This window comes from Glycomyces amatae, assembly GCF_020991375.1.
In the GTDB taxonomy this organism is placed as follows: Bacteria; Actinomycetota; Actinomycetes; order Mycobacteriales; family Micromonosporaceae; genus Glycomyces; species Glycomyces amatae.
In genome coordinates, this window is record NZ_JAJLQZ010000017.1 from 57,672 (window position 1) to 111,252 (window position 53,581).

Here is a 53,581-nt window from a genome sequence, read left to right on the forward strand (position 1 = left end):
GGACAGGTCAAGCGGTTCCTTCAGCAGATGCAGCTCCAGATGGACACGTTGGCGGGGGAGCGGGCCGAGGCGCTCGCGCAGATCGACCGCCTGGTGGTCCAGATCCAGCAGTTGCAGGCGCAGATCCAGGAGCTGCGGCGCCGCAGCGCCGCGGGCGACAACGCGTCGTACCGCCACTTGGGCGTGCGGATCGAGCACATGCTGACCCTCGCCGAGGAGCAGGCCGAGGAGATCAAGGCCAACGCCCACAACCAGACGCAGCACCTGCACCAGCGCGCCGACCAGCGCCTGCGCGAGGCCGAGGCGCAGATCGAGCAGGCCCGCAAGGACTTCGAGACCACGTTGAAGGCGCGCCGGGCCGCCGCCGAGAAGGCCGAGGTCGACCGGCGCGCGATCATCGACGCCGAGATCAACAAGCGCGCCCGCGAGGCCCAGTCGATGGTGGACCAGGCCAAGGAGCGGGCCGCGGCGCTGGTGGCCGAGGCCGAGCAGGACGCCGAGAGCAAGCGGGCCGCCGCTGACGAGCAGACCCGGCAGCTGGTCGCTCACGTCGAGCGCTTGAGGACCGAGGCGCAGCAGCTCAAGGACGACGCGACCCTCGCCGCCGAGCAGGCGGTCGCCGAGGCCCGCGAGAAGGCCGACCGGATCGCGGCCGAGGCCGAGGCGGAGGCCGAGCGCAAGCGCGCCGAGCACGAGGCGGAGCTGCGGGACCTGCGCACCGAGGCCGTCGAGAACCTCGAGCGGTTCAAGCAGGAGACCGAGACGTTCGCGCAGACCGTGCGGACCGAGGCCGAGAACGAGTCGACCCGGCTGCGCGCCGAGGCCGCCGACAACGCGACCCTCACGCGCACCGAGGCCGTCGACGAGGCCAAGCGGGTCCGCCAGGAGGCCCAGCGCCGGCTGGAGGAGGCCGAGGCCGAGGCCGAGCGGCTGACCGCCGAGACCGCGGCGAAGACCGCGCAGTTGCAGGCGGAGGCCGACGAGGCCGCCCGGACGGCGCGCGAGAACGCCGAGGCCGCCGCGCTGCGCCTGGCCGAGGAGACCGAGCTGGAGACGCAGCGGCTGCGCGAGCAGGCCGCCGACGCGGGCCGCAAGGAGCGCGAGGCGGCCGAGGCCGAGGCCCGCCGGATCGGCGAGGAGGCCGCGGCCGAGACGCAGCGGCTGCGCCAGGAGGCCGCCGCCGAGGCCGAGCGCGTGACCGCCGAGGCCGCCGCCGACGCCGCCCGGCTGCGCGAGGACGCCGACAAGGCCAAGGCCGAGGCCCAGGCCCAGGTCGAGCGGGCCCGCGCCGAGCTGGCCGCGGTCGAGGCCGAGCGCGAGCGGCTCCTGGCCGACGCGAAGACCGAGGCCGCCCGGATCCTGGACCAGGCGAACCTGGAGGCCGAGCGGATCAGGACCGACCGCGACCAGTACGTCTCGGAGGCCGAGAAGAAGGCCGACAACGCCAAGCGCCGCGCCGAGGAGCTCTCCAAGTCCGCCAAGCAGACCGCGCGGCGCGACTCCGAGGCGATCCTGGCGACCGCGCGGGCCCAGGCCAGGAAACTGGTCGAGGAGGCGCGTGCGGGCCGCGAGGCGGACGCCGAGGCGCCCGCGCAGGACGGGTCGGGCAAGTCCTCGAACACCGCCCGCAAGCGGACCCAGAGCGGCGGGAAGCAGAGCAGCGAGGCCACCGAGAAGGTGTCGTCCTCGTAGGCGACAGGACGTCGAGGGCCCGGTGCGCAAGCACCGGGCCCTCGTTCGTGCCGGTCCCGTACGCGCGGGCGGGGCCCGCGGCGCCGAGGCGCCGCGGGCCCCGCCCGCGACCGGTGCGGCCGAGCCCCCGGGGGCCCGGCCGCCTGCGTCTACTGCTTGGCGCCGGCTTCGGCGGGCTCCTTGTCGGAGCCCCCTTCGGCCTTGCGCTTGGCCTCGCCCGAGCCGCCCGGCGTGGTGCCGACCAGCGGCAGGCCGCCGCCGTTGGAGCGCTTCTTGTTCCACACGTCGAACAGGACCGCCGCCAGGACGACCAGGCCGAGGATGACGCTCTGCATGTCCTGGCCGACCGACAGGATCGACATGCCCTGGTTCATGACGCCCATGACCAGACCGCCGATGACGGCGCCGATGATGGTGCCCACGCCGCCGGTGACCGACGCGCCGCCGATGAACGACGAGGCGATGGCGTGGAGCTCGAACATCTCGCCCGCGCCGGGGGCGGCCGACTGGAGGCGGGCGGTCACGATGACGCCCGCGAGGCCGGCCAGCGCGCCCATGTTCACGAACACCCAGAAGCTGGTGGCCTTGGTCTTCACGCCCGACAGGAGCGCGGCCTTCTCGTTGCCGCCGCCCGCGTAGACGTGGCGGCCGAACACGGTCCGGTTGGCGATGAACGAGTACAGCAGCACCAGCGCCAGCAGGATCCAGCCGATGACCGGCAGGCCCTTGTGGGAGTAGAAGACGAACGCGGCGGCCGCGATGACGGCGACGACGAGCACGACCTTGGAGATCCACGCGAGCTGCGAGGACCCGGCGATGCCGGCCTTGAGCTGGCGGGCGCGGCCGCGCACCTGGAACAGGACGTACAGGGCCGCGCCGATGATGCCGGCGACGAGCGTCAGCAGCTTCATGTCGTAGCCGAAGACCTCGTAGCCGGAGGCGAGCTTGTTGTACGTGCCGGAGGTGCCCAGGGTCTCGGCGTCCAGGACCATGATGGTCAGGCCGCGGAAGATGAGCATGCCCGCCAGGGTCACGATGAACGCCGGGATGCGCACGTAGGCGATCCAGAAGCCCTGCCAGACGCCGATGAGGGCGCCGACGGCGATGGCGATGAGGACCGCGAGATACCAGGGCAGGCCCCAGTCGGAGAGGGCGATGGCCGAGACCGCGCCGCAGAACGCGAGGACCGAGCCCACCGACAGGTCGATGTGGCCGTTGACGATCACCAGCATCATGCCGATCGCGAGGATCAGGATGTAGGAGTTCTGGAGGATCACGTTGGTCAGGTTCAGCGGCGTGATGAAGTTCTGGTTCTGCACCGAGACGCTGAGGACCTGGAACAGCAGCATGATGAGCGCCAGGGCGATGATCATGCCGTAGGCGCGCAGGTTGAAGTTGCGCAGGCCCGAGAGCAGGCTCGGGCGCGGCTTGGACTGGACGGTGCTCATTGGCGTAGTTCTTCTCCCCCGGATGCCGTCTCAAGGGTCATGAGGCGCATCAGTTCTTCCTGTGTGGCGTTCTCGCGGTCGACCTGGCCGGTGATGTGACCGGCGCTCATCGCGTAGATGCGGTCGCACATGCCGAGCAGCTCGGGCAGTTCGGAGGAGATCATGAGGACCCCCTTGCCCTGGTCGACCAGCTTGTGGATCAGCTCGTAGATCTCGTACTTGGCGCCGACGTCGATGCCCCGGGTCGGCTCGTCGAGGATGAGCAGCTCGGGTTCGGTGAAGACCCACTTGCCGAGCACGACCTTCTGCTGGTTGCCGCCGGAGAGGTTCCCGGCGAGCGAGTAGACCGACGGGGCCTTGACGCCGAACTCGGTGCGCAGGCGCTCCGAGACCGAGTTGATCCGGTGCTGGTCGACGACCCCGTACTTCGAGAGCTTGTACAGGCCCGGCAGGGTGAAGTTCTCCCGCAGGTCGTACTCGAGGTGCAGGCCGAAGTTCTTGCGGTCCTCGGTGGCGTACGCCAGGCCCGCGCCGATGGCGTCGGGCACGGTGCGCAGGCGCAGCGGCTTGCCGTCGAGCGTGACGGTGCCGGAGATGTCCGTGCCCCAGGAGCGGCCGAAGACGCTCATGGCGAACTCGGTGCGTCCCGCGCCCATGAGGCCCGCGAGGCCGACGATCTCGCCGCGGGCGACGTTGAGGGCGGCGTTGTTGACGATGACGCGCTCACGCTGGTCGGGATGGTGGACGGTCCAGTCCCTGACCTCGAAGAAGGTCGCGCCGATCTTGGGCTCGTGCGGCGGGTAGAGGTGCTCGAGGTCGCGCCCGACCATCGACTTGATGAGCCGGTCCTGGGTGACCTTGTCGCCCTCGGTGCTCAGCGTCTCGATGGTCTGGCCGTCGCGCAGCACCGTGATGTTGTCGGCGACCGACAGCACCTCGCCCAGCTTGTGGGAGATGATGATGCTGGTGACGCCCTCGTCGCGGAGCGCGCGCAGGAGGTCGAGCAGGTTCTCGGAGTCGGTGTCGTTGAGCGCGGCGGTGGGCTCGTCGAGGATCAGGAGCTTGACGTTCTTGGACAGCGCCTTGGCGATCTCGACGAGCTGCTGCTTGCCGACGCCGATCTTCTCGACGAGGGTCTGCGGGTTGTCGTGGAGGCCGACCTGCTTCATGAGCCGGGAGGCCGCGGCGTTGGTCTTGTCCCAGGAGATGAACCCGCCGGACTTGCGCTCGTTGCCCAGGAAGATGTTCTCGGCGATCGACAGTTCGCCGACGAGCGCGAGCTCCTGGTGGATGATGACGACGCCCGAGGCCTCGGAGTCGCGGATGCTGCGGAAGCGGGCGGGCTTGCCCTCGAGCTCGATCTCGCCTTCGAAGTCGCCGTGGGCGTAGACGCCCGACAGGACCTTCATGAGCGTCGACTTGCCGGCGCCGTTCTCGCCGACGAGTGCGTGGATCGTGGCCCGCTCGACCCGCATGTCGACCCCGGACAGCGCGAGCACGCCCGGGAATCGCTTGGTGATCCCCCTCATGCGGAGGATGTCTTCAGACATGACTGGTCCTAAGTGGAATGGACTGATGCTCTGGGGAGAGGTACGGGGGCGCCCCGGTGTCCCGGAGCGCCCCGCGAGGGAGGAGGCGTTGCGGCGGCGCGGACGCTACTGCAGGTCGGCGGCGTCGACGTAGCCGGAGTCGACCACGACCTCCTGGTAGTTGTCGACGTCCACGCTGACCGGGGTCAGCAGGAAGGCCGGGATGACGTGGTCGCCGTTGTCGTAGGTCTCCTCGTCGTTGACCTCGGGCTTCTTGCCGTCGAGCAGGGCCACGACCATCTCCACCGCGGTGGTGGCGAGGTCGCGGGTGTCCTTGAACACCGTCGAGGTCTGGCGACCGGCGATGATGTACTTCAGCGACTCGATCTCGGCGTCCTGGCCGGTCACGACCGGGAGGGTCGTGTAGTTGTTGGACTCCAGCGAGGAGACGATGCCGCGGCTGATGCCGTCGTACGGGGCCAGCACGGCGTGGACCTGCTCGCCCTTGTAGTGGGTCGAGAGCAGGTTGTCCATGCGGTCCTGCGCGATGGCGCCGTCCCAGTTCTCGGTCGCGATCTGCTCCAGCTCGACCTCGCCGGACTTGACGACCAGCTTGCCCTCGGCGATGTAGGGCTCGAGGACCGCCCAGGCGCCATTGAAGAAGTACGGCGTGTTGTTATCGGTCAACGCGCCCGCGAACAGCTCGATGTTGAACGGCCCGGCCTGGTTCTCCAGGTCGAGCGCGGTCACGATGTACTCGCCCTGCAACGTGCCGACCTGGATGTTGTCGAAGCTCGCGTAGTAGTCGACGTTGGGCGTGTCGAGGATCAGGCGGTCGTAGGCGATGACCGGGATGTCGGCCTCTTTGGCCTGGGCCAGCGGGCCGTTGAGCGACTTGTTGTCGATCGCGGCGACCACGAGGGCCGCGACGTTCTGGCTGACCATGGTCTCCAGCTGCGCGACCTGGTCGTCGGGGACGTCGTTCGCGTACTGGAGGGTGACCTTGTAGCCCTCGTCTTCGAACGCCTTCTTGAGGTTGTCGCCGTCGAAGATCCAACGCTCCGAAGTCTTCGTCGGCATCGCGACGCCGATGGTCTTCGCACTGTCGCCGCCGTCTTCGGACGCGCAGGCCGAGGCGGTGAGCGCCACGGCGGCCGCGCCGGCGGTTCCGGCAAGCAGGTGTCGTCGGTTGACGTTCATCTGGTTAGTACTCCTTCGTACCGGGCGATACCGGCGCATGACCGATGTCGCCCTGGGGTCAAGACGGATTCGATAGTTCAACGTTTTTCCACAACCGTCAACAGCGACGGCACCTCGTGTCCGAATCGTTGCTTTTCAAGTTCGTGGAATTCAGACACACTGATCTCTCAGGGCACATCGGATGATCGCCGCCACAACAGAAATGACTAAGAGTACCGGGGTGATCACCCTTTCGTGCCACATCTCTACGGCCGACTACCACTCGGTCGTTCAGATGGGATAGCCTCACATTTAGTGCCAAATCACGACACCGAACAGCTGACCCCCCGAGGAGGTGAGGATGTCGAGCACGACCACCGTCGGACCCGCAGCCGTCCACCGTTTACTGCACCGGGACACGGTGTGCAGCGTCTTCAGCGGCACCGTCACCACCGGCCCCACCGACCTGCTGTGCGTCACCGTCGCCCATGAGCGCGTCGACGGCTCCCGGCGGGAGGTCTTCCTCGAATGGGCCGCGAAGCTCACCGGCCTCGCCGCCCACCCCCACCTGTCCCCCTGCTCCGCCGTAGGCCTCACCGAGAACGGACGTCCCTACCTCGCCGTCGGCACCGCGCGCCGGACCCTGGCCGACCTCCTGGCCGAGCAGGGCCCCATGCCCCCCGGGCAGGTGCGCGCCCTCGGCGTGGCCCTGAGCGACGCCGTCGCCGTCTACCACCGCGCCGGGCTCATCCACGGCGCCATCCAGCCCTCCCACATCCTCGTCGGCTCCGGCCACCACCTCCAGCTCACCGCCTACGACGTCACCGCCCCCGTCCTGGCCGCCCCCCTCCCCCCCTCCCCCTACACCGCCCCCGAGCACCTCGACGCCGCCGTCGCGGGCGAGGTGGCCGCCAGCCCCGCCGGGGACGTCTACGCCCTCGCCACGGCCCTCTACGCGGCCCTGGGGGGCCGGCTCCCGTGGGTGCGGCACGCCCGCGAGGACGCCGCCGACCCGCTCCTGCGCGCCGCCCCCGTCCCCCACGTCCCCGGGGTCGACTCCGAGCTCACCGACACCATCGGCGCCGCCCTCAGCCCCGACCCGCGCCGCCGCCCCACCGCGGACGCCTTCCGGGAGCAGCTCACGCGCCTGCCGCTCGCCGGCCCGGTCGCCCCCGGCCTGCGCCCCGACACCGTCGCCGCCGGGCTCCTCCCCCGCCGCGGCCTGCGGCCCGTGACCGTGGCCGTCTCGACCGAGCTGGCGCCGTACCGGCCCCGCCGCGAGCGCGTGGGCCTGCGCCCGCGGCTGCGCTCCATCGCCACGGCGACCGCCGGCGTGGCGCTCACGGGAGCGCTCCTCGGCGGGGCCGCGCTGGCGACCTACGCGGCGACCAACCCGGAGAGCACCGGGACCGTGTGCACCGACCCGGCCGTGCTGGGCGGGCGGATCAACGAGCAGTTGGACGAGGGCACGATCGTCGAGAGCTGGTGCGCCGACGACGGCGACTACGTGGCGGCCACGGTGGACTACCCGGGCGGCTCCGGCGGCGGCGAGGGCGCGACCGAGCGCCGGGTGTGGCGCATCGAGGGCGAGAACCTCATCGCCGTCACCGACTGCGCCGACACGGCGCTGCCCGCCGCCATCGCCGAGTTCCTCGACTGCGTCTGACGCGATCGCGCCCGAGGCGACCGCGTCTGGTGCGATCGCGCCTGTTGTGATCCCGCTCGGTTCGACCGGGCCCGATGCCGCCCCGGACCCTTCCCCTTCGCCGCTGCCGCAGACATGACCGCCTCCTCATCCTCACCGCGTCCGATGTGCTCCGACGCGGTTCCCATGGTGCAGGGCCGAACCTGAAGCCACGCTGAAGCCGCCTGAAGGCGGCTTCAGGAAAGGCGGAGGCGGCGCCCGGGCCGTCCGCGGACGGGACAGGGCGCCGGGGGTCCGGGAGCCCCCTACTCGCGCTCGGGCTTGGGCAGGAAGCCGCCGAAGGCCGCGACGGTCTTGTTGGCGTAGGCGGAGGTGTCGCCGCGCTCCATCGGCCCGTCCCATGTGGTCGGCAGCGGGGCGTGCCCGGGGAGGATGCGGCCGGTGATGCGGTCCAGGGCCTCTTCGGCCTTGCCGACCCACAGGTGGCCGCCGCCCTCGATCTCCACGACCTCCGCCTGGGGGACGGCGGCGAACCGCCGCTTCGCCTCGGGGTACTGGAGGTAGTCGTCCTGCTCGGGGATGAGCGCGAGCAGGGGCCGGCCGTCCTCGGCCCACCGCGCCAGGTCCTCCTCTTTGGAGTAGCGCAGCGGCGGCGAGAGGAGCACCGCGCCCTCGACGCCCGGCTCGAGGCCGTACTTGAGCGTCAGGTCGGTGCCGAAGGACCAGCCGACCAGCCACACGCGCGGCAGCTCGGCGAACTCGGCGTACTCGACCGCGGCGGCGACGTCGAAGCGCTCGCCCACGCCGTGGTCGAAGGCGCCCTGGCTCCGCCCCTGCTGGGACTCGGTGCCGCGGGTGTTGAACCGCAGCACGGCCGTGTTCGCCAGCGCCGGGAGCCGCCAGGCGGCCTTGCGGAAGATGTGCGAGTCCATCATGCCGCCGTGGGTGGGCAGCGGGTGGACGCAGATGAGGGTCGCCTCGGGCGCGCGGTCGGCGGGCAGGGCGAGTTCGCCGACGAGTTCGAGCCCGTCGGCGGTCTGGAGCGTGAGCGCCTCGCGCCGGGCGGGGAGCATGCTCGCGGATCTGATGACAGCCACGCCGGAATTATCCCCGGAATCCGCGGCCGCCGACACCGCCTGTGGCGCAGCTTGCACCCGGCGGCGAAGGGGCGGGCCCCGCCCCTCGCCTCGTCTGGTGGCCGCTCACCGCCACCGGCCCGGGCGGCGCCGGTCCCTGGCGTTCCAGCACCCGGCGTGCCAGTGGCGGCGGTCGTCGCCGTCGCCGTCGTCGGCCCAGGCCACCACGTGCGGCGTGCCCGGTTGGATCTCCAGGTCGCACCCGGGGCAGCGGTAGGCCTTCGCGGCGTTGGCGCCGGGGATGCGGCGGACGCGGACGGGCCCGTCCGGGCCGTCGATGAGGCTCGGGTCCTGGGCGCCCGAGGTCTGCCGACGGGGTTCGCTCCGGCGGCGGTTCTTGCGCGGCACGGTCCGGCCTCTAGGCGCGGGCGGGGTCGTCCGGCTCGGCGGCCGCCTCGACGGCACCGGCCTCGACGGCACCGGCCTCGACAGTGGCGGCCTCGCGCGCGACGCGTTCGTTCAAGCGCCTGACGTGCTTGTTCATCCCCCGGATGAGGAGGATCGTCACGACGACGAGGAACACGGTCACGAACAGCCCGAGCGGCCCGGCCATCGCCTGGTCGCGGTCCGGCCCGAACTCTTGTGCCAGGATCTCGATACCCACGCGTCAACCGTATCCCGACCGGCGGGGCCCTGCCTGCGAGCCCCGGCGAGGGGGTGTCCGAGCCCATTCGTCCGCTCGCAGGGCGGAAGGCCTCCCCGATACCGGTGTCGTATCGGGGAGGCCGACGGCGCGGCGGCGGGCCGGACAGCGCCCGTCGGGGGCTCGCCGGCAGGCCCTCAGGACTCCTGGAGCGCCGGGAGGCGCCAGTCGACCGGCTCGCCGCCCTGCTCGGCCAGCAGCTCGTTGGCGCGGCTGAACGGCTTGGAGCCGAAGAAGCCGCGGCGGGCGCTCAGCGGCGAGGGGTGCGGGGACTCGATCGCGGGGATCGGGCCGAGCAGGTCCTTGAGCTTGCGCGCGTCGGCGCCCCACAGGATCGCGACGGCGGGGCCGCCGCGGTCGGCGAGGGCCCGGATGGCCTGCTCGGTGACCGCCTCCCAGCCCTTGCCCCGGTGCGAGGCGGGGGTGCCGGGGGCGACGCTGAGGGAGCGGTTGAGCAGCAGGACGCCCTGCTCGGCCCAGGGGGTGAGGTCGCCGTTGGCGGGGAGCGGGTAGCCGAGGTCGTCGCGGTACTCGTTGAAGATGTTGACCAGGCTCTTGGGGAGGGGGCGCACGTCGGGGGCGACGGCGAAGGACAGGCCGATGGCGTGCCCGGGGGTGGGGTAGGGGTCCTGGCCGACGATGATCACCTTGACGTCGTCGAAGGGCTGCTGGAAGGCGCGGAGGATGTGCTCGGCGGCCGGGAGGTACCGGCGCCCCGCGGCGACCTCGCCGCGGAGGAACTCGCCCATCTTGGCGACGTCGTCGGCCACGGGGGCGAGCGCTTTGGCCCAGCCGGGCTCCATCAGTTCTTCAAGCGATTTCTGCATGCCTCAGATGCTAGGACCTTCCACCGACACGAAATATCCCGCGTCGCGCAGTGCCGCAACGATTTCGGTCGCGTGTTCGGAACCGCGGGTCTCGATCGAGAGGTCGACGGCGACCTCGCCGACGGCCAGGCGGGGGTCGCTGCGCTGGTGGTTGACGTCGACGATGTTGCCGCCGTAGGCGCCCACGAGTTGGAGGACCGAGGCGAGGGCGCCGGGCCGGTCGGCGCAGCGCAGGTTGGCGCGCATGAACCGGCCGGAGGCGCCGAGGCCGTGTTCGATGAGGCGCATGAGCAGCAGCGGGTCGATGTTGCCGCCGGAGAGGACGGCGACGGCGGGCGCGTCGTAGCCGACCGAGTAGTTGAGGAGGGCGGCGTAGGCAGTGGCGCCGGCGGGCTCGACGACGAGCTTGTTGCGTTCGAGCAGGGACAGCAGGGCCCGGCTGATGTCCTCCTCGGTGACGGTGACGACCTCGTCCACGAGCGAGGCGACGTGCGCGAAGGGGACGTCGCCGGGGCGTCCGACGGCGATGCCGTCGGCGATGGTCTGCATCTTGTCGAGGCGCACGGGCCTGCCGGCGGCGAGGGAGCCGGGGTAGGCGGCGGCGCCCTCGGCCTGGACGCCGACGATCCTGATGTCGGGCTTGAGCTGCTTCGCGGCGGCGGCGATCCCGGCGATGAGCCCGCCGCCGCCGAGGGAGACGACGATGGCGGAGGCCTCGGGCAGCTGCTCGAGGACCTCCAGGGCGATGGTGCCCTGGCCGGCGACGATGTCGCGGTGGTCGAAGGGGTGGATGAGGGTCGCGCCGGTCTTCTCGGCGAAGCGGTGGGCCGATTCGAGGGCGTCGTCCACGGTGAGGCCGCCGAGGACGACCTCGGCGCCGTAGCCCTTGGTGGCGGCGACCTTGGGGAGGGGGGCGGACTCGGGCATGAAGACGGTGGAGCGGATGCCGAGGGTGGAGGCGGCGAGGGCGACCCCCTGGGCGTGGTTGCCGGCGGAGGCGGCGACGACGCCGTGCGCGCGTTCGGCCCCGCTCAGGCGCGAGACGCGCATGTAGGCGCCGCGGATCTTGAACGAGCCCGCGCGCTGGAGGTTCTCGCATTTGAGGTGGACCCCGTCGAGGAGGGGGTCGCGCGAGGGTTCGAGGGGGGTGCGGCGCACGATCCCGTCGAGTTCGGCGGCCGCGGCCCGGACGTCGGAAAGTGTCACCAGCTCCGTCACGCCTCGATCGTAGTGCCCGCCCCGGCCGGGCGCGCAATGTGACGGCGGCGACCGCGGCGGGCGGTCCGGGCCTTACGGCGGAATGGTCGGAAAACGATTGCAGGGACCGATATGCCGACCTTGGACCCCCCTGGGCGTCACGTCTGCGACGCCCGAAACCGCAGGTCGCACCAAGGGTGCACTGCCGTTCACTTCACGCGACGTCCGGTGACCCCCGTTACTGAGTGGGACCGGAAGGCTTAAGCTACGAACAGTCATTCCTTAACCATGGCGAAGCCTGCGAGCCATGAGTGAGCAATAGCCCGCTCCCCTCACGACCGAACCATCCATCCCCCGAACCCCTGGAGTCAACGGTGACTGCTGTCACGCTGAAGAACGTCTCGAAGGTGTTCCCCGGCGATACCCTGGCCGTGGACTCCTTGAGCATGGAGGTCAACCACGGCGAGTTCCTCGTCCTCCTGGGCCCCTCCGGCTGCGGGAAGTCCACCGTGCTGCGCATGGTCGCGGGGCTCGAGACGCCCTCGGACGGCGAGATCCTCCTGGACGGCGAGTACGCCAACGACCTGCCCCCGCGCGAGCGCAACGCGGCCATGATCTTCCAGACCTTCGCCCTCTACCCGCACATGTCCGTCGGCGACAACATCGGGTTCCCGCTCAAGCTCGGCAAGCACAACGGCGCCCAGTCCGTGCCCGAGGCCGTCGGCGACATGGCCGGCGCCCTGGGCATCTCCGACCTGGTCGACCGCAAGCCGAGCCAGCTCTCCGGCGGCCAGCAGCAGCGCGTCGCCATGGGCCGCGCCCTGGTGCGGCGCCCGAAGCTGTTCCTCATGGACGAGCCGCTGTCGAACCTCGACGTGGGCCTGCGCGCCGAGCTGCGCACCGAGATCTCCTCGCTGGTGCGCCGCCACGACGCGACGACGCTGTACGTCACGCACGACCAGACCGAGGCGCTGACGATGGCCGACCGGGTCGCGGTGATGCGCAAGGGCATCCTCCAGGACGTGGGCACCCCCGACGAGGTGTACGAGCGCCCCGCGACGATGTACGTGGCCGCCTTCCTGGGGACGCCGCGCATGAACCTGCTCGAGGCGCGCGTGAACGTGTTCCTCGACCGCTACGTGGCCCTGGACTTCGGGGAGCAGGAGCTGCGGCTGCCGTGGCACGACCTGCGCGGCCGGGCCGTGGCGCGCTACCACGGCGAGAACATCGTGGTGGGGATGCGGGCCGAGGCGCTCGCGCCGGTGGCCGACGGCCACCCGGGCCAGTCGATCCAGGGCCGGGTGCGCTTCTACGAGCACCACGGCCACGAGACGCTCGTGTTCCTCGACATCGGCGCGACCGCGGTGGTGCCCGACGGCATCGGCGACAAGCCGGACCTGGCCCGGGGCGGTTCGAAGCCGCGCCGCCGCCTGGGCGGGCTGTTCTCGGGCTTCGGGCAGGCCGCCGTGGAGCAGCGGGAGACCGACACCGGCCCGATCCGCAAGCCCGCGGACCTGGTGTTCCGGCTGCCTCCGCACATCCCGGTCTCGGCCGGGCAGCCGATCACCGTGGCCGTGCACATGGACGCGCTGCACTACTTCGACAAGTACGGCAAGCGCATCGACGTCGGCTGGACCTCCCGGGCGTAGGAGACGCGAAACGCCGCGGAACCCCGTGCGGGCCCCGCGGCGTCGTGGTGCGCGTCAGCCGAGGAACTTCTCGGTGTCGACGATCTTGACCGACAGCTCGGCGCCCTTGGGGGTCTTGTAGGAGACGGTGTCGCCGACCTTGGAGCCCAGGATGGCCTCGCCCAGCGCGGAGTCGGGGCTGTAGACGGTGAGGTCGGTGGTGGCGCCGATCTCGCGGGAGCCCAGCAGGAACTTCTCGGTGTCGTCGGGGTCGCCGTCGAAGGCGATGGTGACGACGGTGCCGATCTGGATCTGGTCGCTCTCCTTGGCCTCGCCCACCTTCGCGTTGCGCAGCAGGTCCTCGAGCTGGCGGATGCGGCCCTCCTGCTTGCCCTGCTCGTCGCGCGCGGCGTGGTAGCCGCCGTTCTCCTTGAGGTCGCCCTCCTCGCGGCGGGCGTTGATCTCGGCGGCCATCAGCGGACGGTTCGCGATGAGCTCGTCCAGCTCGCCCTTGAGGCGGTCGTAGGCCTCCTGGGTCAGCCAAGTGCCCTGGTTAGCGTCGGTAGCCATGTTTCTGATTCCTCCGAATAGTGCGATCCGTGCGGTGAGGTCCTGCCTCGGTGTTCAAGTCGGTGCGCCGTCGCGCGGCGGGTCCGGGATAGCGAAAGGCCCGCCGACCGGGATGCGGTGCGACGGGCCGAAAGTCGATGTTCAGTCCGTCTGCCAACACCTCAGGATCTCGCCGGTGTTGGCCTCCCCCTCCACGGCGAGGGTGTAGGTCATCTCCACATGGGTGGAGGCGTCCGCCGGGACGGCGACCTCGGCGTAGCCGATCTCGGCCCCGGCCAGGTCGCGCGACCGGACGGCGCACGTGGCGCCCTCGCCGGCCGGCTTGTAGACCTCGAAGGTGATGTCGACCTGCCCCGCGACGCTGTCGTCGTAGCCGAGCAGCCGCTCGGAGACCTCGTTCTGGCCGTACAGTTCGGAGAGTCGCCAGGCCGCGAAGAGCCCGGCGGCGACGACGCCGACGGTGAGCACCGCGGTGACCGCGGGGCGGCGGCGCCTCGGGGCGCGGCGGCGGCCGTAGCGGCCCTCGGGGAAGGTCACGCCGGCCACGTCCGGAGCGGGCGGCGTCAGCGCGCGCCCGTCCGTGGTCTGCGTCTCAGTCATTGCGTCGCTTTCCGTGTGCGATCAGCGGTTTCACCGCAGTGAGCCCTGGTTCGGCGAAGAACCGGGAAGTAATGATTATCGAGTATCGTTGCACAGAATGCCAGAGCCGACAACTCTCGCGGTGCGCGAGTCGGCTCCAGTGCCGCAGAGCCTTCCGTTTCACTCGCCAGTGAGGTCGACCCACGTGTCCAACCAGAGCAAGCTGCGCTTGATGTGCGTCCACGCCCACCCCGACGACGAGTCCAGCAAGGGCGCGGGGATGATGGCCCGCTACGTGCGCGAGGGCGTCGAGGTCCTCGTCGTCACCTGCACCGGGGGCGAGCGCGGCGACGTGCTCAACCCCAAGATGGACCGCCCCGAGGTGCAGGCGGACCTGCCGCGCATCCGCAGCGAGGAGATGGCCCGGGCGCGCGAGATCCTCGGCGTCGAGCAGCACTGGCTGGGCTTCGTCGACTCCGGGCTGCCCGACGGCTGGCTGCCCGACTCGGGGATCGCGCTGCCGGAGGACGCGTTCTACCTGGTGCCCCTCGAGGAGGCGGCCGCGCCGCTGGTGGAGGTCATCCGGTCGTTCAAGCCGCACGTGGTCACCACGTACGACGAGGAGGGCGGGTACCCGCACCCCGACCACGTCAAGACCCACGAGGTGTCGGTCGAGGCCTTCGCGGCCGCGGGCGACCCCGACCGGTACCCGGGCCTGGGCGAGCCGTGGCAGCCGCTGAAGCTGTACTACAACCACGGGTTCGGCAAGGCCCGCATCGAGGCCCTGCACTACGCGATGGTCGACGCCGGCCTCGACTCGCCGTACCGGGAGTGGATGGACGCGGGCGACTGGACGCGCGACAAGAGCGAGCGCGTGACGACCCGCATCGAGTGCGCCGAGTACTTCGACATCCGCGACGCGGCCCTCAAGGCCCACGCGACCCAGGTCGACCCCGACGGGTTCTGGTTCGCGGTGCCGCGCGAGATCCAGCAGAAGTCCTGGCCCACCGAGGACTACGAGCTGGTGGAGTCGCGGATCGAGACGCGCCTGCCGGAGGACGACCTCTTCGCCGGACTGCGTTAGCCGCTGCCGTTCACAAGCGGCGCAACCGACTCGAACACCACCTGGTCCACTTGCGACGATGGCGGCCTTGCCGTATCGTCGGCGTTCGCGCACCCTCAGTGAGGAAACAACTGTCGGGCTCCCGACACCACGCTGTAATTCTTCGGAAAGTGCGAGAACCTTGCTGCAAGCGCGCTCCCGCGGGTTACCGTGCCGGGAGGACCGGGCCGTACCCGGAACTCGAGCGGAGGCGGGCGCAGAACGGAGGCGGAGCCATGGTCAGTCGCGAAACGTCGCCGGCGCGAACCAAGTCGTTCGTCGGCAGTCTCCTCGTCGCCACGCCCGCGCTGCAGGACCCCAACTTCGACCGCACCGTCGTCATCGGCGTCGGGCACGAGTCCGACGGGGTGCTCGGCGTGGTCCTCAACCGCGCCACCGAGCGCCGCGTCGCCCACTACCTCGACCAGTGGGCCGAGCTGGCGGGCGACCCCGCCGTCCTGTTCGAGGGCGGCCCGGTGCAGCCGGACGCCGCGATAGGCCTCGGCTGGAGGAAGGCCGACGCGCCGTTCTCGGACGCGTTCCGGCCGGTGCTCGGGCGCCTGGGCACCCTCGACCTCGCCCGGGACCCCGACGACGTCGGCCCCCTGCTCGAGGGGATGCGGGTCTTCACCGGCTACGCCGGGTGGGCGCCGGGCCAGCTGGAGTCGGAGATCGAGGCGGGCGCCTGGATGGTCTTCGACGCCCTCCCCGCCGACCCGTTCTCGGCGAACCCCGAGGAGCTGTGGTCCATGGTGTGGCGGCGCCAGGGCGGGATGCTCTCGGCGGTCGCGCACTTCCCCGCCGACCCCGCCCTGAACTGATCCGATCCGCGGTCAGGCGCCCCAGGTCGTGAGCTTCTCGGGGTTGCGCATCACCCAGAGGCGCCGCACCCGCCCGCTGCCGACGTCCAGGGCGACGACGGCCGCCGCCCTGCCGGCGCGGTCGCGCGCGACCAGGCCGGGCAGCGCGTTGACCGTGGACCGCTCGAGCGCCATCCCCGGCAGCCGGCGGTGGACCTCGAGGAGGTGGCCGGCGACGCGCTCGGCCCCGCTGATCGGCGCGGTCGCGGCGCTGACCAGCCCGCCGCCGTCGACGACCACGGTCGCCTCCGGATCGAGCAGTGCGACCAGGGCGCCCAGGTCACCGGACTGCCACGCCGCCTTGAACGCCTCCACCACGGGGACGCGGCCCGGGGCGCGCACCGGCCTCGGCGCCTCGCGCACCCGCCGGCGCGCCGACGCGGCCAGTTGGCGGCAGGCGCCGGGCGAGCGCCCCAGGACCTCGCCGATCTCGCCGAACCGGTAGCCGAAGACGTCGTGGAGCACGAACGCGATCCGCTCGGCGGGCGTCATCGTCTCCAGCACGACCATCACCGCCGTCGACAACGACTCGTCGAGCGCCATCCGCTCGGCGGGGTCGGGCCCCCCGGGGACGCCCGCCAGGCTCGTCCACCACGCCGCGGCGGAGACCGGCTCGGGCAGCCACTCGCCGACGTACCGCACCCGGCGGCTCCTCGCCGACCCGAGCACGTCCAGGCAGACGCGGCTGACCGCCGTGACCATCCAGGCCACGGGCGAGGCGATCTCGGCCCGGTGCCCGTCCGGCAGCGCGTACCAGCGGGCGTACGCCTCCTGGACGGCGTCCTCCGCCTCGGCGACCGACCCCAGCAGCCGGTACGCCACGCCCATCAGCAGCGACCGGTCCTCGTCGCCTACGACCACGTGCTGCGCTCCCGTCCGCTCACCGCTCACAACAGTAGTGACGAATCGGCCCGCCCGAATGTGAGGCGGGCGGACCTGACGTTTCCGGGCCCCGTTTCGTCAAGACCCTTGACAGCGCGCACCGAGCGCGCTGCGACGCCGCGAAGGAGTCCCCATGACCGACACGTCCGTCGTGTTCATCAACGTTCTCGAAGTCGAGCCCGGACGGCAGCGGGAGCTCGTCGCCCTGCTCCTCGAAGGCGCCGAGACGGTCGTCCGGCACCGGCCCGGGTACGTGTCCGGCACGATCTACGCCAGCCTCGACGGCACGCGCGTCGTCAACTGCGCCTCATGGCGCGCCCCCGAGGACGCCGCGGCGACGCGGGCCGACCCCGCCGCCGCGGCCTACGCCCGGCGCGCGGCCGCCATGGCCACGGCGGGCCCGGCGGTGTACCGCGTCGCGGCCACGATCGAGTGAGGACCCGCGTCCGCGGGCGACCGCAGGGCGAAGACGCGAAAAGGCGCCGGGAACACATGGTGTTCCCGGCGCCTGGCCGTGGAGCTGCAGGGAATCGAACCCTGGTCCTCCGCTGCATCTGTGAGACTTCTCCGGGTGCAGTCCGCTGTGCCTTTTATCGAGCCCCACCGATCACGCGGACGAGACGGTGTGACGGGCTCTAATCGCCGGAGATCTCGGCCGGACGTCCCAGCGATCAAGACGTCGGCCCAGCATCCTTAATGATGCCGCGAATCCAGAGCGGATGCGCCCCTGGAGCGGCAACTTCACCGTCGCTTAGGCAGCGAGGGCGAAGTCAGTGCGTTTTGCGTTGGCACTTATTGGTTTCCAACATCGGTTTACGAGACGGCGTTGGCTTCCTCGACCCGCTTCCCTCACCTCAACATACGGAGTCGAAACCGATCAGCCCCGAGGTTCGGTGAGTGTTTCACCCTGTTCAGTTGTGCTGTGGAATTCTAACCCAGTCCAACGGCGCCCGGCCACGGGATATTCCCCGCGGCCTCCGGGAGGGGACCGTGGGGCCGCTCACCTGCCGCCGCGCTTGGCGGCGCGGCCCATGGCCCGCTCGATCTCGCGGTCGGACTCGCGCTTGGCGATGGCCTGGCGCTTGTCGTAGTTCTTGCGGCCCCGCGCGAGCCCGAGCTCCATTTTGGCGTAGCCGTTGATGAAGTACACCGACAGCGGGACCAGCGTCAGGCCGGCCTCGTCGAGCTTCACGCCGAGCTTGGCGATCTCCCCGCGGTGCAGCAGGAGCTTGCGGATGCGCCGGGGCGGGTGGTTGGTCCACGTCCCGTAGTCGTACTCGGGGATGTGGAAGTTGTGGACGCGCGCCTCGCCGTTGTGGATCTCGGCGTACGCGTCGACGATGTTCCCCCGGCCCTGGCGCAGGGCCTTGACCTCGGTCCCGGACAGGACCATGCCGGCCTCGTAGGTGTCCAGGATCTCGTAGTCGTGCCGGGCCTTGCGGTTGGTGGTGACCACCGAGCGCTCGGGACCCGAGTGCTTGACCTTCTCCTGCTGCTTCTTGGACACGCAGCAAGCTTAACGATCGAACGGTTGTGCGCCCAAGCCGATTTCCGCCTTCGCCTGCGCCCTCGGCGAACGCGCGCCGGTCCTCAGCGGCACAGGCACGAGGGCAGGTACCCCAGCGGGTCGACCCGCTCCCCGTTCACGCGGACCTCGAAGTGCAGGTGCGGGCCGGTCGAGTCGCCGGTGCTGCCGACCGCGCCGATGGCCTCGTCGCGCTCCACGTGCTCGCCGGAGGAGACCCAGATGCTCGACTGGTGCGCGTAGCACGTGGACAGGCCGCCGCCGTGGCCGATGCACGTGAGCTGGCCGTAGCCGGCGTTCCATCCGGCGTAGACGACCGTGCCGGAGTCGGCGGCGTGGATCGTGGCGCCCGTCCCCGCGGCGAAGTCGGTGCCGCCGTGGAGGCGGGAGGTGCCGTAGATCGGGTGGCGGCGCCAGCCGAAGTCGGAGGACTTCCAGCCGTCCACGGGGACGACGAACCCCGAACCGGAGGAGCCTCCCGAAGAGGAGTTCGAGGGGCCGGTGTCGGCCCGGCGCAGCGCGTCGGCGAGGCGCTCGGACTCGGCCTCGAGCTCGTCGTAGGCCTCCTGCGCCTCGTCGCGGGCGCCCTCGGCGACCGCGAGCGCGGCGGTGCGGTCGTCGATGAGCTGCTCGACGGCGAGCTGCGCGGCCTGGGCCTCGGCGTAGCGGGCCTGCGAGGCGGCGAGCGCCTCGGCGGCGGCGGCCTCGGCGGCCCGCGCCTCGGCCTCGGCGACGGTGGCGGCGTTCTCGGCGTTCGCGGCCTCGCGGCGGGCGAGCGTGACCTCCTCGACGGCGAGGTTCTTCCCCTCCATCATGAACTCGAGGTACGACAGCCCGTCCACGGCCTGCTCGGGCTCGCCCGAGGCGAGGATCGCGTCCACGGTGAGCAGCTCGACGCCGCGGGCGGTCGCGGCGAACATGGAGGCGCGGGCCTCGCGCGCGGCCTCGACCGCGGCGGCGGCGGACTCGTACTCGGCCTCGGCGGCGTCGAGGGCCTCCTGCGCGGCCTCGGCCTCGCGCTCGGCCTGGTCCGCCTCGGCCTCGGCGGCCGCGACGCGGCCCTGCGCGACGTCGACCTCGTGCTCGGCCTCGGGCAGCGCGGCCTCGGTCTCGGCGAGCACCTGGCCGGCGGCCCGGACCTCGTCCGAGGCGTTCTCCAGTTCGGCCGCCATCTCGGCCTTGTCGCGCTCGACGGCATCGAGCTCGGACTGGGAGACCCCGAACGCGGGACTGCCCGCGGTCCCTGCCAGGAGCAGGGCCGCGAGCAGCCATCCGATTCGCCTCATAGGCCCAGAACTTAGTCCATCTGCAACGGACGTTCAGGGCATTCGGGACAACTCCCCCGAATAGGGAGGGTCAGACCTTGATGTTGAACCGCAGGGTGATCCACGCGGTGATCGCGCTGATGACCGCGGAGACGCCGACCAGGATCGGCAGCAGCAGCAGGATCGACTGCATGCTGATCGGCGGCATCAGACTGAACAGGTTCTCGAACTGGCCGTCGATGACCAGGAACTTCGCGGCGACGAGCGTCGCGAACGCGAAGATCGCGCCGATGACGCCGGCGAAGACCGCCTCCAGCACGAACGGGGCCTGGACGAACCAGTTCGGGGCGCCGACCAGCTTCATGATCGCGACCTCGCGGCGCCGCGAGTAGGCGGCGACCTGGATCGTGTTGGCGACCAGCATGAGCGCGGCGACGCCCTGGACGAGGGCGACGATCAGCGTCAGCCGCTGCGCCCCGCCGAGGATGTCGAAGACCTGCTGGAGGATCTCGCGCTGGTTGGTGACCTGGTAGACGCCCTCGCGGTCGGTGAACTCGGCGATGAGCTTCTCGGCGTCGGCGATGTCCTTCATCTTGACGCGCCACGCGGACGGCAGGACCTCGGCGTCGACGGAGTTGACCAGGTCGGGCGTGTCCTCGAAGGTGTCCTTGAAGCGCTCGTACGCCTCTTCCTTCGACTCGTAGACGGCCTGCTCCACGTAGGGGCTGGCCTTGAGGTCGGCGCCGATCTGCTCGCTCACGTCGTCGGCGACGTCGCGCTGGAGGTAGACCACGACCTCGAGGTTGGTCTGGTAGTACTCCTCAATCACGTCGACCTGGTTGTACAGCAGGAGGCCCGCGCCGAGCATCGTCAGCGAGACGGCCATGGTGATGATCATGGCGACGGTCATGGAGATGTTGCGCCACAGTCCGAGGAAGACCTCGGACATCACGTACTTCGCGCGCATGTGCTCTGAATCTGCCTTCCGCTTAGCCGTAGACGCCGCGAGCCTGGTCGCGGACGATCTGGCCGTTCTCGATCTCGATGACGCGACGGCGCATCTGGTTCACGATGTTGGAGTCGTGGGTGACCATGAGGATGGTCGTACCCGTCCTGCTGATGCGGTCGAGGAGCCGCATGATCTCGATCGAGGTGTCGGGGTCGAGGTTACCGGTGGGCTCGTCGGCCAGCAGGAGGAGCGGGCGGTTGACGAAGGCGCGGGCCACGGCCACGCGCTGCTGCTCGCCGCCGGAGAGCTCGTGCGGGTAGCGGTGCTCCTTGCCGCCGAGGCCGACCAGCTCCAGGACCTCGGGGACGACCCGGCGGGCCACCGAGCGGGGCTTGCCGATGACCTCCAGGGCGAACGCGACGTTCTCGGCCGCCGTGCGGTTCGGCAGCAGCCGGAAGTCCTGGAAGACGCAGCCGATGCTGCGCCGGTAGGCGGGGACCTTCCAGCGCCGCAGCCGCGTCACGTCGGTGTCCCCGACTGAGATCTTGCCCTTGTCGGGGATCTCTTCGCGCAGCAGGAGCTTGATCATCGTGGACTTGCCCGCACCGGTCGGGCCGATGAAGAAGACGAACTCCCCCTTGTCGATGAAGACGTTGACGTCCTCCACCGACGGGCGGTTCGACCGGGGGTAGTGCTTGGTTACACCCTCAAGCTGAATCACGTGGCGGAGTCTATCGGCCGATTCCCGGGGGCGGTCGGGCGCCTCCAGTACAAGCGTGGCATATTCCGCTGTTTCGGACCCATATGTCACGCCCGTTCGATGGTAACGACGCGATTTCGCCCGTTCGGGGGAAGTCGGTATGGTCAGGCGGCCCATGCGGGGGCCGCGAAGGGTCACGCCGCGGCCACGCACGGGTCCGCATCGGACGGACCGGGGCGGCCGGCGAGGGGGCCGGCGCGGCCGGGCCGCACCCCTTCCCATGGGAGAATTCCTATAGGATCCGTGCCCCGGCGGGGCGCTACTCGGCCTTCTCGCCGCTCTTGCGCCAGCGGATGCCCGCCTCCAGGAAGGCGTCGATGTTGCCGTCGTAGACGCCCTTGACGTCGGCGGTCTCGAAGCCGGTGCGCAGGTCCTTGACCATCTGGTAGGGGTGCTCGACGTAGGAGCGCATCTGGTCGCCCCACGAGGCGGTGGCCGAGCCGCGCAGCTCGTCGACCTTCGCGCGCTCCTCGTCCCGCTTGCGCTGGAGCAGCTTGGCCTTGAGGACCCCCATCGCGGTGGCCTTGTTCTGGAGCTGCGAGCGCTCGTTCTGGCAGGAGACGACGATGCCGGTCGGGAGGTGGGTCAGGCGCACGGCCGAGTCGGTGGTGTTGACGCCCTGGCCGCCGGGGCCCGAGGAGCGGTAGACGTCCACGCGGATCTCGTCCTCGGGGATGTCCTCGATCTCGTCGGTCTGCTCCAGGGCCGGCACGACCTCCACGGCCGCGAAGCCGGTCTGGCGGCGCCCCTGGTTGTCGTACTTGCTGATGCGCACCACGCGGTGGGTGCCCTGCTCGACCGAGAGGTGGCCGTAGGCGTAGGGCCCGTTCACGGCGAAGGTGGCCGAGCGGATGCCGGCCTCCTCGGCGTAGGAGACGTCGTACACCTCGGTGCCGAACTGGTGGGCCTCCGACCAGCGCAGGTACATGCGCATGAGCTGCTCGGCGAAGTCGCAGGCGTCAGCCCCGCCCGCACCGGACCGCACCGTGACGACGCAGTCGCGCTCGTCGTACTCGCCCGACAGGAGGGTGCGGACCTCGAGCTCGTCGACGGCCTTGCGGATCGACTCGAGTTCGGCCGCCGCCTCGTCGGCCGCGGACGGGTCGTCCTCGGCGTCGGCGAGCTCGAACAGGACCTCGACGTCGTCCATGCGCCCGTGCAGCGCGGCGAGCTTCTTGAGCTCGGCCTGCACGTAGGAGAGGCGGGAGGTGATCTTCTGGGCGTGATCGGGGTCGTCCCACAGCCCGGGGTCGGCGGCCGCGGCCTCGAGCTCGGCCAGCTCGCGCCGGAGCGCGGGGAGGTCGAGGACGGCCTCGACGCTGGCGAGCGTCGCCTTCAGTTCACGGAGATCGGAGGAAACATCGACACTGGTCACAACTGATCAGGGTACGCCTGTATTCGGGCTCATACGAAACGGGACGCGGGCCCGAGGGCCGCGTCCCGCTCCGTGCTTGATGTCGTTACCTCGAACCGCGCCGAGGCCTTTCCGCTACCGCTTCTTCAGCCAGCTGAGGGCCGAGCGGTGGTAGCCGATGGCGAACTCCATCGCGACCGCCGCGTTCGGGTCCTCGTCCGCGTAGTCCTTCGCAGCCGCGCGGGCCTCTGCCAAGGCCTCCTGGTGCTGCTCGGTCGCGTCCGCGAACATCTCCTCGGCGGTGTCCTTGGAGAGGTAGTCGAGGAACGCCGTGCGCAGCGCGACGGGGTCGCGCAGCTGGCCGATCCGGGCCGGCTCGTTGAGCCAGCGGGTGAACGCCCGCTTGCCGTTGGCGCTGATCGTGTAGGGCACCGAGGCGCGCGGCCCCGGCTTCCCGACGCGGACGAGTCCGCCCTCGGCCAGCGCCGGGAGTTCACGGTAGACCTGCGAACGGGTCATGGTCCAGTACGGACCGAGGCGGCGGGTCGCCTCGGCCATGAGTTGTCCGCCGGTCATCGGTCCTTCGTGCAGCAAGCCCAGCAATGCTGCTGAGGTCGCGTTGAGTTCTTTTCCTGCCATAGCCGACAGGATGCCATGTGGATGCCGGTCTGACAAGTGGACAGCTCCAATGTGTCGATAGACCGGAACCGATGCCTGTACCGGTGCGACCGCGGAAACGACTGCAAGGCTTGTGAAACGGCCGGAGAGCCGGTCGGGATTGCAACGCCTGTTCAGAGAATGTCAATCATGTGATCCCGATCGCCCTCCCGAGTGGCGGGGACGCTGCGTTGTCCGCCGGTCACAGATCATTATCGACTGTCGCGATCGATTTCAGTTGTCGGGCATGGGCGATCCGATGAGATCGGATCCGGGCGAGTCCCCATCCGAAGTGCCCTCTGTGGAGTCATCGCCGTCGCCCTCTGATTCGGACATATCATCCGAATCAGGTGCAGGTGTGTCACTTTCGGCGTCGGGGCCCTCGGCGGTGGCGGGGTCGTCGTCGGGGGCGGTGCCCTCCTCCGTCGCCGGTTCCGTTGGCGGCGCGGTGGTCTCGTCCCCGGCGGGAGCGCTGCTCACGGCCTCTTCGGACGGATCGGCCACATCGTCCGTATTCGGGCCCTCGGGGCCCGTGAAGGCGGTGACGGCCCAGACCGCGACGGCGGCGACGGCGACCAGGCCCGCGGCGGCGAGCACGAGGAGGCCGCGGCGGGCCCGCCCCTCGGGCTCGGCGGGCGCGCCCTCGGCGAGGAGCGCGCCGAGGGCGCCCTGCTCGAGCTGCGGGGCGTGCGGGGTCACGGGGTCGTAGGAGAAGGCGGCCGTCGCGTCCCGTTCGCGCAGTTCGGGTTCGATCGGCGCGGTCGCCTGCCGGGAGAGCCGCGGCGCGAGGCGGCGCAGCTCGGCGGCGACGGCGTCGAGGTCGCCGCGCGCGGTCGGGTCGAGCGCGAGGAGCGTCTCGACCAGGCGCCACAGGTCGGCGTCGACGGCGGCGGGCTTGACCGGGATCCGCGTCAGGTGGCGCTCGACCACGTCGGTGATCGAGCCGCCGCGGTAGGCGCTGTGGCCGGTGAGGGCCTCGTAGAGGACCAGTCCGAGCGCGTAGCTGTCCACGCCGGTGCTGGCGGAGTCGCCGGAGGCGACCTCGGGGGCGATGTACTCGGGGGTGCCGTGGGAGGGCGCGGTCTTGGAGGCGGCGGCGCGGGCGATGCCGAAGTCGACGAACTTGACGCCCTCCTGGCCCCAGAGCATGAGGTTGCCGGGCTTGACGTCGCCGTGCCGGTACCCGGCGCGGTGGATCGCGGCGAGCGTCTCGGCGGCGGAGGCGCACCGCAGCGCGGCCTCGGCGGCGGGGAGCGGGCCGTGCAGGCGCAGGTGCTCGCGCAGGTCGAGGCCCTCGATGAACTCGAGGACGACCGCGCACACGGTGTCGGTGACGATGAAGTCCTTGACGCCGACGACGCCGGGCAGGTCGATGGTGCGCAGGATGCCGGCCTCGGCCCGGAAGCTCTCGAAGATCTCGGTCTCGCCGCGCAGCTCGGGGCGGAGGATCTTGACGGCCACCCGGTCGCCGGTGACCCGGTCGAGGGCGCGCCACACGACGCCGACCGCGCCGCGGGCGATCTCCTGCTCCAGGACGTACCGGTCGGCCAGTACCGTCTGCATGGCGGCTCCTCGGGGGTGGGAAGCGGGCTGGCTCCACTGTAAAGGGGGCGTCGTCGCAGCTCAGCGGCGGCATGGCAGGGTGGCACGAAGGGGGGATACAGCCCTGGTCCGGTGCCCGGGGCCGGGCGCGGATCGACGGTCGCCTGCCGTGAGTGGCCAGCAACTACACTTGCGCCCATGTCCCTCGAACGGCCAAGCTTTGAACAGACAGCCGAAACTCAGTGCCGAATCAGTGGTGATCGCCTGTGACCGAATTGCGCTGGCGCTACGGCGCCGCCACCGACGTGGGCAGAGTCCGCGACCTGAACGAGGACTCCCACCTCGCGTCGCGGCGCCTGCTCGCGGTCGCCGACGGCGTCGGCGGCGCGGCCGCGGGCGAGGTCGCCAGCGGGGTGACCATCGCCGAGGTGACGCGGCTGGCCCGCCGCTCCCCCGTGGAGGCCCCGGCCGAGCTGGGCGAGGTGGTCGAGGCCGCCCGCGACCGCATCCGGGCGGCGGTGGCCGAGAACCCCGAGTCCGAGGGGATGGCGACCACGCTGACGGGCCTGTGGCTCGGCGACGACGCGGTCGACATCGTCCATATCGGCGACTCGCGCGCGTACCAGGTGCGCGGCGAGGACTTCGTGCAGGTGACGGTGGACGACTCGTACGTCCAGCACCTGGTGGACGAGGGCGCGATCACCCCCGCCGAGGCGCAGGACCACCCGTACAAGTCGGTGGTCACGCGCGTGCTCCAGGCCAACCCCGCCCCCGCGCACTTCGAGACCCGGCCCGCGAAGCTCGGCGACCGGTACATGCTGTGCTCCGACGGCTTGAGCGACGTCGTGGACGACGCGGTCATCGAGGGCGTCCTGCGCGACTTCGCCGAGCCGCAGGCGGCCGCGGACGAGCTGGTGCGGCTCGCCCTGGAGGGCGGCGGCCCCGACAACGTGACCGTGGTCGTGGGCGACGTCTCCGAGCACCGGCCCCTCAAGCGCTGGCCCTGGGTGGTCGCGGCGGTCGCCGCGGTGCTCGTGGTGGCCGCGATCGCGCTCGGCCTGTATTTCCTCTGAGGCGCTGTGCTCCTCTGAGGTCCTGCACCCCTTGAGGCGCGGGCGGAGGGCGGTTCATCCGCCGTCCGGCACCGTCGGCCAGGTGAAGGGGAGGCCGAGGTTCGCGCCCTCCGAGCGGGCCGCGTAGTCGAAGAACGCGGCGTCGTCGGCGGTGACGTTCTTCAGGTGGCCGTGCAGCTCGTAGCCGATGACGCCGACGAGGCGGTTCCAGGCGAGGATCAGGCGCGCCGTGGCCTCGGGGGTGAACGCCTCGCCCTCCAGGAGCACGAGCATCGCCGGGTCGATGGCGGCCGGGTCGCACTCGGGACCGGTGAGCGGGCGCAGGACCGCCGCGCGCCCGGCGTCGGCGACGATGCGCGCGAGCGTGAGCGGCATGCGCCCGGCGACCTCGGCAGTGATGTGGGGCGCGGCGTAACCGGGGACGGGCGTGCCGTACATGAGCGCGTACTCGTGGCGGTTGGCCAGGGACCAGGCCCGGACGGCGCGCCAGACGGCGAGCCAGCGGGCCTCCGGTGCGGCCTCCGGCCGGTCGGCTTCGATCGCGGCCTCGCCGATCTCGCTGTACGCCTCGACGAGCAGCGAGGTGAGCAGCTCGTCCCGGCTGGCGAAATAGCGGTAGACGGCGGAGGAGGCCATGCCGAGTTCGCGGGCGACGGAGCGGAGTGAGAGCCCGGCGGCGCCGGCCTCGCCGAGCTGCCGCCGGGCGGCGGCCAGGATCTCCCTGGTCAGTTCGGCGCGGGCGCGTTCGCGGGCGGTTCTCGGTGCGTTCATCAGACCAGTGTACAGAAACGAGAGCACTGCTCTTGCATTGCCGGAGGCGATGTGCAATCATTGCTCTCAACAGAGAGCGCCGCTCGCTAAAGTGAGCAGTGAACCCACTAGGAGCCTCCATGTCCCTCCCCCGCACCGCCCCCGACCCCCGCGCCCGCATGGGCGCCGTCGCCTTCGGCCTCGCCGGGATCCTGTTCGCCGTCTACGAGGCCGCCGCGCCGCGCGAGGACCAGACCACCCTCGCCGGGGCCGCGTCCTGGACCAGCGCCGGATGGACGATCGCGCACGTCGCCGCGATCGTCGGCCTCATCCTCATCCCGCTCGGCTACGGCGCGATCCGCGGGCTCCTGGAAGGGAACCGGAACGAGCGGACCGCGTTCGCGGCCGCGACCGTCGGCTACATCGGATCGGCCCTGACGATCTCGTACTACGGCGCGGAGGTCTACGGCCTCAAGGCGATCGGCGCTCGCGCCGTCGCGGACGGGGACGCCTCGCTGACCGAGGTCGGCGACGCCTTCCGCTACGACCCGACCGCCATGTCCGTCTTCGCGATCGGGCTGGTCCTGATCGCCGTCGCCGCGGTACTCGCCGCCGTGGCCGTGTGGCGCTCGGGGACCCTGCACCGCTGGAGCGCCGTCCCGCTCGCCGTGCTCCTGGCGACGATGCTGCCGCAGTACTTCCTGCCCCACTCGGCCCGGATCGCCTGGGGCGCGCTGGTCATGGTGGCGGCCCTGTGGCTCGCGGCCGCGCTGTGGCGCGCCGCGGCGGCCCCGGCCCGCGAACTCCAGGACGCGTGAGCGGAACGCGAAGGGCCCCGCGATCATCGATCGCGGGGCCCTTCGCGTCGTCCAGGACTCGTCCGCAGGCGCCAGGCCCTGTTCGCGAACTCCCGGCGGGCCGGTATCCGAGTCCGTGAATCGGTTCGGTCGCAAGGCGGCAGCCGCTCCGGGCCGCCGGTGCCGCCTCCGGAGGACCGCTGACGCGGGCCCTCGGCCGCCCGCGCGCGGCGACCGGTTCGGATGGCGGCGGCACGACGACCCGCGGCGTTCGCCAACAGGGCCTAGGCCGACAGCGCGATGCCGTCGAGGATGTCGTGCTCGCTGATGAGCACCGCGTCGATCCCGCTTTGCTCCATGATGGTGCGCAGCACCAGGGCCCCGCCGACGATGACGTCGGCCCGGCCCGGGTGCATCACCGGGATCGCCAGGCGGGCGGCGTGGTCGGCGGCGGCCAGGTCGGCGGCGACCCGGGCGACCTCGGCGTAGGTCAGGCGGGTGCCGTCGATCGCCTCCGGATCGTACGCGTCGAGGCCCAGGCTGATCGCGGCGATCGTGGTCGCCGTCCCGGCCACGGCCACCAGCTCGGTCGCCTCGCGGTCGGCGTCGGCCACCGCGAGCGCCTTGTCGGCCACCGCGGTGATGTCGGCGACCGCGGCGTCGAGCTCGCCGGGCAGCGGCGGGTCCGAGCGCAGGTGGCGCTCGGTCATGCGGACGCAGCCGACGTCGACCGAGATGGCCGCGGCGACCTCGGCGCCCGTGCCGCGCACGAACTCCGTCGAGCCGCCGCCGATGTCGACCAGGAGCCGCTGGCCCTCGTGGGCCGGCAGCGTGGCGACCGCCCCGGTGAAGGAGAGGCGCGCCTCCTCGTCGCCGGTGATGACCTCGGGGGCCTGGCCGAGCACGGACTCGACCATGGCCGTGAAGTCGGCGGCGTTCCGGGCGTCGCGGCTGGCGGAGGTGGCGACCATGCGGATCGCCTCGGCGCCGTGCTCGCGGATCTGGGCGGTGTAGTCGGCGAGGGCGGCGCGGGTGCGCGCCAAGGCGGCCTCCGAGAGGCGCCCGGTCTGGTCGACGCCTTCGCCCAGGCGCACGACCTCCATGCGGCGCACCACGTCGTGGAGCCGGCCCTCGTCGTCGACGTCGGCGATGAGCAGGCGGATCGAGTTGGTGCCGCAGTCGATGCCGGCCACGCGGCGGGTCATTCGGCGGCCTCCTCTCCGTGCACGCAGCTGCCGTTCGCCCACCATTCGGGGAGCATGTCGATCGCCTCGTCGCCGAACGGGTCGACGCCGGGCCCGGCCGCGAGGGCGTGGCCGACGAGCGCGTGGAGGCATTTGACGCGGTCGGGCAGCCCGCCCGCGGAGACCCCCGCGATCTCGGGGACCTCGCCGAGCCGGGCGCGCCGGGCGAGGTAGTCCTCGTGGGCGCGGCGGTGGTGCTCGGCGAGCTCGGGGTCGGCGGCGAGCGCCGCGTTCATGTCCTTCATGACCCCGCCGCCTTCGAGCCTGCCGATGGCCGAGGCGGCCTTGGGGCAGGTCAGGTAGTAGGTGGTGGGGAACGGCGAGCCGTCGGGCAGCCGCGGCTCGGTCTCGACGACCGCGGGCTGCCCGCAGGGGCAGCGCCAGGCCACAGCGTGCGCGCCGCGGATCGGGCGGCCGAGCTGGGCGGTGACGGCGGCCGCGTCGGCCTCGGTCACCGGCTGGGGCCGCTGGGGCCACGCTTCGGGCTTCACAGGGCCCCCGCCCGGGGCGTCCGCTCGTTCACCTTCGTGTTCACTCCGCTGCTTCCTCGGTTTCCTCTGAGTCGAGCCGGTCGGCGTCTTCAAAGGTAGCGGCCAGCTCGTCGTACCAGGTCAGCTCGGCGGTCTCTTCGTTGTCCGCGCCACCGGTGCGCTCGGGGTCGTTCTCGTCGATGACGATGACCAGGTCCTCGCCGGGGGGCACGAGGAGGAGGCTGGAGCGGATCTGTGCCTCGACGTACTCGGGGTCCTCCCACTTGAGACGCTCGGCCTCGAGGTCCTCGATGTGCTCCTGCTGGGCCGACTGCTCGGTCTCGAGGCGGTTGATCTCGATGCGCTGCTCGATGTAGGTGCGCAGCGGGTAGGCGTAGGCGAGGGCCAGCGCGGAGAGGACGAGGGCGAGGACCGCGGCGCGGCGGGAGACCTTGCGGGCGGGGCGGTAGCGGACCCGCTTGACCTGGGCGCGGGACGTGCTGCCGGGGGCGGGCCTGCGGGCGGCGCGGGTGCGGCCGGGTCCGGTGGATCGCCCTCCGGGGCGGCTGGGTCGGCGGCTCGCGTTCACGGGCCCAGCCTAGTCGATCCGGGGAGGCGGAAGGCCCCCGCGCCGGAGCGCGGGGGCCTTCGGTCCGCGGTTCCCGGGGCCGGGCTTCAGGTTCCCTTCAGGTCGCTTCAGCCCTGCTTCAGGTTCGCGCGGCTACGGTGTCACTGGCGTGAACTTCGGCCTTGCTCACTTTCCCTGCGTGAACTTCGACCCTGCTCACTTTCCCTGCGTGAACTTCGGGAATGCCGAAGCGCCGGCGTAGCGGGCGGCGTCGCCGAGGTCCTCCTCGATGCGCAGCAGCTGGTTGTACTTGGCGACGCGGTCCGAGCGGGCCGGGGCGCCGGTCTTGATCTGGCCGCAGGTCATGGCCACGGCCAGGTCGGCGATGGTGGTGTCCTCGGTCTCGCCGGAGCGGTGGCTCATCATGCAGCCGAAGCCCGCGCGGTGGGCCATCTCGACGGCGTCGGTGGTCTCGGTCAGCGAGCCGATCTGGTTGACCTTGACCAGCAGGCCGTTGGCGGCCTTCTCGTCGATGCCGCGGCGGATGCGCTCGGGGTTGGTCACGAACAGGTCGTCGCCGACGATCTGGAGCCGGGAGCCGACGGCCGCGGTGAGCGCGGACCAGCCGGCCCAGTCGTCCTCGGAGAGGGGGTCCTCGATGGACACGAACGGGTAGGCGGCGATGAGCTCCTCGTAGTAGGCGCTCATCTCGTCGCCGGTCTTCTTCTGGCCCTCGAAGACGTAGGCGCCGTCGGTGTAGAACTCGGTGGCGGCGACGTCCATCGCGAAGGCGATGTCGGTGCCGAGCTGGTAGCCGGCCTTCTCGATCGCGACGGTGATGAGGTCGAGCGCGGCGCGGTTGGAGTCGAGGTTGGGGGCGAAGCCGCCCTCGTCGCCGAGGCCGGTGGACAGGCCGCGGTCCTTGAGCACCGACTTGAGCGCGTGGTAGGTCTCCGCGCCCCAGCGCAGGGCCTCCTTGAAGGTGGGGGCGCCGATCGGGGCGATCATGAACTCCTGGACGTCGACGTTGGAGTCCGCGTGGGAGCCGCCGTTGAGAATGTTCATCATCGGCACCGGCAGGAGGTGCGCGTTCGGGCCGCCCACGTAGCGGTACAGCGGCAGCTCGGCGGAGTCCGCGGCGGCCTTGGCGGCGGCCAGGGAGGCGCCGAGGATGGCGTTCGCGCCGAGGCTGGACTTGTCCGGGGTGCCGTCGGCGTCGAGGAGGGCCTGGTCGACCAGGCGCTGCTCGGAGGCCTCGATGCCGATCAGGGCGTCGCGGATGGGGCCGTTGACGTTGTCGACGGCCTTCTCGACGCCCTTGCCGAGGTAGCGGCCCTTGTCGCCGTCGCGCAGCTCGATGGCCTCGAAGGCGCCGGTGGAGGCACCGGACGGGACGGCCGCCCGCTGCAGTGTGTCGTCCTCGAGCAGGATCTCCACTTCGACCGTGGGGTTCCCGCGGGAGTCGAGGATCTCCCTTGCCCGGATGTCTTCAATTGCAGCCACTGTCACTCCTGAAATAGCCGAATCTGACGACCGGCCCCATTACCGGGCCGTGTCCGAAGGATTTCGGCCGACCCGACACTGCGCCGGCCACAGCTCCTTAGCGTACGCCCCGACCCTAGTGGCAATGCCCGCGAGCCGCGAAAACGCGATGGCGGCGACCGCCGCCCGTCGTGTTACATGAGTGCTGGCCAGGGCACTATATGGTGGAGTCCAACCTCAGATCAGACACCTGTGCTAGGCGTGCCCCCGGACGCCGCCACGCCCCGGCGCCCCCGCCCTGGCACTACGGAAGTGGAGCCCCATGATCGTGCAGAACCCCCTTCGACGCTGCGCTGCCCTCGGCGCGGCGGCGCTGCTGGCGCTCGCCGGCTGCCAGAGCGGAGGAGGCGGCGAGGAGGCGGCCTCGGAGGACCAGGTCGCCCTCACCGAGTTGAGCAACCGCCTCATCGAGGGCGAGGACCACGCCTACACCGCCGAGTACCTGGTCGAGGGCTCGGAGGACGCGGTGCTGGTGGCGGTGGACCCGGAGGCCGGGACGGCCGCGGTGGTCATCGGGGACCGCCCCGAGCTGTGGACGGGCGGGGACGGGACCGAACTGGCGGTGTGGCTCGGGGAGCGGCTCGGCGACGTGCTGCCCTCCGACGAGGACGTGGCGTCCTGGCTCTCGGCGACCGCGGCGGACGCGTCGGCCTCGACCGAGTTCTCCGACACGACGCTGGCCGGGGAGCTGGCCGACTGCGTGGACGTGCAGGGCGCCGAGGACTCGCCGGTCGGCTCGTTCGAAGTGTGCGTCACCACCGTGGGAGTCATCGCCAGCGTCACCGCGAAGGTGGAAGCGACCGCCTACACCGTCAAGCTCGTGAACTACCACGACGGAGTCGACGCGGCGTGGATGAGCGAGATCAGCGGACAGGCCACCGGCCGCAACCAGTAGATTCGGGCGCCGCGCCTCGCAGCGGCGCGTTAGAGTCGGCCGGCGGGCCGGGCTCGGCGCTACGGGGGTTCACCTGAGAAGGTGGCAGCGCCGACCCGGCCCGCCGCCTTTCGCGGCGGCGGCCTTCTCGGTAGGCCACATCACAACTCCCCTCCCGGTTGCGGGCCCCGGAGGTCATGTGTGTAAAGTTGTCGTCGTTGCCGCGGCGAGCCGCGGCCGACAGAAGGCCAAGCTCCCGTCGTCTAGGGGCCTAGGACGCCGCCCTCTCAAGGCGGAAACGGCGGTTCGAATCCGCTCGGGAGTACCAAAGTATTGATGTTCGAACACGGTCGGATCGAAAGATCCGGCCGTTTCGCGTATGTCCGATTTTCGAACTCGAACATGCGCACCAGCACGGAGGGCGACTCCCCCTCCTCGCCCGACACCTGTGCCTCTTCGATCTCTACCGCAACGTCCGCGTCAGCGGTGAGCTGTCCCAGTAGCTCCGGGTCGAACAAGGTGCTGAACGGCTCGGTCATCTCGAAGCGCTCGATACCGCCGTCTTCATCAACGTAGAACTTCTCGAACAGCCCTTGATTCATCAAGCGGCGGATCAACGGCGTTCCATCGACATACGCCCTGGCGCAGTCCTGAGCGATCTCCAACGCCCGGCCGAGTGTGGCTTCGAGGTGTTCGACCCCGCGTGACGCTGTCGCAATCGCATTGACTGCCTCGTTCACTTCGCGGGTAAGCCGGACCATTTCCGTCTTCATGAGGTCCAGCGGCACCGCGCCAGAGTAGTGAGCCTGGAGCAGCTTCTCTTGCTGTGTCTTGGCATCCTTGAGGCGCTTCTCAGCCTGGCGCTGCATCTCGGCAGCTTCACGGCGATCGCCTTGCAGCTCTGTCACCACGGCAGCACGAATTTCCTCTGCCCTCGTCGAGGGCATGTGCAGGCGGGCATAGAGCGCTTCGACACCAACCTCGATCTTTTGCGCAGCCACGTACTTGCGTGTGCAGCCATTGCGCTTGTGGCGCCGACCGCCGCACACGAAGTAGCTGTACTCATCTCCGGCACGCCCCCGGTTCTTAGAGAAGATCATGAGAGATCCGCAGCCACCGCAGAACAACGACCCCTTCAAGAAGTGCTGGTGCTTGCGCTCCTTCTCCCCCGCCAGATTGTGAGCGCTCAAGACGTCCTGAACACGCAGCCACGTCTCCACGCTCACCAGTGGCTCGTGCCTGCCCTCATGGAATACGCCTTGGTACGGCACCACGCCGATGTAGTACGGATTGCGAAGTATATGGTGAGTTCCGCTGATGGTCAGCTTCTTGCTGGTGCGCTTGCGGGTGGCGCGAGTCCGCAGGCCTTTCTCGTTTAGGGCGTCGGTCAGACGGCGCAGCGACCAGTCCCCCAAGGAGTACTGCTCGAAAGCCCAGCGCACCAACGGTGCTCGATCCGGGTCAACGATCACCGTCCGAACCTCGACACCGTCCTTGAGCACTCGATGGTTGAGGTACCCGAGCGGCGCTTGGAACGGCGTGCCACCACGCTTCGCCTTGGTGACCATGCCCTTGAGAACTTCCACCCCAAGGTTATCCGAGTGATACTGCGCCACGCCCGCCATGACGTTGTAGAGCAATTTCCCGACCGGCGTCTCATCCACGGGTTCGGATACCGAGATGAGCTTGGCTCCAGCGCGTGCGATCGCCCCGTTGATTTCGACGTCATCAGCACGGTTCCGTGCCAACCGGTCGATCTTGTGGACCACCACGTAGTCAATTTTCTTGGCTCTCAGCTCACGCAGCATCTTCTGCAGCTCCGGCCGGTTGGCAGACTTGGCCGACTCGCCTGCGTCCACGTACTCCTCGACTAGGATGCCGCCGAGCTGCCGTACCTTCAGAAGACAAGCTTCGCGCTGGGCCGGTATCGAGTAGCCCTCCAGCTCACCGCCGATGAGCGCCTGCTCCTCCGTGCTGACCCGAAGGTAGGTCACGAGGCGAGGAATTTCAGCCTTCGATGCCACCTGGTCGCCAACACTCAGTAGCCCTACTGAATCCGGTCTGCCATTCGGCTTGTTGAGCTCATTGATCAGAGCGTTGCGCGCAGTCCCGCGACCCTTGTATCTTCTCTTACTGGCTTCGTTATACGCGGATTTGCCGTCCATTTTCGTTCTCCTTTCTCTCGCGAGAACGCGCATATGCGCGTCTCAGTCCAGGCAGGGTACACCTGGGAAAACGTCCCCGCCAGGCCTGATTTTGCTTATATATATACATTCCCATGTATTTATTATTTCAGGATTTTCGACTCTCAAGAGCTGTGGAATATGCAGCATCGAGATGGTCGAGAACCCATTTAATCGGGGTAGAGAGTCAGCAGGAATGCCGCTCTCCACCCCGTGTGGCAGCCGAGCGATGCCTTTAACGGCTCAGCCCTGACCACCACTCTTGCGCCGAGATGTCGTCTTCACCTCCGCGCTCGCCGGGGTCCCAGACCCGAACAGCGCCTGGATGGCGTCGCGCCGGGCCGCCGCCTCACGTTCGATCTCTTCGAGCGCGGCAGCGGCACGAGCAGCGAAGTCGCCTTCGGCGCGCTTGCGGGCCACGTACTCCTCGACCGCGCGTCGCAGCGCGTCGGCGAGGGACAGCCCGTCCAGCTGGGCCACCAGCGTGAACTGCGCGTGCAGTTCGTCCGGCAGCTTGATGCCTAGCGTCTTGATGCCCGAACTCTTGGGCTCCATAACGCTCCTCCTCGGTGTGGTGCGGCTGGCCATCTCCCTGCAAGAGATGACGATTCTCAGCCGCAGGCCCCCGACGAGCCACCCCGTATCTCACGGACCCCGCCCCTCCTCGCGCCTCTTGGCGTCGCGCTCAGCTCGCCACTCCGCGAGTCGTCCGCGGGCCAGCGCCACATACACCGGGTTCAACTCGCAGCCGATCCAGTCCCGCCCATGCATCTCGGCCGCCAGTGCCACGGTGCCCGACCCCATGAACGGATCGAGCACGACGCCCGGCACCGTCTCCGCCTCACAGGTGCAGCCTGGGCGAAGTTCACCGAGCTGTGGCAGCTCCTGGGCGCGGTCCACCTTTTCGCGCACCCACGGTGTGCCGCACTCCGCGCACACGTTCTCGGGGCACGTCGCGAGCAGTGGTGTCTCCACCAGCCCCAGCGGGAAGGTGGCGAAGTGCTCGCCACGATAGGCCGCAGTGGACAGTTGCCAGACGTCGCCAGGGTTCTTGCCCAAGGGATGCGACACCTTGCCCGCGCCCTTCATGCGGTTGAGCCCGCGGTTGTCGTCGACGCCGCCGCCCTCGGGCAGCGCGTCCTCGGGCAAGTAGCGGTAACCCTTGACGTCGGCCCGGCGGCCGGCGCGGCTTTTCGGTGGAACTCGAACAGCATCGAGGTCGAAGAAGTAGTTCCGCGAGCGCACCAGGAGGAACAGGACCTCGTAGCCGCAACTGAAGCGGTCAGCCACGCTCGACGGGATCGGGTTGGTCTTGGCCCAGATGATCTGGTTGCGCATGATCCAGCCGTCCTCGGCCAGCGCCAACGCCAGCCGCTGCGGCCCGAGCAGCAGTCCCTTGGGAGGTGCGCCCTGCCGGATGTGGTTGCTGTAGCCGTCGCCGACGTTCAGCCACAGGGCGCCACCCGGCTTGAGGACGCGGGCAAACTGGCGGCAGATAGCCACGAGGGCACGCACCCAGCCCTCCACGTCGCTCTCTAGGCCGATCTGTTCCGGGTGTCCGTAGTCACGGAGGGCGAAGTACGGCGGGCTGGTGATCACGCAGTCCACGCTCGCAGTTGGCAGTTCAGCCAACCGTTCGCGTGCGTCGCCGAGGAGGATGTGCCCCAGCGGGAGATGGTCACGACCGAGGTTCATTGTTCGCCTCCTTCGGCACTAAGCAGGTGGATGGTTTCGCTGAGCAGGCCGACCCGGAACAGAGCCTGCGTTTCATGGGGCAGTCGCCGGATCACCTCCGCGAGTTGGTCGACGCGCCGCGTGGCTTCGGCCAGCCACAGCACGACCGGGAAGACGTCGTGTGCCTGTTGTTCGATGCCGCTACGCCAATAGGCGATGTAGGCCTGACACTTCTTGGTGAGCGTCGGAGTGCTCTCGGACCCCATGTCAACCTCGATGAACACCGCCAGTTCCACCGCTCGCACACCAAGGCAGAGCGCCGCATCAGGTTTGAGGATCACGACGCCACCAGCAGCGCCCGGAAAGCGACGCCAGCACCCCGGCTCGGCCTGGAACTCCAGGAGATCAACGCGGCCATCTCGATCGGCCTCAACCAGTTGGACAAACAGCTCCGAGACGGCCAGCACATGCCGCTGGTGAGGCGGACTGGTCTCCCATACCCGTCGCCGCTTCTTGCCAGTGGGGCCGTCGACCTCCAGCACGGCTTGCCCGTAGCCGGACAGCCCGTAGATGAACCCGGCCGATCCAGCCCTTACGCCGCCGACCCGTCGGCCGAGGCGCACCACGACGTTGAGCTCGCTCAACCGCTGAAGCAAGGCCCGCGTCCGCCGCGCCTGTGTCGCTGTCGATCCCCCCACTACGTGAAGCCGAGCGATCTGGGCCCCAGTAAGGAGTCGCAACTTGTGAAGCGAACCCAGGACCGCGAAGTCTCGTTCGCTGAGCTTCTGTCGCAGCCGCTCCACCCGGCCTCGCGCGGGGCGAGACGTCGGTGAGTACCCACCAGACGGCTCAAGAGTCGTTGTGTCCTGCGAGCTGGTTTCGCACGTCGGGGCCACCCCTTGCTCAGCGCGATCGGCAGTCCGACCGGTAGCCCCAGTTTCACCCCTCTTGGTAGGCCAATCGGTCATGCCGACCTCCTCGGCTTTGTTCCAATCGGACCAACGGGCGGCAGGTCACCGCCTTCCCAACGTTCGAGTTGCGCGCGGTCCAGCTCGGCACCGTCGACGCCGTAGCGGGATTCGCTCTCGCGCTGCACCTCGGTCGGGTCGCTTACCCACGGCGGCAGCGGCTGGGTCTTCACCGAGAACGGCGCGGTGGGATGGCGATCAAGAAGAAGCTGCGCGCACGCCTCGAAGGCGCGCAGGCGCAAGAGGTCCTCACCCGTGAGGCCACCGCCCAGCGACGCAGCCAACGCCTTGGCGTCCTCAGCTGCGGGTCGGAAGGTAATTCTCGATCTGGCGTTAGCCAGGACCGCAGCCCTTTGAGTCAGACTGAGCTGGTTCAGATGCTGATGCGCCAGCGTCCACCCGACCCCGAGTCCGCGCGATTGAGCGAGGGCGTCGCCGAAGTCGAGGCCGCCGGAGAGTCGCAGGTAATCCTGAAACTCGTCCACGACCACCATTACGGGATGGCGCTTCTCCTGTGGTATAGCCGCGCGCCGCTGGGCCGCCGACCAAACTTGGCTCAGCAGCAGCGCGCCCAGCAGGTTCGCCGCAGGCGATCCGAGCAGTCCTCGGTTGAGGTTGACGAGCACGATGCGGCGCTTGGTGAACAGCTCCTCAAGGTCGAACTTCGGCGAAGCTTGGCCGAGCATCCGGCGAGTGGCCTCGCGGCTCGTTAGCGCCCGAAGCTTGTTGAGCAGCGGCGCAATCACCTGGGCTCGTTCACCTTCGGAGAGTCCGTCGAACCAGGCGAAGAACGGGCCGAGGGTGAGCGGGTCACCAACTTCTGCGAGTGCCCGTCGCCGGAACGCCGGGTTGGTGAGCAGCATGGGCACGTCGCAGATGGTGCCGTCTTTGAGTCGGCTCGCCGCGATGAACATGTGCAGCGCCACGTCAGTAGTGCGGGGCCCGAAGTTCGGCCCGTGCATCTCCGCGAGCAGGTGGACGATCTGATCGGCTCGTCGCTCCGCGCCCGCGCGGTCGCCGCCAAGCACGTTGATCCCCAGGCTGCGCTCGCCCGCTGGGTCGATCACCACGACATCCTTGCGACGGTGCTCGGGAATCCGGGCGAGCAGGTCCCGCACGAGATCACCACGAGGCTCGACCACGAGGACCGAGCGCCCGGCTTCGATGTCGGCTAGAGAAAGCCCACACAGGAGTGTGGACTTGCCCGAACCTGTCGGCCCGATGACGTGCAGATGATGCAGGCTCGTCGCGGGCGGCACGACCACCAGCCGGCCCCGCTGCCCAGGGTGCAGGCTCTCGCCAAGTGTCCGGTGGTGAGCGGCCTTCCGATCGTCTCCGTTGGCGAGGAGCTTGCTTGGTACCTCCGAGATGTGTCCGCCGATCACTGGCAGCGTCTCCGGCAGCGTGTCCTGAACCGGCCAGCCCAGGAGGGCCGCCAACTCAGCAGCATTGAGGACGCAGGACCAACTCATCACCGGCACCGCGGCGTGGTGCAACCGGAGCGCCCTGGCCGCGGTCGGCCGGCTGAAAACGAGCGCAGCATATTGGCTGTTCGCCAGCTTGAGCGCAGCACTAATCCGCCCGATGAGGGCTCGCGCTCGCTGCGGGCTTCGAGCCGTCGCCCCGATCCGTCCCTGGACAGCGAACAGGGCTTCCGATGACTTCTGCTGCCACGAGCGTTGGGCTCGGGCGTCCGGCGTCGAAGGGGCCCGCAGTCCCAACGACTCCGCGAGGTTCAGCGGCCCCGATGGTTGGGTGCGGCTTTGAGACGGGCCGAGCACCCATTGCAGACAGGCCGCCTCATCCCCGGCGAGTTGGGCGAGAACTTCGGTCAGCTGCGCGCTGATGCCTCCGGCCGTATCCAGTCGGAGCGGTGCGGCCAGGCTTGAAATCCGGATATCCACCCCCAGCGAGAGCGACCGACGAATCTCCGGCGAGACCGCAGCCATACCGAGACGCGGCAGGTGCGCCCGGAACGTTTCGGCTACATGCCCGAGTACACGGGCATCTACCCCAAGTCGCCAGCCGAGGCGTCCACCTTCGCCCCAAAGTTCCAGGACGACCGGCGGCGTTGTGTGGAGCCACCCGACGCGCGGCCGATGAGCGAGCGGCCGGAGGAGAGCCGTCACGGAGTCGAGGTCGAGATCCCGCGGCGGGGTGAGGTTGAACCAGCGCAGCTCACTCATTGCGCGGCTCCTGGGTCTTCAGGTTCAGAGGGCGGTTGAACGCTCTCCTCGCCGGGTGGCAGCTCCTGGTGATGCTGCGCTTGGATCTCGATGCGTGCCAGCTCCAAACAGGCGCGGGCCAGCTTCCTGATCTCCGGTCGTTCGCGTTCCTCTCCTGTGACGTGTATTGGTCCCGCTGATTCTTTGCTCAAAGGCGACCTCCTTTCCTTGTGACGTTGTTGATGACGCTTCGGAAAAAGCCAGTCGCTCTAGAGTCTTTGGGGCACCATGAACACACCCCACATGAAGGCTGAGGGGCAGAACGGCGAGACCCGGGAACGACCAGCAGACGTGACGCGAGGAGCAGACTCTGCGCTGGTGGTGCCGCACGGGTTCCGTCCGGAGCGCTCAGACCCTCGCTACGTTTCTTATTGTGAGCCTTGACAACTCGGTGGTAAAGGGACTTGGCAGCTTCCACAACACCGACCGGCAGGCTCCTACCACTGTATGGTCTACAACGGAAACTCAGCTGAACCACCGCCGGAGTATCAGCAGGTAGACGAGGCCAACTGCCAGCAGGGCAATCAATATGGGTACCAGCGGACGCAGAATCTCCCACACCATGCGGGCCGCGAACGCCGCTGCGACCACCACGAGCACCCACCCGAGGACTCGGCCGGCGGGCGGCACCTTCGGACTCTCGCTCACCGCGGCACCACCGTGATGCCGTAGCTGATGCACTTCACGCGCATACCTCCCTCCACGAGAAGTGGGCAGGTATGAAACCGCACCTGCCCACCGGCTCCTAGTTCCTGTCTTCCGCGTCCGATGCCCGCCGACGCCGCTTCAGCCCGCCCCAGGCTTCGTTCAGCTCCTGGTCGTGGTGAAGCTCGTCCCCGAGCTCCCGCATCTGCGCTTCACGCTCGCTGCGCTCGTGATCCTCGCGCTTCCCGACGATCTGCTTCCGAGTACGCCTCGGCACATGACTCCTCCTACGTGAGTGGTTGATCTTGGTGACCGGCTGTCACAAGTCGGGACGGCCGGAATCTTGAGGCGACGAGCTACGTGATGTCCCCGAACTTGTCCCGCTGGGCCTTGATGGCCTCGTCCCGCATCAGGTTTCGGGCTCGCCAGAACGCGAGGTGAATCCGCTGCGACTGCTCCAGCGTCTGCCATCGCTCCTCGAGGAGGGCTTCACGAGCGCCCAGCTCGCGCTCCCTCTCCTCGTGCCAGTACCGGTGCAGGACCCATCCACCGACGACACCGCCGAGAACGAGGATGAGGACCAGCACCACGATGAAGGTGGTCACGGGTGACCGACCTCGTTCGCGACGGCGATGGCGAAGGCATCCACGATCGCCTTATACCGGGCTTCACCCAGAGGCGCGGCCTGGATGTACAGGGCCTCTTCGTTGCTCAGTGCCGCTGTACTGGCGAGCGCCACGTGAGCGACGAGCGCACGGCTGTCGACGCGGGCAGCCCGCACGACGGCGGCGCCCTGCTCGCGGTCTACCTCGCGCGCTATCTCCCTCTTGAGGCGGGAAACTTGCCCGTCTCCGCGCAGCGACGCGAGGGCGTCGCCGACGCGGGGGCTGAGTTCTGACATGGAGTACTCCTCTCTCTTCTGTGGGTCGAAATCCGGCGAGGCTTGGCTGCTTCCGAACCTCGCCGGGAGGCGCTACTTCTTGCGCCGCTTCTCGGTCTTGCGGTTCTTCTTCTGGTTCTCGTCATGCGGCCGAGGCCACGCGCCGATTGCTTCGAGCGCCGCAATCTCCTTCTCCCGCTTGGACAACTTGTTCCAGTTGCGGACGTGCTTGCTCACATCCTTGGCGTACTTTTCAGGTTCGTCAGCGGAGCTTACGGTAAACGCCTTGCATGCCATGTGGACTCTCCAGAGCGAGTCTTGATGAATCGGACTCGTCAAATACAGCCGAATTAAGGCCGCCGTTCCAGGAAGAGATTTTGCAGTTAATTGGCAAGGATTAGGAACGACCGGAAAACATCTGGAACAGAAAAGGAAAAGGCCCGCTCCGAGGAGCGGGCCGTGGGATTGGCCGTGAAACCACAATTCTATTGCACCCAAGGGGCGCTGTTGAGCCTTGACTCAAGATCTTTGACCTTCTCGTCCTCACCGCGTTCGTTGAGGATGCTGATCTTGATCTGACGTCGACCAAGCTCCGGGTTCGCCACCATCTGCTGGAAGAACCAGGGGTCGAACACCCGCGCGCACCAGGCACAGTCCCCCTCCGAATCACCGAGACGCATTGCAGAGCTTGGGGGTTTCCGCTTGGCCTTGGTGACCGGGCAGTCGAAACTAGGCCATGCCACACCATCCGAACCTTTGTCTCGCTCTCGCTCGCACCAGATGGTGGTCGCTAGCGCGATGGTCGCCATCCAGACGCTGAAGTCGTTGCCGCAGATCCGGGCGCCATCGCCGAGCCAGAGCCACTCGTAGGCATAGTCGAGAAAGTGCTCGAAGCCGTCATCAACACCACTGCCGCAAAGCTCGTTAGGATACGGCTTTCGGTCGATGCTGATGTACTCGAAGAACTGCTCAGCGCAGCCTCTTGCTACACTCACGCTCATGATTGACCTCCCATAAGGGTTGAGGCCAATCCCAGTTACGAGTATACCATATTCGGACATTTTGGTCAATATATCACCATTGCCGCATGAACCTCACTGACGACAAGCGAACCACGGCGATATTTTCGAATGAGTGATCATGATGAATAGCAGGCCGCCAACTGATGAAATTCGACGCGAGGTTCGAGAGCTGCTAAGCAAGGGCGCAAGCAATGAGCAGTTCAAGAATTCTCCTGCCTTGCGGAAGCTAGTAGTTTCGAAACTAAGTGATTCTGAATCACAATCCGTGGACGACTGGAGATTGCTGCGGGCGACACTTCAAGACCTATTGAGCAACGCTCACGAGAGCTATCTACGAGCCGCATGCGACTACCTCGGTTACGCCTGGACTCAAAAGTCTTACGATGAAGTATATGAGCTGATTGAAAAGGCTCACATCGAGAAAATTGAGAGACGCAAAACTAGTGCCGAAGATCAAGAAAGACACATGCAGCACCTTCTTCGCACGAGCGCAGCAAGACGCGCCGTCGCCGGAGCCGAGCTTGACGCTAAAACTGTACGTGGCGTGCGCAATCATGATGAAAAAGTGGCGTCCGCACTTGCTGATTCACTCACTGACTATTGCCGCGATCCAAGAAAGATCGCAGCCACTATTGCATCTCATCCGGAGATTACAAAATCAATCTCAGATACCCAGCTGCAAGCGAACCCTAGAAGGGACCTCGTGGAGGAAAAGAAGAATCACCGTAGAGAGAAGTCGCAAACCATACGGAACTTTGGCAATATAGGCACCTATATTGAGGAGGCTCATGACTTCGTCAACTACAACTCGATTTCCGAGAAACCTTCAATCTCAAGTATTACCTCCCAGATCAGCAAACTACACGACGCGCTCAGTAGAGGCGAGTACCGGACTCATTCAAGCGATGAGGCCCTGAGAGTTCTAGTGCTCGCTAAGCGTTTGATCATTGAGCGAGACTTGTCGGGCGGAAAGCAGCAACTTGAACATATAGCTGCAGTTGTAGGCCACGATCATGTTCTCGGTGCCGAGCTGCTGCAGGTGGCTCGAGAAATCAATCAAGTGAAGGATTAACCCATGTACCAACCTCCTGGTTCCGAATGGCGAGAGTACGGCGACATCGGCACCTACATCGAAGATGTCAATAGATTTATCCAACATACCCACTATACAACAAATATTCGCGGGGCAAGCGGACCCACCTGTCCAATAAAAGATGGTGGTTGCGGTGGGTCTGTGAAGAAGCTGGAAATTCTCTGGTTGGCCAATTCCAATAAAGGTGCCCCTACAAACAACCTCGGCCGTAAAGTTGCACCGCCTCGTCGGCCCCAACTTCGACAACAAGAACCTCAAATGCCTAGTCCAGTGGCTCCTCCTGAATTCAATTCAGTCCAGTACGAGCATATTTGGAAAGACTATCATCGAAGCGTTTGGAATACAGCAAAAGAATATCTCATTGCCTACACCTGGTACGGCTCATGTCTCCCACTGGCCGCCCTTGGCCTGGGTTGGCTGGTCGCTTCAAACTCAGGAACGGGTTGGGATAATCCAGCATCTCAGCCACTTCTCGGAATCGGAGTCATCGGAATTGGTGGCACCCTTCTTTATACAATCTCTGCCTTCGCGGTTATTTCAGCAAGGCTCGCAAGAAAACGCGATGAAAGTATCAGAAATCTGAACGACAGTCATTCGCGCGCAGTGACAAATGCTGTAGATTCATCTGAGCTAAATGCCCAGCGCTACGAAGAGAATGTTAGGGAATTCAGAGAGCAGGAGCGGCTTTACAGCGCAGCCTTGAGTCGCTATAACAAGTTCCATAAAAGGTGGAAAGATCTCTGGTGTTGTCCGCAGTGCGGAAGTATTTGGAGCGAGTCTAAACTTAATCGAACTGAATTCACCGACATCTAGTGCTGGCTATCGTCAGTGCCGATTTCCACGGAAAGCTCCCCAGACGCTCCCCGCCCTGCTTCGGCGCATGGGGCTCGATCTCAAGTATCGCAACACCCTCGTCCTTCAGCGTGGTCACAGCAAGTTGGTACGGAGCCCGCCTTGCCAGCGCCGCATTCACAAACGGCACAACTATCGTCTGCACACCCAACCCGATGCACTCAGACGCGATGTCCAGCGCGTAGGTGTCCGCGATCCCGGCTGCCAGCTTGCAGATGGTGTTGGCCGTTGCTGGAGCTATCACCACCGCGTCGGCTGGAGGTCGTCCACGGCGCGGCGTACCTGGCCGGCGGTGCTCCGAAATCACCAGGTTGCCTGAAGCCTCTTCGAGCGCCTGGACGTCCACAAACCCACGTCCCGCTGGCGTCGTGATCACGTGGCAGTCCCAGTCTTCGGTCTTCGCGGCTGAAATGAACTCCGTGGCATGCGGCGCGGGGCCAGCGCCGCAGACGATCAGGTAGACGACCCTGCTCATACAGTCGCCAGCTTCTTGGCAAACTCACGGGCGTGAGGACGGACCGACGGAGGCGCCGCACCCTCAATGGTCTTCAACAGCTCGGTGACGTTCCCGCGTACTCGTACCTCCTGGGGTGCAGCCGCTTCGGCGAAGTACAAGGTGTCAAGTGCTCGCTCGTACCGACCCCACAGCACGAAGGCTCGGGCCACGTCGATCGCCAAGCTCACCTGGCGTTCAACCAGGCTGATCGATGTCATGTCGATGTCCCGGGCGATCTCGATCGCCCGGCCCGCGTCGCCAAGAGCAATGGCGATACGGACACGGTGCAGGGAGACGTTCACCCGGTTGAATCCCGTGCCGCGCAAGTTATCCGCGTTCTCGAACTGCGCGCTCGCGGCGTCGGCAGCGTCGAGCAGCTCCGAGGACTTCGCCCGCCTGCCGGCGTCCGCGGCGGCGACGGCTCCGCGCAGCAGCAGCGCGCCTTGGACGGAGAGATTCACCGGAGTTCGAGGCTCAGATTCGAGCAGGCTCGCCTGCTTCGCAGCGAAGTCGGCTGCGACGTCGGCGTATCCGGTGCGCAGCAGCACGTGGGTAACAGCCCGGGCGCTGGAGGCCACGGCGATCGGGTCGCCCAAGAGGTTCGCCGAGGTCATAGAGCGGTCGGCGGCCAGTGTCGCAAGGGTCTGCTCGGAGTGCTTCAACATGACGCCCGCAACGACCTGATACGCGTTGGCTCGTAGTGCCGCCAATCGATCCACATCCGTCGTCTCGCCCTCCGCCAGGTGTAGTTGCTGCACGAGACCGGGAAGCCGCTCAAGCACCTCGCGGTACTTGCATGCTTGGTACTCCCGCTTGGCGAGAGCAAATCCGCCTTCGAGCGCATCCAAGCTCGCGAGGTCACCGGAGTAGGTCGGTGCCGTGTCGAGCACGACGGCGATCAGGTTTGCGAGGCCTGGCATACGGGCGGTTCCCGTGGCGAGCAGCGCAGCCCACGCGCCGGTACTCGCCAAGAACTCTCTGCGGTTCACCTCGGGCTCCTCGGTCATGGACTGGTCGGCTTGCCCCAGCATGCCTCGCAGCCCGGCATGTTTGCCAAGAAGCGTGCCCGCGTTCAGCGGGTTGTCCAGTTCCGAGGATGACTTGTCTCTTTGCCCTTCCACCAGCGGCATGGCCCGAACGAAGAAGCCGTCCGCGTGGAGCACCTCGTCGAGCTTCCTGGCGATGTCCAACTGGAGCGAGCGCTGGCCGAGTTCGAGCTTGCTGATGAGCGACGTCGAGACGTTGGCCCGAGCTGCAAGCTCGGGTTGATCCAACCCCGCCGCAGTTCGCCGATGACGAAGCTCGGCACCGACCCAATGATCGACGCTCCTCCACGGCTCCAAGGTCTTCAGCGGCTTGGGCACCGACGCCTCCTCGACCGGTCGAATTGGACAAGCGGTCCGGGCCGGTCTTGTCCCATTGAGATTCTTGATCGTGATCTTGCCGTGTCCCACACTACAGATACGGCCGCCGTCCCGAAAGCCCACTGACGTGGGAAAACGGGCCGGTTCTGCCGTGTCTCGCCGCCCGTGCGGCGGGACGGTCGTCCGGGTGTCTCAACTGATCCGGCCGTTGTTCGATCCGATCTACCCAGAGATCGGACCGACCGACGCCGAGACGTCCAGGACGACTCCTTCACAACTTCATACGGGCCGCTGCCCAGGTGTGTGAGAGCGACTGCGCAGCGGCCCGCCATTGCAGCGACACCAGAAGGGCGAACCTCTGATGCCAAATACCAGCCTACGAGCAGTGCCACCAGCCGAGCAAGATCAACGCGAGGTGCCTGAGGTCCTGGGCGAGTGGACCCTTGAGAGCGGCACCACCTTGTCCCTGGTCGGGAAAGCCAGCGGACAGTACGCCTCCATCTGGATGCAGCGCGATGGCGGCATGCCGCGGAAGATTGGACGGGTCGAACACGCGGGAGGTGTCCTCCGCTCAATCCGCTGGGAGGAACTGTGGCGTGAGCAGACGGCCGGCTGGAAAGTAGTCCAGCGTGACAAGGCTGCGGCCATCCTCGCGGACTGGCACGCGGCGCGGTCGGACTCGTGACGATCACTGTCGTCCAGTTCGAGATCCTGGTGAGCCAACAGCCCGAGCGGAAGCTTCCGTTCTCGGTGGAGCTGGACGAGACAAGCGCGGTGGTGCGCTACCGCGCGAAGCTATGGGCGAGCGAGGCCGACACCGTGCTCTGGATGATCCACGAACGGGGGCGAATCCGAGAGGTTCGCTGGGTCGAGTACTGGCAGCGGATGTGGGCTCCGAACATCCGCATCCAGCTGATCGGGAGGGTTCAGCAGCTGCTGATCAAGCAGCTCCAAGAGCCTGACCCCGATCCCTGATCTCTCTTCGCGGGCGACGCCTGCCGAGAGTGGTCCGGCCCCGTTGCCCAAATCTCCGAGGCAGAGTTCTGGCGCTGTTGGTGGGACAGCCCTCTGGCCTTGGATAGTTCGCCGCGCCTCTGGTGCTGGCGGGGATGCCCGGTCGCTGGGTGGAGCGACCGGGCATCCCATATATGCACAATTCACGCACATGAAACAGTTGGTATCAGATCAAGGAAGTCCGGCGTTTCAAGTATCCAGCCTCTCACAGCTATTAATTAAGACAGCTTCATCAAGATCATTTGCTTGAGCTACCACGCAATAGCTGATAAACTATTGCGCTAACAGACGCTCAGGCAAAACTGTTGTGACAACCAAGGAGGTGAATTCGTGGAATATCCAAACGTCGCACATGCTTTCATATCCGAACTACGTACAATCTTGAGTGACGGCCACACGGTATCGGTCCGAGGGAACTCCACCAAAGAAGTGCTAGACCGGACAATTAGGATAAAGCATTCTGGACAGCGTTGCATTACCCTGCCCGCTCGTAACAACAATATTTTTGCGACCATCGCCGAAACGATGTGGGTACTCGCCGGACGAAACGATCTCCAATTTCTTTCACATTATCTACCGAGGGCATCTGACTTCTCAGATGATGGAGAGACCTGGCGTGCCGGTTACGGACCTCGCCTGAGAGACTGGAATGGAGTCGATCAAGTATCTGAGGTGCTTAGTATTCTACGCAGCGACCCAGATTCGAGGCGCGCTGTGATTACTCTTTATGACCCAGACAGAGATTTTATTGATAGCAAGGATATTCCATGCAATAACTGGATACATTTCATGCTCAGGGACGGCCGCCTTGACATGAGTATCGCCATCCGAAGCAACGACATTATCTGGGGATTCTCCGGGATCAACACGTTCGAATGGAGCGTTCTCCAGGAAATGATGGCTCACTGGCTCGGTGCAAAAACAGGGTACACAACGTATTTTATCTCGTCACTTCACCTCTACCAAAAGCATTACACGCGAGCAGAGCGAATTATTACGCAAGCTCCAGTTCGTTCGGAATACGCCGATGGCTGGACTCCAAGACTCTTCAAGACCAGCTGGGAGAACTTCCATTCAATTCTTGATCTGTGGTTCGAAATTGAAGGCAGGATTCGGGCAGGTGATGATGTAACCGCGGAAATCTCAAACTTCCCCGATCCGCTCCTTGGCCAGTTCATTGCGATGATGAACATCAATGGGTTGCGAAATTCAGGCGCCCCCCAATCGGAGATCAAAAGACTGATAGAAGCGATGGGTCGCACAGATCTGGCATTCGCAGCAAATGCCAACATCTTCGGAGACCCTCGAACTCAGCATTCGTTTGAAGAAGAAGACGACTCGACCCTCTTTCGTCGAGCAATTATTGCACTACACGAGGAAAAAAGCCAGGGATACCGGAACGCGTGGAAAAAACGCGGCGAACAGCTCAGTATCATTCCAAACATCGCTCGCAAGATCGACCGGCTCGAGGTGATACGCGGGGGAGCGGATCCAGGTAGAGAGTCCCTGCTAGATACCACGGTCGATCTTTTTGTATATGTTCTGAAGTACCAGACGTTTCTCGCTGATCAAAGCGAGTCGGTGGCGCAGTCACTGTTTGCGAATAGTCGGATGAGTCCACCGTACAGCGACGATACACGTGGCTTCGAGGCACTTATAGCCTCGAAGCGCGTACCAAGTCATAATAGCCGAATCGAAAGAAGTGTTGGTGACGCGATAGATGATGTTCTCGCGGATTTCTCAGAACTCGAGCAAAGATGCACGGGCGATCTAGCGCCAATCCAGGACCGAGCTGACTCCGCATCCGATCTCTCAAGGTCGTGCACCAGATTGATCGAGGCCGTCTGGATTCAAGATCCTACAGAATTCCGCAGATACCTCGATCAACAACTTAACTAGCAGGTCGGAGAGCAGATGCTAGACACAGACTTCCTCAAACTTCTATCCGACACCGAGGATGAACTCCTCTCACGACCCGTTTCAGTCGGAATCCTCGGGCTAAATCATACTGCCGCTAGGTTGTTTGGTGAGCTCAAGATAAAAGGGCTGCACTCCCGTGTGAATGCAATCTACCAGACAGGAGCCCATGTAGGGTATCAACCATTCGCAGAGGTTATAGTTCAGCCAATACAGGCGCTTGGGACTACTGAGCATGACGTCCTAGTAGTTGCTGCTGACCGCGAGAAGGAGGAGCTTCTTCTTGAAGCGCTCCCATATATTTCGAATACTCCCAAGGTAATCGTGGCAGGTTACAGCCATCTTGAATTTGTCGATTCGACGTTCTCGGAAGAACTGCACCAACTGCTTGTGCCATCGCTCGCGAACGGCTACCCTAACACACTCGTTCACCTCTACCAATGCCTGGTCAATAGTGCGCGACTCGGTATCGAAGGAACTGTGGCTGAATTCGGTATGTTCAAAGGAGGGACTACGATGTTTCTTTCGAGAATCATCGAGCGCCTTGAGCAGCCATGGCACGTAATTGGATTTGATACGTTCGGTGGATTTCCCGCAAGAAGAAGCCCGCTCGACATGTATGATCACCCTGAGTGTGTATTCACGGACCTGGACGCAGTTCGCAGATACCTAGAAGGCCGACAGGTCGAGATCGTAGCTGGCAATATAGTAGAAACAAGCATCCGCCTAAAGAACGAGGATCTAGTACTTTCATTTATCGACACAGATAACTACAGTTCAGCTCGCGCCGCACTAGAAGTCGTGCAAGATCGAACAGTCGTCGGAGGTTCGATCGTCTTCGACCATTTCACTGGGGTTGACAGGTTCCGATACACACTAGGAGAGCGGATCGCAGGCCGCGTTCTACTCGATGATGACCGCTACTTTCATTTGCATGGGACGGGCGTCTTTTATCGACAACGATAGTGTATTAGAATATGGTCATGATGAAGCCTCCGACACCTCGCGACGGGACATACGAGCTATATTGGCGTTTTGCTGCCGAGCGTCAACAGGCGTTCATGCGGCGAGTGGACGATGCTCCCTGGCCGTGGACGAATGATCCGATTCTCCAGGAGTACAAATTCTGCAACGTCTTTCGGGCCTCTGATCGCGTAAGTCAGTACATGATCAGGGATGTCTGCTATCACGAAGAGCCCTGCACCCCCGAAGATCGCCTCTTTCAGATTGTGGCGTTCCGCACGTTTAGCAAAATCGAAACGTGGCAAAGCGTCAGATCTTTCCTGGGTCACTACCCAACGCTCGATGATCTAGCGAACGGTACGTTTACAAAGGCGCTCGAACAAGCTAAAACGGATAATGGTGGCCTATATACTGGCGCCTTCATACTCTGCGCGTCTGACGCTTACGGCCAAAGATCAAAGCACCTCAACCACGTCGAGCTATTCCGACACATGTTTCTCCGCGAAGATCTAGCTGCTCGCATGCTTGAGGCTAAATCGCTGCGCGAGATTTATGAGTTGCTTCATACTTACCCATTGATGGGTGATTTTATGTCCTACCAGGTAAGCATCGATCTGAACTACTCTGCGCTAATCAACTTCAGCGAGGATGAATTCACCCAGGCCGGCCCCGGGGCCTTGCGTGGCATCAAGAAGGTCTTCGAGGATCTCGGCGATTACAGGCCAGCAGATGTGATTAAATGGATGGTCGACAATCAGGAGCTCGAATTCAAGAAGCTCGACCTCACCTTTGATGGTCTCTGGGGGCGCCCGCTGCACGCCATAGATTGTCAAGGACTCTTCTGCGAGACCGACAAGTACTGCCGTGAGGCACGGCCGGAGCTTGCAAGCGCTCGGAAACGGATCAAGGCGAGATTCTCTGCAAACTCGCGACCGATGCAACTCTTCTTCCCGCCCAAATGGGGCATCAATGACAAACTTCCCCTAGGGTATGTTCTCGGTAATTCGGAAGCGGCTCGCGAGACAGCTCAAGATACGCTCTTCTAACTTCTCGTACATTGACCTCGCCTGGTTTGCGAGCAACTAGTTGTGCGTTTGGCCCGAGATAGCCTGCTGCGCTCCGATTAGACACGACCCGTTGGTTATGACAAGCCGACTGACTACCAGTCGAACGTTGAGTACAGCGCCTTCCCTTTCAAAATCTGATCCGTATAGGGGAACTTGCGCGCGACCCATGGTTGCTCAAAGAGGGCTAGTATGTGCTCATGGAAGATCCTAAGACCGACCAGAACACGGCACAGCCCAGCCTTGGTGCCCCCTGGCATCCCCTCATGGATGCAGGCCGCGGCTACCTGGCTGTCTACTTTTGCGACCCACTGGCCCGCTGGCCTGTTCGTGAGATCACTCGACCGCGTGACAATAAGAGCGACCCGAACATCGAAACTGGCACCTTCGGGTTGTTTTCTACCTGCGAACCAGGCATGCGTAATCGGATCGTCCAGGACAACGCCAGTACAATCTTCTTCCTGACCACTCGCAAGGGCGGCCAAGGACGCGTACTGACCGGGTACTACCACATCGGCTGGTGGACTCACGGGACACAGGGCGTGGTGAACCGAGACTTTGCCCTAGCCGCAGATGCGATACGCCTCATCGACCCGATCGCAGCTGTAGAGCTTCCAGAACCTTTGGCTACGCCCTGCACCTCTCCGTTCCGCACAGTGAAACCGATTGGTGAAGATATTGTTCGGGCCTTGCGCGAACTGTGCGATCGTCATCCTGACCGAACCAATGAATACGTAGATGAAGTAAGGCGTATTGAGCGCTTTGCTCGCGCACGGTCCGGATTTTCTTATCCCTCGTGGGGCCGAAGGCAGGGCTTCAGCTGGGACGACGCAGCCGACTTCTATCAACACGGTGATGAGGTCAGGAAGGTGCCGAACAGCTCAAGGACCAAGAAGTGGCACTGCAGCAATTGCGATTACGTCATCACGAGCGGAGCGTTGCTAAAGCAATGTCCGCTTTGCAACAAAACGGCATCTCTTACGCCGTTGGAGGCACAGAAATGAAGCGGCGGGTATTCATCAGCTATCAGCACGCAGATCAAATGAAGGCGCATGGCCTGAACTTGATGACTTACAACAAGCATGTTGATGTCAATTTCATCGGTCGCCACCTACTGAATCCTGTTAATAGTCATGACCCTGACTACATCAGCAGGAAGATCCGCGAGCAGATCAAGGGTAGCTCGGCCACCATCGTTCTCATCGGGAAAAATACTTCTGAAAGCGATTGGGTGAGCAAAGAGATTGAATGGAGTAAAGAAAAGGGAAATGGCATAATCGGAATTCAAATTGATCCCGATGCTGCGATCCCCGAAAGCCTCACTGAATACGGCTCCGAGATTCTTAACTGGTATGAGCCAGAAGATGTTAAACAGTTCGATGGTGCTATCGAGCGAGCGATCAAAGCATCCTCACGTGGCCGGTCGATGCCTACGAACACAGTGAGCACATGCAGCCGATGAGCAAAAACAATGGGTCTCCTACTAGCGACGGTATGGAATTGCCCGGAATTCATGACCACGCAAGTGACCTATCGCGCCGTGGCCAAAAGCACTATCTTAAGCTCAGCGCAATCCGTCTGATTTCGCTCTTTGTAGCTGCGATCGCAGGAGCTGTTGGCCTGACAGTCGGTAGCTTCGATCTTTCTGGGCTCGTTCTGGTACTAGCCTTTAGTTCCGCGGCCATAGCAGAGATCGCTCTAATATACTTTCAGCCTGAACGTGACTGGTATGCGGGACGCGCAATTGCCGAATCGACAAAGACACTCGCCTGGCGTTTCTCGGTACAGGGAGACCCATTTGGGCCGAATCTCGACCTTTCTGAAGCCAAAGTGCTGTTCCGAAGCCGAGTCGCCGAAATTCTAGGTCGCGGAAGGGATCGCATTCCGATCAGTCAGGGCTCAGCTGTAGTAACCGAGTCTATGATGAATCTCCGTAAGCAGTCGTTCGAGATGCGGCGAAGCTCGTACGTGACGTATCGGACTGAAGAACAACAAGCCTGGTACTCCTCAAAGGCGACATTCAATCAAAGCCGCGCCACTCTATGGCGCTATGGACTGCTTTTTGGGGAGATTGCCGCCGTAGTGATCGCAGCGATGATGTTTGGGCGGGCGGAACCTCTCGATTACGCCGGAATTGTCGCCGCGCTCATTGCGGGTGGTGCTGCATGGCTCGCCCTAAAGCAATACTCACAGATTACATCTGCTTATCGGGTGGCAGCATCAGAGCTTACGCTGCAAGCCGACATCTTGGTCAGTGTCGAGGAAGCAGATTGGCCCCAAGCGGTCGCGGATGCAGAGGAAGCGATCAGCCGTGAGCACACGATGTGGCTCGCCTCTCGAGGCGAAGAACCACTGCCTCCGCTCTCAAATCCAAAGAACTTAAGGAGCCTTTCCGGGCAAGGTGATGTGCGCGGAGTGTAACGGTGATCCGTTGGGGCAGAGGAAAACCCCTTGGTAGAGACTGGAGTTGCTACAGCTTCAGTTCTCGCCCTGGGGTTCGTGTCTTTGAGTGTCGCATACACCGCATACCTGCCTGTCGACCGTGCCGCATGCGACTGGTTCTCCAGGGGACTCGCAGCTCACCGCCGCGCCGTATCGGCACACGGAAGGGCACCCGTCGGCTGACCCCGTACTCCCAGGCGCTGCACGTGCTGCGGTTTCTCATCGACGGCACCCGCATCGCTCAGCTCGCCGTCGACAACGCCCTGCCGAAATCGCCCGCATACGACGGGGCTTGATCCCTTGGTCTTGCCGGAGATGAGACGGTCCCGGTTCGGGCTGCCCTCGGCTGGCCTGCGGACTCGGATTTCGGTGCCGTCGACGGTGCCGGCCTGCCCGGTCTCCCCGAGGTGGTCAACGACCTCGGCGAGCGTTCGCAGTCGCACGCCGACCGCGACAGTGCGGCCGCGAGCGGCAAGCAGGGTCGGGTCTCAT

Annotated in this window: 55 protein-coding genes, 1 tRNA gene and 1 other RNA gene (1 of these 57 running past the window's edge); 21 read left to right on the plus strand and 36 right to left on the minus strand. The window is 66.6% G+C overall.

Going from position 1 to position 53,581, the window contains the following annotated elements:
- On the plus strand, window positions 1–1,692 hold the 3' portion of the coding sequence (locus tag LO763_RS21525) for a DivIVA domain-containing protein (RefSeq protein ID WP_230788708.1). Its footprint begins 105 nt before the window's first position; only the last 1,692 of its 1,797 coding nucleotides appear in the window; its start codon lies beyond the left edge, outside the window; the stop codon is at window positions 1,690–1,692.
- 149 nt (window positions 1,693–1,841) lie between these two features.
- Here LO763_RS21525 and mmsB read toward each other — a convergent pair whose 3' ends face one another.
- The 3 genes from mmsB to chvE all read right to left on the minus strand — a co-directional run bounded on the left by mmsB (window position 1,842) and on the right by chvE (window position 5,869).
- Entirely contained in the window at window positions 1,842–3,140 is a 1,299-nt protein-coding gene (gene mmsB, locus LO763_RS21530) for a multiple monosaccharide ABC transporter permease (protein WP_230788711.1), read from the minus strand.
- Window positions 3,137–4,690: a multiple monosaccharide ABC transporter ATP-binding protein gene (gene mmsA / locus LO763_RS21535; protein WP_230788713.1), complete on the minus strand. Its 1,554-nt coding sequence runs from the start codon at window positions 4,688–4,690 to the stop codon at window positions 3,137–3,139. Before mmsA ends, mmsB begins: the two co-directional genes overlap by 4 nt.
- Before the next feature lie 105 nt (window positions 4,691–4,795).
- Window positions 4,796–5,869, minus strand: coding sequence for a multiple monosaccharide ABC transporter substrate-binding protein (gene chvE / locus LO763_RS21540; protein WP_230788718.1), 1,074 nt, complete (start codon window positions 5,867–5,869; stop codon window positions 4,796–4,798).
- Between the two features lie 340 nt (window positions 5,870–6,209).
- Between chvE and LO763_RS21545 the strand changes: the two genes are divergently transcribed.
- Window positions 6,210–7,514, plus strand: a complete 1,305-nt coding sequence (locus tag LO763_RS21545; RefSeq protein WP_230788720.1) for a protein kinase domain-containing protein — start codon at window positions 6,210–6,212, stop codon at window positions 7,512–7,514.
- Window positions 7,515–7,798: 284 nt separating this feature from the next.
- Here the strand turns inward: LO763_RS21545 and LO763_RS21550 are convergent, their stop codons facing one another.
- The 5 genes from LO763_RS21550 to ilvA form a co-directional block, all read right to left on the minus strand.
- Window positions 7,799–8,566 carry an alpha/beta hydrolase gene (locus LO763_RS21550; protein ID WP_255672902.1) on the minus strand — a complete coding sequence of 256 codons (768 nt, stop codon included), beginning with the start codon at window positions 8,564–8,566 and terminating at the stop codon, window positions 7,799–7,801.
- A gap of 129 nt (window positions 8,567–8,695) precedes the next feature.
- Window positions 8,696–8,977, minus strand: coding sequence for an Rv1322 family protein (locus LO763_RS21555; RefSeq protein WP_230788724.1), 282 nt, complete (start codon window positions 8,975–8,977; stop codon window positions 8,696–8,698).
- A 10-nt stretch (window positions 8,978–8,987) separates the two neighbouring features.
- Complete coding sequence (locus LO763_RS21560) at window positions 8,988–9,233, minus strand: hypothetical protein (RefSeq protein WP_230788726.1); 246 nt, start codon at window positions 9,231–9,233, stop codon at window positions 8,988–8,990.
- Window positions 9,234–9,409: 176 nt separating this feature from the next.
- Entirely contained in the window at window positions 9,410–10,099 is a 690-nt protein-coding gene (locus LO763_RS21565; protein ID WP_230788728.1) for a uracil-DNA glycosylase, read from the minus strand.
- Between the two features lie 3 nt (window positions 10,100–10,102).
- Window positions 10,103–11,317, minus strand: a complete 1,215-nt coding sequence (ilvA, locus tag LO763_RS21570; protein ID WP_230788731.1) for a threonine ammonia-lyase — start codon at window positions 11,315–11,317, stop codon at window positions 10,103–10,105.
- 353 nt (window positions 11,318–11,670) lie between these two features.
- Here ilvA and LO763_RS21575 point away from each other — a divergent pair, with 353 nt between their 5' ends.
- The gene (locus tag LO763_RS21575) at window positions 11,671–12,945 is read left to right on the plus strand and encodes an ABC transporter ATP-binding protein (RefSeq protein WP_230788737.1); all 1,275 of its coding nucleotides are present in this window, start codon (window positions 11,671–11,673) and stop codon (window positions 12,943–12,945) included.
- A 54-nt stretch (window positions 12,946–12,999) separates the two neighbouring features.
- On the opposite strand, the gene greA is transcribed toward LO763_RS21575, so the two are convergent.
- Both greA and LO763_RS21585 read right to left on the minus strand, forming a co-directional pair.
- The gene (gene greA / locus LO763_RS21580) at window positions 13,000–13,494 is read right to left on the minus strand and encodes a transcription elongation factor GreA (RefSeq protein ID WP_230788739.1); all 495 of its coding nucleotides are present in this window, start codon (window positions 13,492–13,494) and stop codon (window positions 13,000–13,002) included.
- 141 nt (window positions 13,495–13,635) lie between these two features.
- Window positions 13,636–14,094 (minus strand): DUF4307 domain-containing protein, encoded by a 459-nt coding sequence (locus tag LO763_RS21585; RefSeq protein WP_230788741.1) that lies wholly within the window; start codon window positions 14,092–14,094, stop codon window positions 13,636–13,638.
- Window positions 14,095–14,305: 211 nt separating this feature from the next.
- Between LO763_RS21585 and mca the strand changes: the two genes are divergently transcribed.
- Both mca and LO763_RS21595 read left to right on the plus strand, forming a co-directional pair.
- Window positions 14,306–15,157: a mycothiol conjugate amidase Mca gene (gene mca, locus LO763_RS21590; RefSeq protein WP_255672906.1), complete on the plus strand. Its 852-nt coding sequence runs from the start codon at window positions 14,306–14,308 to the stop codon at window positions 15,155–15,157.
- 254 nt (window positions 15,158–15,411) lie between these two features.
- A complete protein-coding gene (locus LO763_RS21595; RefSeq protein WP_230788745.1) occupies window positions 15,412–15,996 on the plus strand; it encodes a YqgE/AlgH family protein in 585 nt (194 codons plus the stop codon).
- Between the two features lie 12 nt (window positions 15,997–16,008).
- Here the strand turns inward: LO763_RS21595 and sigJ are convergent, their stop codons facing one another.
- Window positions 16,009–16,926: an RNA polymerase sigma factor SigJ gene (gene sigJ, locus LO763_RS21600; protein WP_230788748.1), complete on the minus strand. Its 918-nt coding sequence runs from the start codon at window positions 16,924–16,926 to the stop codon at window positions 16,009–16,011.
- A gap of 124 nt (window positions 16,927–17,050) precedes the next feature.
- Here sigJ and LO763_RS21605 point away from each other — a divergent pair, with 124 nt between their 5' ends.
- A complete protein-coding gene (locus LO763_RS21605) occupies window positions 17,051–17,353 on the plus strand; it encodes an antibiotic biosynthesis monooxygenase (protein WP_230788750.1) in 303 nt (100 codons plus the stop codon).
- A 76-nt stretch (window positions 17,354–17,429) separates the two neighbouring features.
- Here LO763_RS21605 and ssrA read toward each other — a convergent pair.
- The 8 genes from ssrA to LO763_RS21645 all read right to left on the minus strand — a co-directional run bounded on the left by ssrA (window position 17,430) and on the right by LO763_RS21645 (window position 24,990).
- Window positions 17,430–17,802: a transfer-messenger RNA gene (ssrA, locus tag LO763_RS21610) on the minus strand.
- A 115-nt stretch (window positions 17,803–17,917) separates the two neighbouring features.
- Window positions 17,918–18,424, minus strand: a complete 507-nt coding sequence (smpB, locus tag LO763_RS21615; RefSeq protein ID WP_369432052.1) for an SsrA-binding protein SmpB — start codon at window positions 18,422–18,424, stop codon at window positions 17,918–17,920.
- A gap of 83 nt (window positions 18,425–18,507) precedes the next feature.
- The gene (locus LO763_RS21620; RefSeq protein ID WP_230788753.1) at window positions 18,508–19,728 is read right to left on the minus strand and encodes a M23 family metallopeptidase; all 1,221 of its coding nucleotides are present in this window, start codon (window positions 19,726–19,728) and stop codon (window positions 18,508–18,510) included.
- Window positions 19,729–19,798: 70 nt separating this feature from the next.
- Window positions 19,799–20,674, minus strand: a complete 876-nt coding sequence (gene ftsX / locus LO763_RS21625; RefSeq protein ID WP_230788756.1) for a permease-like cell division protein FtsX — start codon at window positions 20,672–20,674, stop codon at window positions 19,799–19,801.
- Between the two features lie 22 nt (window positions 20,675–20,696).
- The gene (ftsE, locus tag LO763_RS21630; protein WP_230788759.1) at window positions 20,697–21,377 is read right to left on the minus strand and encodes a cell division ATP-binding protein FtsE; all 681 of its coding nucleotides are present in this window, start codon (window positions 21,375–21,377) and stop codon (window positions 20,697–20,699) included.
- Between the two features lie 298 nt (window positions 21,378–21,675).
- Window positions 21,676–22,791 carry a peptide chain release factor 2 gene (prfB, locus tag LO763_RS21635; RefSeq protein ID WP_230788762.1) on the minus strand — a complete coding sequence of 372 codons (1,116 nt, stop codon included), beginning with the start codon at window positions 22,789–22,791 and terminating at the stop codon, window positions 21,676–21,678.
- A 114-nt stretch (window positions 22,792–22,905) separates the two neighbouring features.
- Window positions 22,906–23,409 carry a PadR family transcriptional regulator gene (locus LO763_RS21640; protein ID WP_230788765.1) on the minus strand — a complete coding sequence of 168 codons (504 nt, stop codon included), beginning with the start codon at window positions 23,407–23,409 and terminating at the stop codon, window positions 22,906–22,908.
- A 252-nt stretch (window positions 23,410–23,661) separates the two neighbouring features.
- Window positions 23,662–24,990: a serine/threonine-protein kinase gene (locus LO763_RS21645; RefSeq protein WP_230788767.1), complete on the minus strand. Its 1,329-nt coding sequence runs from the start codon at window positions 24,988–24,990 to the stop codon at window positions 23,662–23,664.
- A 245-nt stretch (window positions 24,991–25,235) separates the two neighbouring features.
- Between LO763_RS21645 and LO763_RS21650 the strand changes: the two genes are divergently transcribed.
- Window positions 25,236–26,042 carry a PP2C family protein-serine/threonine phosphatase gene (locus tag LO763_RS21650; protein ID WP_230788770.1) on the plus strand — a complete coding sequence of 269 codons (807 nt, stop codon included), beginning with the start codon at window positions 25,236–25,238 and terminating at the stop codon, window positions 26,040–26,042.
- Window positions 26,043–26,096: 54 nt separating this feature from the next.
- Here the strand turns inward: LO763_RS21650 and LO763_RS21655 are convergent, their stop codons facing one another.
- Window positions 26,097–26,813, minus strand: coding sequence for a TetR/AcrR family transcriptional regulator (locus LO763_RS21655; RefSeq protein ID WP_230788773.1), 717 nt, complete (start codon window positions 26,811–26,813; stop codon window positions 26,097–26,099).
- A gap of 119 nt (window positions 26,814–26,932) precedes the next feature.
- Between LO763_RS21655 and LO763_RS21660 the strand changes: the two genes are divergently transcribed.
- Entirely contained in the window at window positions 26,933–27,610 is a 678-nt protein-coding gene (locus LO763_RS21660; RefSeq protein WP_230788777.1) for a hypothetical protein, read from the plus strand.
- A gap of 263 nt (window positions 27,611–27,873) precedes the next feature.
- On the opposite strand, the gene LO763_RS21665 is transcribed toward LO763_RS21660, so the two are convergent.
- The 4 genes from LO763_RS21665 to eno form a co-directional block, all read right to left on the minus strand.
- Window positions 27,874–28,794: a Ppx/GppA phosphatase family protein gene (locus LO763_RS21665; RefSeq protein WP_230788779.1), complete on the minus strand. Its 921-nt coding sequence runs from the start codon at window positions 28,792–28,794 to the stop codon at window positions 27,874–27,876.
- A complete protein-coding gene (locus LO763_RS21670; protein ID WP_230788781.1) occupies window positions 28,791–29,324 on the minus strand; it encodes a DUF501 domain-containing protein in 534 nt (177 codons plus the stop codon). Before LO763_RS21670 ends, LO763_RS21665 begins: the two co-directional genes overlap by 4 nt.
- A gap of 40 nt (window positions 29,325–29,364) precedes the next feature.
- Window positions 29,365–29,892 (minus strand): FtsB family cell division protein, encoded by a 528-nt coding sequence (locus tag LO763_RS21675; RefSeq protein ID WP_230788783.1) that lies wholly within the window; start codon window positions 29,890–29,892, stop codon window positions 29,365–29,367.
- Between the two features lie 195 nt (window positions 29,893–30,087).
- Window positions 30,088–31,374 (minus strand): phosphopyruvate hydratase, encoded by a 1,287-nt coding sequence (gene eno, locus LO763_RS21680; protein ID WP_230788785.1) that lies wholly within the window; start codon window positions 31,372–31,374, stop codon window positions 30,088–30,090.
- A gap of 301 nt (window positions 31,375–31,675) precedes the next feature.
- Here eno and LO763_RS21685 point away from each other — a divergent pair, with 301 nt between their 5' ends.
- Together LO763_RS21685 and LO763_RS21690 are read left to right on the plus strand one after the other, a co-directional pair.
- Window positions 31,676–32,308: a hypothetical protein gene (locus LO763_RS21685; RefSeq protein WP_230788787.1), complete on the plus strand. Its 633-nt coding sequence runs from the start codon at window positions 31,676–31,678 to the stop codon at window positions 32,306–32,308.
- 231 nt (window positions 32,309–32,539) lie between these two features.
- Window positions 32,540–32,615, plus strand: a tRNA-Glu gene (locus LO763_RS21690).
- Here LO763_RS21690 and LO763_RS30045 read toward each other — a convergent pair.
- From LO763_RS30045 to LO763_RS21740, 10 genes are all read right to left on the minus strand, one after another.
- Window positions 32,575–34,485, minus strand: coding sequence for a recombinase family protein (locus LO763_RS30045; RefSeq protein ID WP_369432053.1), 1,911 nt, complete (start codon window positions 34,483–34,485; stop codon window positions 32,575–32,577). The two genes, LO763_RS21690 and LO763_RS30045, sit on opposite strands and share 41 nt — an antisense overlap.
- Window positions 34,486–34,713: 228 nt before the next feature.
- The gene (locus tag LO763_RS21700) at window positions 34,714–35,025 is read right to left on the minus strand and encodes a ribbon-helix-helix domain-containing protein (RefSeq protein ID WP_230788790.1); all 312 of its coding nucleotides are present in this window, start codon (window positions 35,023–35,025) and stop codon (window positions 34,714–34,716) included.
- A 90-nt stretch (window positions 35,026–35,115) separates the two neighbouring features.
- Complete coding sequence (locus tag LO763_RS21705) at window positions 35,116–36,165, minus strand: DNA-methyltransferase (protein WP_230788792.1); 1,050 nt, start codon at window positions 36,163–36,165, stop codon at window positions 35,116–35,118.
- Window positions 36,162–37,112 carry a replication-relaxation family protein gene (locus LO763_RS21710; RefSeq protein WP_230788795.1) on the minus strand — a complete coding sequence of 317 codons (951 nt, stop codon included), beginning with the start codon at window positions 37,110–37,112 and terminating at the stop codon, window positions 36,162–36,164. Before LO763_RS21710 ends, LO763_RS21705 begins: the two co-directional genes overlap by 4 nt.
- Window positions 37,109–39,298, minus strand: a complete 2,190-nt coding sequence (locus LO763_RS21715) for a type IV secretory system conjugative DNA transfer family protein (protein WP_230788798.1) — start codon at window positions 39,296–39,298, stop codon at window positions 37,109–37,111. Before LO763_RS21715 ends, LO763_RS21710 begins: the two co-directional genes overlap by 4 nt.
- Window positions 39,299–39,802: 504 nt before the next feature.
- A complete protein-coding gene (locus LO763_RS21720) occupies window positions 39,803–39,985 on the minus strand; it encodes a hypothetical protein (RefSeq protein ID WP_230788801.1) in 183 nt (60 codons plus the stop codon).
- 353 nt (window positions 39,986–40,338) lie between these two features.
- Window positions 40,339–40,587: a hypothetical protein gene (locus LO763_RS21725; RefSeq protein ID WP_230788803.1), complete on the minus strand. Its 249-nt coding sequence runs from the start codon at window positions 40,585–40,587 to the stop codon at window positions 40,339–40,341.
- Window positions 40,584–40,883 carry a hypothetical protein gene (locus LO763_RS21730; RefSeq protein WP_230788805.1) on the minus strand — a complete coding sequence of 100 codons (300 nt, stop codon included), beginning with the start codon at window positions 40,881–40,883 and terminating at the stop codon, window positions 40,584–40,586. Before LO763_RS21730 ends, LO763_RS21725 begins: the two co-directional genes overlap by 4 nt.
- 72 nt (window positions 40,884–40,955) lie before the next feature.
- Window positions 40,956–41,159 carry a hypothetical protein gene (locus LO763_RS21735; RefSeq protein ID WP_230788808.1) on the minus strand — a complete coding sequence of 68 codons (204 nt, stop codon included), beginning with the start codon at window positions 41,157–41,159 and terminating at the stop codon, window positions 40,956–40,958.
- A 188-nt stretch (window positions 41,160–41,347) separates the two neighbouring features.
- Window positions 41,348–41,863: a hypothetical protein gene (locus tag LO763_RS21740; RefSeq protein WP_230788811.1), complete on the minus strand. Its 516-nt coding sequence runs from the start codon at window positions 41,861–41,863 to the stop codon at window positions 41,348–41,350.
- Window positions 41,864–41,996: 133 nt separating this feature from the next.
- Here LO763_RS21740 and LO763_RS21745 point away from each other — a divergent pair, with 133 nt between their 5' ends.
- Both LO763_RS21745 and LO763_RS21750 read left to right on the plus strand, forming a co-directional pair.
- A complete protein-coding gene (locus LO763_RS21745; RefSeq protein WP_230788813.1) occupies window positions 41,997–42,956 on the plus strand; it encodes a hypothetical protein in 960 nt (319 codons plus the stop codon).
- A gap of 3 nt (window positions 42,957–42,959) precedes the next feature.
- Complete coding sequence (locus LO763_RS21750; RefSeq protein WP_230788815.1) at window positions 42,960–43,790, plus strand: 6TM ABC transporter family protein; 831 nt, start codon at window positions 42,960–42,962, stop codon at window positions 43,788–43,790.
- On the opposite strand, the gene LO763_RS21755 is transcribed toward LO763_RS21750, so the two are convergent.
- Together LO763_RS21755 and LO763_RS21760 are read right to left on the minus strand one after the other, a co-directional pair.
- Window positions 43,777–44,304 carry a flavoprotein gene (locus LO763_RS21755; protein ID WP_230788817.1) on the minus strand — a complete coding sequence of 176 codons (528 nt, stop codon included), beginning with the start codon at window positions 44,302–44,304 and terminating at the stop codon, window positions 43,777–43,779. The genes LO763_RS21750 and LO763_RS21755 overlap by 14 nt on opposite strands.
- Window positions 44,301–45,689: a helix-turn-helix domain-containing protein gene (locus LO763_RS21760; RefSeq protein WP_230788819.1), complete on the minus strand. Its 1,389-nt coding sequence runs from the start codon at window positions 45,687–45,689 to the stop codon at window positions 44,301–44,303. Before LO763_RS21760 ends, LO763_RS21755 begins: the two co-directional genes overlap by 4 nt.
- 385 nt (window positions 45,690–46,074) lie before the next feature.
- On the opposite strand from LO763_RS21760, the gene LO763_RS21765 reads away from it, so the two are divergent.
- The 9 genes from LO763_RS21765 (at window position 46,075) to LO763_RS21805 (ending at window position 53,385) form a co-directional block, all read left to right on the plus strand.
- Complete coding sequence (locus tag LO763_RS21765; RefSeq protein WP_230788821.1) at window positions 46,075–46,374, plus strand: hypothetical protein; 300 nt, start codon at window positions 46,075–46,077, stop codon at window positions 46,372–46,374.
- On the plus strand, window positions 46,371–46,664 hold the full coding sequence (locus LO763_RS21770) for a hypothetical protein (RefSeq protein ID WP_230788823.1): 294 nt from the start codon (window positions 46,371–46,373) through the stop codon (window positions 46,662–46,664). The genes LO763_RS21765 and LO763_RS21770 overlap by 4 nt, the downstream gene beginning before the upstream one ends.
- 369 nt (window positions 46,665–47,033) lie before the next feature.
- Window positions 47,034–48,602 (plus strand): thymidylate synthase, encoded by a 1,569-nt coding sequence (locus LO763_RS21775; protein ID WP_230788825.1) that lies wholly within the window; start codon window positions 47,034–47,036, stop codon window positions 48,600–48,602.
- 15 nt (window positions 48,603–48,617) lie between these two features.
- Window positions 48,618–49,586, plus strand: a complete 969-nt coding sequence (locus tag LO763_RS21780; RefSeq protein ID WP_230788828.1) for a TylF/MycF/NovP-related O-methyltransferase — start codon at window positions 48,618–48,620, stop codon at window positions 49,584–49,586.
- Between the two features lie 17 nt (window positions 49,587–49,603).
- Window positions 49,604–50,629, plus strand: coding sequence for a nucleotide kinase domain-containing protein (locus LO763_RS21785; RefSeq protein ID WP_230788831.1), 1,026 nt, complete (start codon window positions 49,604–49,606; stop codon window positions 50,627–50,629).
- Window positions 50,630–50,847: 218 nt separating this feature from the next.
- The gene (locus tag LO763_RS21790) at window positions 50,848–51,651 is read left to right on the plus strand and encodes a hypothetical protein (RefSeq protein ID WP_230788834.1); all 804 of its coding nucleotides are present in this window, start codon (window positions 50,848–50,850) and stop codon (window positions 51,649–51,651) included.
- Window positions 51,597–52,109: a TIR domain-containing protein gene (locus tag LO763_RS21795; RefSeq protein WP_230788837.1), complete on the plus strand. Its 513-nt coding sequence runs from the start codon at window positions 51,597–51,599 to the stop codon at window positions 52,107–52,109. Before LO763_RS21790 ends, LO763_RS21795 begins: the two co-directional genes overlap by 55 nt.
- Window positions 52,097–53,068, plus strand: coding sequence for a DUF4231 domain-containing protein (locus tag LO763_RS21800; protein ID WP_230788839.1), 972 nt, complete (start codon window positions 52,097–52,099; stop codon window positions 53,066–53,068). The genes LO763_RS21795 and LO763_RS21800 overlap by 13 nt, the downstream gene beginning before the upstream one ends.
- Before the next feature lie 128 nt (window positions 53,069–53,196).
- Window positions 53,197–53,385, plus strand: coding sequence for a hypothetical protein (locus LO763_RS21805; RefSeq protein ID WP_230788841.1), 189 nt, complete (start codon window positions 53,197–53,199; stop codon window positions 53,383–53,385).
- The last annotated feature ends 196 nt before the right edge of the window (window positions 53,386–53,581 follow it).

Bases quoted from the DNA above. Each gene is read 5' to 3' on its own strand.
- LO763_RS21710 (WP_230788795.1), bottom strand. From the start codon at position 37,112: ATGACCGATTGGCCTACCAAGAGGGGTGAAACTGGGGCTACCGGTCGG.
- LO763_RS21715 (WP_230788798.1), bottom strand. From the start codon at position 39,298: ATGAGTGAGCTGCGCTGGTTCAACCTCACCCCGCCGCGGGATCTCGAC.
- LO763_RS21780 (WP_230788828.1), top strand. From the start codon at position 48,618: ATGCTAGACACAGACTTCCTCAAACTTCTATCCGACACCGAGGATGAA.
- LO763_RS21805 (WP_230788841.1), top strand. From the start codon at position 53,197: ATGCGACTGGTTCTCCAGGGGACTCGCAGCTCACCGCCGCGCCGTATC.
- LO763_RS21585 (WP_230788741.1), bottom strand. From the start codon at position 14,094: ATGACTGAGACGCAGACCACGGACGGGCGCGCGCTGACGCCGCCCGCT.
- LO763_RS21620 (WP_230788753.1), bottom strand. From the start codon at position 19,728: ATGAGGCGAATCGGATGGCTGCTCGCGGCCCTGCTCCTGGCAGGGACC.
- LO763_RS21655 (WP_230788773.1), bottom strand. From the start codon at position 26,813: ATGAACGCACCGAGAACCGCCCGCGAACGCGCCCGCGCCGAACTGACC.
- mmsB (WP_230788711.1), bottom strand. From the start codon at position 3,140: ATGAGCACCGTCCAGTCCAAGCCGCGCCCGAGCCTGCTCTCGGGCCTG.
- LO763_RS21595 (WP_230788745.1), top strand. From the start codon at position 15,412: ATGGTCAGTCGCGAAACGTCGCCGGCGCGAACCAAGTCGTTCGTCGGC.
- greA (WP_230788739.1), bottom strand. From the start codon at position 13,494: ATGGCTACCGACGCTAACCAGGGCACTTGGCTGACCCAGGAGGCCTAC.
- LO763_RS30045 (WP_369432053.1), bottom strand. From the start codon at position 34,485: ATGCGCGTTCTCGCGAGAGAAAGGAGAACGAAAATGGACGGCAAATCC.
- LO763_RS21755 (WP_230788817.1), bottom strand. From the start codon at position 44,304: ATGAGCAGGGTCGTCTACCTGATCGTCTGCGGCGCTGGCCCCGCGCCG.
- LO763_RS21640 (WP_230788765.1), bottom strand. From the start codon at position 23,409: ATGGCAGGAAAAGAACTCAACGCGACCTCAGCAGCATTGCTGGGCTTG.
- LO763_RS21700 (WP_230788790.1), bottom strand. From the start codon at position 35,025: ATGGAGCCCAAGAGTTCGGGCATCAAGACGCTAGGCATCAAGCTGCCG.
- LO763_RS21730 (WP_230788805.1), bottom strand. From the start codon at position 40,883: ATGTCAGAACTCAGCCCCCGCGTCGGCGACGCCCTCGCGTCGCTGCGC.
- LO763_RS21645 (WP_230788767.1), bottom strand. From the start codon at position 24,990: ATGCAGACGGTACTGGCCGACCGGTACGTCCTGGAGCAGGAGATCGCC.
- LO763_RS21740 (WP_230788811.1), bottom strand. From the start codon at position 41,863: ATGAGCGTGAGTGTAGCAAGAGGCTGCGCTGAGCAGTTCTTCGAGTAC.
- LO763_RS21785 (WP_230788831.1), top strand. From the start codon at position 49,604: ATGATGAAGCCTCCGACACCTCGCGACGGGACATACGAGCTATATTGG.
- LO763_RS21735 (WP_230788808.1), bottom strand. From the start codon at position 41,159: ATGGCATGCAAGGCGTTTACCGTAAGCTCCGCTGACGAACCTGAAAAG.
- mca (WP_255672906.1), top strand. From the start codon at position 14,306: ATGTGCGTCCACGCCCACCCCGACGACGAGTCCAGCAAGGGCGCGGGG.
- LO763_RS21605 (WP_230788750.1), top strand. From the start codon at position 17,051: ATGACCGACACGTCCGTCGTGTTCATCAACGTTCTCGAAGTCGAGCCC.
- LO763_RS21705 (WP_230788792.1), bottom strand. From the start codon at position 36,165: ATGAACCTCGGTCGTGACCATCTCCCGCTGGGGCACATCCTCCTCGGC.
- ftsX (WP_230788756.1), bottom strand. From the start codon at position 20,674: ATGCGCGCGAAGTACGTGATGTCCGAGGTCTTCCTCGGACTGTGGCGC.
- LO763_RS21685 (WP_230788787.1), top strand. From the start codon at position 31,676: ATGATCGTGCAGAACCCCCTTCGACGCTGCGCTGCCCTCGGCGCGGCG.
- LO763_RS21665 (WP_230788779.1), bottom strand. From the start codon at position 28,794: ATGACCCGCCGCGTGGCCGGCATCGACTGCGGCACCAACTCGATCCGC.
- LO763_RS21790 (WP_230788834.1), top strand. From the start codon at position 50,848: ATGGAAGATCCTAAGACCGACCAGAACACGGCACAGCCCAGCCTTGGT.
- LO763_RS21550 (WP_255672902.1), bottom strand. From the start codon at position 8,566: ATGCTCCCCGCCCGGCGCGAGGCGCTCACGCTCCAGACCGCCGACGGG.
- LO763_RS21545 (WP_230788720.1), top strand. From the start codon at position 6,210: ATGTCGAGCACGACCACCGTCGGACCCGCAGCCGTCCACCGTTTACTG.
- LO763_RS21750 (WP_230788815.1), top strand. From the start codon at position 42,960: ATGTACCAACCTCCTGGTTCCGAATGGCGAGAGTACGGCGACATCGGC.
- LO763_RS21660 (WP_230788777.1), top strand. From the start codon at position 26,933: ATGTCCCTCCCCCGCACCGCCCCCGACCCCCGCGCCCGCATGGGCGCC.
- LO763_RS21565 (WP_230788728.1), bottom strand. From the start codon at position 10,099: ATGCAGAAATCGCTTGAAGAACTGATGGAGCCCGGCTGGGCCAAAGCG.
- LO763_RS21800 (WP_230788839.1), top strand. From the start codon at position 52,097: ATGCAGCCGATGAGCAAAAACAATGGGTCTCCTACTAGCGACGGTATG.
- chvE (WP_230788718.1), bottom strand. From the start codon at position 5,869: ATGAACGTCAACCGACGACACCTGCTTGCCGGAACCGCCGGCGCGGCC.
- mmsA (WP_230788713.1), bottom strand. From the start codon at position 4,690: ATGTCTGAAGACATCCTCCGCATGAGGGGGATCACCAAGCGATTCCCG.
- LO763_RS21795 (WP_230788837.1), top strand. From the start codon at position 51,597: ATGTCCGCTTTGCAACAAAACGGCATCTCTTACGCCGTTGGAGGCACA.